The sequence below is a fragment of the Gordonia sp. NPDC058843 genome, from assembly GCF_042743165.1.
In the GTDB taxonomy this organism is placed as follows: domain Bacteria; phylum Actinomycetota; class Actinomycetes; order Mycobacteriales; family Mycobacteriaceae; genus Gordonia.
On record NZ_JBHYNC010000006.1, the window covers coordinates 72843 to 130008 of the forward strand.

Here is a 57166-nt window from a genome sequence, read left to right on the forward strand (position 1 = left end):
GCCGGCCTCCGTGGACTCCTAGTCTTGTGTTCCGTACCGGAGCCGCCACATAACTGTGATATAACGAACGGTTTTTGGGGCGTTTGTCGCGCCGACCGTGGGGAAGCCGAAACCCCAGGTCGACGCGACATTCGACTATCGGTCAGTAACCGCTAGATCGCATCGGAGCGGGGTCGTACAACCCCGAGCGACGGGCGGTTCCGAGTTCCAGTTCCGCGGCCGGCGCCGGGATGATCTCGGTGAACTCCTGCAGCCCGCCCCAGTCGCGTCCCCAATTGTTGCGGAGGTACGTCGGCAACAGGGTCGGTCGCAGCATTGCCTCGGTGATGCCGAGCGGGCCGCCCGCGGTGCCCGACATCCACGTCTGGCTGTTCTTCCGGGTGGCCTCGGCGTCGGGCATGATCCGCCACTGCGGAACCTCGAGGACGCCGTTGCGCACCTTCATCGGCTGCTGGCACGGGAAGACCATGCCGGGCAGCCAGTCGATGAAGACCGGGTCGGTCTGACCGACCACGTCGTTGAGCGTGGCCAGCGTGCTGACCCGCGGCGGGGTCACCGCCACCCATTCCGACGGTGCGGCCGCGGTGTCGGCGACCTCGACCCGGACGACGGTCGCCCGTGGCGGCGCGTCGGCGAGCGGGAACCGCAGGTTGCGCCAGGTCGGGGTCTCACCGATGTCGATCGGGAACATCCGGCCCAGAGCGCTCACGCGGCCGTCGGCCTCCACGCGGCCGAACTGCACGGTGACCTTCTGCCCGGCATGGACCACCCCGATGCCGTCGACCGCCTCGACCGAACCGGCGACCGCCATCGTCAGCAGCGGCGCGTCGTCGGTGCGTTCGGGCATCCGGTACCAGTCCGAGGTCAGCGACCCGGTGCCCGACGGCGAGCCGTAGCTGCCCAGTACCGGCGTCTCGGCGGGATTCAGTCCGAACGGCAGACGCACCGTCGACCCGTTGACGCCACGGGCGCCCTGACCGCCTTCGGTGCCACCCTGAGCTGACGAACTGTCGGCGGGTTCGTCCGAGCCCGCGCCGGTCTGGGCGCTGTTCTGCGCTCCCGACGTGGTCGACGACTCGGTGCTCTCGGTCGCGTCGACCGACAGTCGGTCGGGCACGCCGTTGGGGGAGAAGCCGGTCGCGTCCGGCCCGGCCAGCGCGGCGGCGATGCCGGGGGCCGGCCGGCCGTCGACGGCCGCGGGTGCGAGGAGTCCGGCAGTGGGATCGGCCTCGACGAGGACGTCGTTGGCCAGGCCGCACGAGTTCCCGGTGAGGGCGCGCGCGTTGGACTTCATCCACGACCACGAATCACGTTGCTCGTAGGCGCCTTTCGCGAACGAGGCGACCATGAACAGCACCATCAGTCCGGAGATGACCGGCAGCGGTGAGAACTTGAGTTTCGAGTACCACTTGTCACTCCCGCGCGTGCGGGTCCGTTCGTCGACGAAGTCGTCGCGGAAGTGGAACCACAGGCCCGCCAGTGCGGTGGCGACCGCGGCGACGAGGATGAACCAGGCGATGTTGATGCCGCCCACCGTCGGTGGGCGATCCCACCAGGGGACGCCGTAACTGCCGACGAACCACCAGCCGTTGGTGCCGGCGAAGGAGATGCCCGTGATCGCGAGCACTGCTGCGGCGAAGAAGCTGCGATTGCGCCGCGATCGCAACACCGCGGGCGCCATCATCGCGCCCGCCGCCGCGGCCAGGCCGGCGGCGATGCCCGCGTACACGCCGAAGTGGTGAGTCCACTTGGTGGGCGTGAACGCGATGAAGAACATGGTGCCCAGAGTCACCGCGACCAGCCGCCAGATCGGTGCGCGCGCAATGCCGTTCGGATGCTCGCGACGCAACAGACGAAGCAGTACGACGACGAGGCACAGGATCATCGCCAGCACGCCGAAGCGCCGTGCGAGCGTACCGTCGGCGGTCGGCAGGATCAGGTAGTAGTAGCGGATCGGCTCCTGCCACCACTCCAGCGTCGGGCCGACGTCGGAGGCGACCTTGTTGCCCGCGATCAGCGGTGCGAGAGGCTGATCGGCGAAGATCTGGAACAGCACCGCGGTGCCGGCCGCCAGGATGGGCGCCAGCATCGGCAGCAGACCGTCGCGGGAGCGGCGCGACACCAGCGTCTTCACGATCGGCCGGATGCCGGCGAGCAGCGCGGCGACGGCCATCAATCCGCCGGGAGCGAGGGCGAGGGTGAAGGCGGCGGTCACCACGGCGACGGCGTAGGGGAGCAGGCGGCGGGTCGCGATCGCGCGTTCCACACAGCACCAGGTGAGCAGTGCGCCCACGGCCTCGGCCGGTTCCGGACGCAGTCCGTTGTTGAACGGCAACCAGATCGCGAGGAAGACGAACGCCGCGGACCACACGGCGGGGGTGCTGTGCCGGACGGCGCGGCCCAGGCGTGGGATCACCTCTCGACTGATGAGCCACCAACCCAGCAGTCCGAGAAGGAACGCGGGCAGTCGCATGAACGGCGCCGCGACACTCACGTCCGTCATGGCCGAGATGACCTGGAAATGCCAGCCGAACGGGTCCTGCGGCACACCGAAGTAGCGGAAGTAGTTGTCGGCGTAACCGGCGTCTGCGGTGATCCGACCGACGATGAAGTTGTAGCCGTCGTCGGAGGTGTTGGCACCTGCGAACCACCAGAAGGCGAGAATCGCGAAGACCGCGATGTCCGGTGGCCGGATGGTGAACCAGCCCGACGGGAGGAAGCGCTTGTGGCTGCGGCCGTCTCGACGATCCAGAATCCCGAGCGCGACGAGCGAGGCGATCGTCAGGAGGATGCCGAGAACGATCGCGGTGAGCTTCAGCGGGGTGGGGGTGCTGACGTAGCGGGTGTCGATGGTGGCGCGCATCGACAACCCGTCGCGAGGCGCGTCGGCGGGCAGGTCGCTGTAGATGCCGACGATCTGGGGACGCATCTCGTGGTCGGCCAATGTGAACCCGTGCGAGGCGCCCGAGTCCGCTGCCGGCTCGGGCAGGCCCTCGAATCGCCCGCTCACGCCTTCGCCGTCGGCGCGCATGACAATGCGGCAGTCAGGATTCGACTGTGCCGCCGCACGGTCGGTGTTCAGCAGTGCGACGTTGCGATCGGTGAGGGTCAGCGCATCGGACGTCGCTCGGACGAACAATCCGCGGGCGCCGGCATCCTGGCCGCCCTCGGGGATCGTCGACAGCAGCACTCCACCCTGCGCGGGTAGGCGGGTGGCCAGCGAACACGGCACCGACATGTCCATGTCGATCGGTACGAAGGACACCAACGGCGCCGCGACGTTCGAGACATCGCCGCCCTGCGGCCACTTCAGTTCTGCGGTCGACTGATTCACCGGCAGCAGCGGGGTGAGGACCGCCAGCAGGAATCCGAGGAGGCCGGTGACGGTTGCGACGATCTTCGGGTTGACCCTGATCTTCGGGTTGACCGTCGCCAGACGGGAGAAACGGGACTCACTCATCGGATTGGGGCTCCACCCTGATCGAGCCGGTGCGTGACCAGCCCCATTGCGTTGTCTGTGCCGTGTCGATCTGCGCATCGGGTGCCCCGGGCACCAGGGGGGTCAGCTCTTCCAATGCGCCCCAGTCGCGCACCCAGTCGTCCTTCAGGTACGTCGAGACCGCGGCCGCGGAGGTGGTGGCCTCGGAGATCCCCAGCAGCCCGCCGTCCACGCCGGCCTGCCAGGTCTTGGACTGGGAGTTGGTCAGCGGGTAGTCGCCCAGGATTCGCCACTGGGGCACCTGGGCGACCCCGTGGGAGACGCCGAGCGGTCGCTGGCACGGGAAGTGGGAGGCCACGCCGAAGTCGATGAGTGTTGGGGCCTCCGACCCGACGACCTCCTGCAGCGTCTGCAACTGCGGCGCGCGCGGAGGGGTGATCCCGATGAACTGCTTCTCGCCGAGGTTGTTGTCCTGCAGGAACAATCGCATCACGGTCGCGCGCGGCGGGGCCGCCGACATCGGCACGCGCATGTTTCGCCAAGGCATGTTGAGGATCACGGGTCCGGGGTCGATGGGCATGATGTCGGGACCGACCTGCTCGAAGTTCCCGTCCGCGCCCGGGCGGCCGAACTGCACCACCAGCTTCTGCCCGAAGTTCCGGACGCCGAAGGTGTCGATGGTCGAGACTGCGCCCGCGGTGCTGAACACCAGCAGCGGAGACGCCGCGCGGTCGGCGGGCAGGTCGTACCAGCCGGTCGTAAGCCGGGCCTCGCCCGGATACCCGTAGCTGCCCAGTACCGGTGTGGTGGAGGGGTCCAGCCCGTAGGGCAACTTGGCGGTGGAACCGTTCACGGTTTCCGGTCCGCGCCCGCCGGTGGTTCCGGCGCCCAGTCCGCCGGTGATCGCGAACGGGCGGGCCATACTGGCCGACACGTTCATCTGTCCGGGGCGCTGGCTTCCCGGTTCGGGCTGGAGATCGTCGGGAATCCCGTTGGGGGAGAATCCCGCCGGGTTCTCACCGCGTAGGGCCTGCGTGATGCTCGCGCCGGCTGCCGGGGTCAGCATGCCCGCGTTGGGGTCGAGTTCGACGAGGACATCGTCGGCGAGGCCGCAGCTGTTGCCGCGCAACGTGTTCAGATTCTCGGCCAGAGCGGTCGACGCGGGGTAGCGGGTCACGGCGGCCTTGGCGAACAGGAGCAACTCGACGATCACGAGCAGGCCGGCGATCACCGCCAGTGGTGACGAGGCGAGGAAGAGTCGTCGACGATCGGCTCGGGTCTCGCCGGGCCCGGTGTCGGCATGGGCGAGACCACGATTGGTGACATAGTCCAACCGGAGGTGCTGCCACACCGCGAAGGCGCCGGCGATGACGGCGAGGATCAGGAACAGGGTCGAGGCCTGGTACCCGGCGATGACCGGCGCGCGGTCGAACCAGGAGATGCCGTACTCGTAGAGGAACGGCCACGAGTTGTAACCCGCCATCGCGGCTGCCATCGCGAACAGCAACCCGGAGACGAACACCGTCAGGTTCCGCGCCGATCTGGCTGCCGACTGGGCCACGGCCACCGTCGCCACCGCCGCGATCGCCGACGCCAATCCGGCGAGCACGCCGAACTGGATGGTCCACTTGGTCGGTGTGAACGCGAACAGCAGCAGGGTGACGCCGACAGCGCCGATCAGACGCCACACCGGCCCCGGGTCGACTCCACGAATGATCGTGCGGCGCAGCATGACCGCGACTGTCACGAACAGACCGGCGAGCAGCAGCAGCAATGGCACGCGACGGGTGAGTGCACCGTCGTCGGTCACGACCGAGATGAAGTAGTACCTCAGGAACTCCTGGTGCCAGGAGATGACCGGCCCGACCGAGTAGCGCAGCTTGATCGCCTCGAGGACGGTTGCCAGGGTCTGATCCCGGAACACCACGATCAGGACCAGCATCCCGGCCGCGGCGATCGGGGCGACGAGGGTCAGGGTCGACGTCCAGACGGAACCGCCGAGTCGCCTACGGCGATCGATCAGGATGTGCAGGAGCGAGCGGGCCGCCACCAGCAGGATGGCCACCCCGACGACGCCGTGCGGGGCGAGGGCGAGGGTGAACCCCGCGATGAGGGCGGCCAGGGCTGCCGGAAGCAGTCGTCGGGTTGCGATGGCATACTCAGCGGCCCACCAGGTGAGCAGCGATGCCAGGACGATGATGCCCTCACTGCGCAGGCCGCTGCAGAACGGCATCCAGAACGCGGCGAACGTCAGCGCCGCTGCCCACGTCGCCCACGAACTCTGCCGCACGGCCGGTCCGAGGCGGGGTAGCAACACCCGGCTGAGGACGAACCACGACACGAGTCCGGCGATCAGCTGCGGGATGTGCATCCACAGCACAGTCGGCGAGACCGACGACCAGGCCGCGAGGAAGCTGTAGTACCAGTCGAACGGCGCCTCGGGGATTCCGTAGAAGCGGTAGTAGTTGGCCAGATAGCCGAAGCCGTCGGCGGTCCGGCCCATGTTGAGGATGTAACCGTCGTCGGGGGACCCCGCGCCGAGGACGCTCCAGACCAGCAGGATCGCGGTGACGACGAGGTCGGCGGCTCGAGGCTTCAGCGAATGCCACCACGCGCGGGTCCGCGCGCCGACCCGCCGGTGGTATCCGCCGAGCCGGTCGAGAATTCCCAGGGCGAGGATGGCGACGAGCACCGACAACGCGGCGAGCACCATCACGACGATCTTGAGGACCGACGGTGACGACTCGTACCGGTTGTCGATGGTCACCTGCACGCGCATGCCGTCGGCAGCGGCGGCGCGTGCCTGCTCGGGGCTGAGGTTGCTGAAGATGCCGTCGACCTGCGGGCGACGGTCGGGCGGCAGTGTCGTCGACTCGCCGAGCCCGACGAACTCCGCACCCGGTCCGGTGGGCGCGGAGAAGATGCGGAGTTCCTGGCATCGGTCGAGGTCCGCGCGCGCGGCGGTGGCCGCGAGACTGTTCCGGAAGGTCACGGTGATCGTGGCATCGGTGGCTGTGACCCACAGCGACGACGACTTCGATCGCGGCGCGTTGGTCGGCATCGTGGCGAGGACAACGCCGTCCGGTGCAGACGCCAGGGTCGCGCACGGGATGCGTGCGTCGAGGGTCTGCGGCGTCTGCGCGATGAGTGGCGCCATCACCGACGAGGTGTCGGCGCTCAGGTCCTGCCCGGCCGGCCACTCGAAACCGGCGTCGACGGCCTTGACCGGCAGCAGCGGGGTGAGGGCGCACAACACGATGCCCGCGATGCCGGCCACGATCGCGATCCACCGGGCGGTACCCACGGAGATCCTGGTCCCTTGCCCCGACGATTCCGCCCCCGACGACGACGGTTCTGCGGAATCCTCAGGCGAGGTCGGGGCAGTCACAGGCACGGTGCCTCATCGTAAGCGACGCCCCCCGGGCCACCTAGTGCCCACCCCGCAGCCCTGATCGATGAGGTGCGTGAACGTCGGTACCACTGCTCCCTGAGGAGCGCCCGGAGCTTGTGAAGGGCGCGTCACGAAGGGTCCCGCCCGCGCGGCAGCTCAGATCTTGCCCGCCGGCGGAGACTACCAGCAACCACCGACAATCTAGAGCTGCGACTCTGCGAAGCAAAAATGCTGTAGGACAACATGTTTCGAGCTGACGATCGTCATTCTTTCGTGTACACTCGAACGTACATTCGCAGCAACGGTTCTCGGGGGAGGTGACCGTCATGACCGACACCACACACGCCGACGGTTCTCTGCCGACATCTCGTGCGGCCGAGCTCGTCGCCGAACTGCACCGGATCATCGACGACTTGCAGACCGTCGACCTGGGCCCGTGCTCGGATACCGAGCTCATCGAGGTCGCCGCCGACACCGAAAAAGCCATCGCCCGCCTCACCTACACCGGCGACCGGCAGATGGTCACCATCGCCGACCGCGACCTCCCCCATCGCACCGGGCACCGCAGCATCACCGCATTCATGACCCACCGACTCCGGGTGTCCGACCCGATGCGCCGCAACCACCAACGCGACGCCACCGCCAGCCACCTCACCCACACCGGCGAAGCCCTCGAACCCGAACACCCCACCCTCGCCACGGCCTTGGCCGACGGCAGCGTCGGCACCGCACACGTCCGCGCCGTCATCGACGTCCTCGACCAGATCCCCCACGCCGTCGACCACGATGTAAAGGTTGCGGCCGAACGACAGATGACCGAGATCGCCGAAGCCCACACGCCCGCCGACATCACCCAGTTGGGTGCCCGTCTGCTCGCCCATCTCGATCCCGACGGCACCCTCACCGACGATTCGGAACGCAAGCGGCGGCGCAACCTGTGGGTCAACCGGCAACGCGCCGACGGCACCGCCAAACTCACCGGCACCCTCGCCCCCGAACTCGCCGCCCGCGTCACCATGCTCTTGGCCGTGTGGGCCAAACCCGGCATGAACAACCCAGGTGATCCAGATTCGCCGACCGGTTCGGTCGACGACGCCGACCCCGACCAACTCGCTGCCGCTGCTGACCGCGACGACCGCACCCCCGCTCAGATCAACCACGACGCACTCAACGCCCTTCTTAAGGCTGTCCTCGAGGACGGACTGCTCGGGAGATCTCACCGCGGGCTACCCGTGCAACTGATCATCAAAGCCGACCTCGACGACCTCGCCCGTGAAGCCGGGCTCGCGACCACCGCCACCGGCACCCTGCTACCCATCCCCGACCTCATCGACCTCGCCGCGACGGCCGCCGATGTCCAACCGTGGTTGGCGATCTTCAAGAACTCCACGGCCGTGCCGCTGTACTTCGGGCGCGGCAAACGTCTCGCCACCCGCGCACAACGCCTCGTCTCCTTCGCCCGCCCCGACGGCGAGGTCTGCTCGGCACCCGGCTGCGACCAGCCCGCCACCCACGTCGAAATCCACCACGCCCAGAAGGACTGGGCCAAAGGTGGTCTCACCGACATCGACCAACTCGCCCCCGCCTGCCCGCGCCACAACCGCATGGTCGGTGACCAGCCCGGCCAGTACACCACCCGGATCGAACGGTCCGGACCCGACGAAGGCCGCTGCCTCTGGCGGTTGAACGCCGAACCCGGCGCGCCACCCAACCCCGAGCAGATCAACCGCCGACCCGACATACCCCGGCGACTGGCAGAACATCTGAACACCGTGCGCGACGAGATCCACGGACCGGCCACCAGGTCCGGCGACCAGTCGCGCCCAGACCTGTCGCGCCCCGACGCCGTCGGCTATGGCGACCGCGGCCGGCGCCTCGAACTCGCCTACCGACAACTCGTCCACCCACCGGCGCCGCCGGAGCACTTCACCACCAAACCCCTGACCCCAGTCGAAGCAGCCCTCGCACGCATACTCGCTGACCATCGGTGACGGCAGAGCAGCTCGCCTGGCCTACTGCCACGGCGACCGGACCATCAGCGCCACCGGACCATCAGTGCCACCGAAACGTCAGTGCCGGAGCGGCGCGGGACTCCACAGTCCGCTGCGGGTGGCCGTCCCGGTCTCGATCTCGGCGAGCGTGTCGACGTCGCCGTCGCCGTACGGCTCGTATCGTTCGAGGGCGCCCCAGTCGCGTCCGATGTCGGCCATCAGATAAGTGGGCAGCGCCGTCGCCTGCTGGGAGACCTCGATCCAGCCCAGGGGGCCGCCGCCGAAGCTGTTCTGCCACGCCGACACCGCGGCCGCCAGGTCCGATCCCGGCTTGATACGCCACTGGGGGATTTCCGCGACCCCGACGTCGTGGGTGAACGGGCGCTGGCACGGGAACGCCAGACCCGAGGTCCAGTCGATGTGGACGGGGTCGGTGTCGCCGACGACGTCCTGCAGGGTGTCCATCTGCGGGATCCGCGGCGGGGTCAGCACGATGAACCGGTCCTCGGCGAGGTTGTCGTCGGTCGCGACGATCCGCACCGCGGTGGTGTCCGACGGCAGCTCGTCGGTGTTGTACCGGAGGTTGCGCCACGACGGGCGTGGGCCGGGATCGATGAGCTCGGTGTCGCCGTCGGCCTCGAGATCGGCGTCGCGGGTGTCGGGGCCGATCGGATCAGCGGTGTACTCGAGCATCACGTTCGGGTTGTCGTACTCGCCGGCCACCGCCATCGTCAGCAGCGGGCGATCCCGCCAGTCCGCGGGCAGCGCGTACCAACCGGAGGTGAGGCGACCGGGGACCTGGTCGAGCTTGGAGTAGCTGCCCATGACCGGGGTCGACGCCGGGTCGAGGAAGAACGGGAGGGCCGCGGTGCTGCCGTTGATCCCGGGTTCGGCGATCTCGCCGCCGCCGGTGCCGCCGGGGTTGGAGTTCACGATGTCCGGGTCCTGCCAGACGTCGCCCGACAGCACGCCGAGTGAGCCCTCGCTGGCCGTCGACTCCAGCGCCGTCGGTACGCCGTTGGGGAAGAATCCCGAGGTCGTCGGAGAGCTGCCGGGTGCGGGTGGCGGTCCGCCCAGCGGATTGGGAAGGGTGGGATCGACCGGGCGGAGCATGTCCCGATTGGGGTCGGATTCCACCCAGACCTTGTCGGCCATGCCGCACGGGTGTCCCGCGACGGCGGCGAAGTTGGAGCGGGGTACCGAGTACGACGAACTCTGGTGGATGCCGGCGAAGATCGCGGTGACGATCTGGAAGACGACGACCGCCATCGCGAGATAGGCCAGTGGTGCGGCCGCCATCGAGGCGATCAGCCGTCGATACCACCGTCGATGCGACGCGTCGTCGTCGGCGGCGGACTCCTCGACGTGCGGATCGGTCCCGGTGAACGGCTCGCGGAAGTGGAACCACAGCGCGGCGAGCAGCAGGGCGAGTGCGGCGTAGAGCAGCACGCTGCCGAGCATGATGCCGCCGATCGTGACCTGCTCGACGCCCCACGGCATACCCCACGCGGAGTAGTAGTAGTACGAGTTCGGCGCGGTGAAGGCGAGACCGCCGATGAACAGCACGAGCGCGCAGAACAGGGTGCGGTTGCGCCGGGAGTGCATCGACTGCTGACTTGCGGCGATGGCCGCGATCGCGGCAAGAGCGGCGGCGATACCCGCGAAGACGCCGAAGTGGTGGGTCCACTTGGTGGGCGTGAACATCAGGAAGACCAGCGACGCGAAGGTGATCGCGACGATGCGGCGGGTCGGGCCGATGGCGGTTCCGGGGATGCGGTTCTTGCGAACGAGCACGGCAGCTGAGACGACGAGTCCCAGGATCATGGCCAGCACGGCGAAACGCCGGGCGATGGATCCGTCGGCGGAGAAGGCGAAGAGCGCCGAGTAGCGGCCGATCTCGTTGTACCAGCTCATCGACGGCCCGAGCGCCGACTTCATGCTCGACGCCTCGGCGAACGACCGCAGGGTCAGGTTCGAGAAGACGACGAAGACGACGAAGGTTCCGGCGGCCAGGATCGGCGCGATCAGCGCGACGAACGACCAGCGCAGCGAGCGCTTGCGGTCGCTGTCGGCGGCCATCGGGTCCCCGGAGGACGACGTGTCGGAGTTCGGCTTGATGAAAGACATCTCCGCGACGACACGGGCACGTTTGATGAGCGCCATGATCATCGGGCGCGCGCCGGCGATCAGGGCGGCCACCGCGAGCAGGCCCGTCGGCCCGGCGGCGATGCTGAACGCGCCGATCAGGCACGCGACGGCGGCCGGCAGCATTCGCCCGGTGGCGATGGCGCGTTCGACCGAGCACCACGTGAGCAGCGCCCCCAGGCAGATGATCGGTTCGGGTCGCAGTCCGTTGTTGAAGGGGAACCAGCACGCGAGGAACGCGAACGCCGCGGTCCAGGCGACCATCGGCCGGGTCAGTGCGGCTCGGCCAAGGCGGGGCAGGACCTCGTGACTCACGATGAGCCAGACCAGGATTCCGCACAGCAGCGCCGGCAGTCGCATCCACGGGCTCGCCACCGAGATATGGCTGAGCAGGCCGAAGACCTGGTAGTACCAACCGAAGGGTGCCTCCGGCGCGCCGTACCACCGGAAGTAGTTCGCGGTGTAGTCGCTGTCCTGGGCCACTCTCGACATGGTCAGCAGGTAACCGTCGTCGGACGTGTTGGGCCCGATCATGTGCCACAGGATCAGCGCCCCGATGACGACGTAGTCGCGCGCGTTGAGACGCCACCATCGGGCCGGGAAAATTCGTCGATGACGCCGGCCGTCGGTCGAGTCGAGTGCCGCCAAGGCCGACAGCGACAGCAGCGTCGACGCCACTCCGACGATCACGACCAACCACTTCGAGATCGTCGGGGCGGTGTTGTAGCGCGAATCGATCGTGACGTGGGCGTCGAGTCCGGCGATGTCGGCGGCGGGACCGGTCAGATCGGTGAAGAGGCCGGTCACCTGTGGGCGCTGGTCCGGCCAGTACTTGAAGGCCTCTTTGTCCTCGGTCGTGCCCGCGAGCGGTTCGTCCTCACCGTCCTCGTTCTGAGTGCCGCTCGTCATGCCGACGAATTCGGCGGTCACGGCGTCGGAGTCGGCGTGCACGACGATCTCGCGGCACCCCTGGTCACGCATGTCCTGCAGCGTGGCCGACACCAGTGAGACGTTGCGGATCACCACCTCGACGCCCTGGCGGTCCAGGGGCGCATCGGCAGCACCGGTCTTGCGGATGAACAGGCCGCGCTCACCGGACTTCGGTGCCTGCTTGGGTGTGGTCGAGAGCAGCACCGATCCGCCGGGCGGCAGGTCGTTGACGGCGGTACAGGGGATCGTGACGTCGAGGTCGACGGGTGTGTAGCCGATCAGCGGGGCCGACACCGAACCGATCTGACCGTTCTGGGGCCAGTCGATCTCGGCCGTTCGCTGCGACACCGGCATGAGTGGTGTCGCGAGTGCGAGTACGAATCCGAGCAGTCCGGTGACGATGGCGACGATCCTCGCTCGTCGAACGGTCTGCGCTGGCACAAAGAGAGATGGTAGCCCGTGGGCCGTCTCGCCCCGGTCGGTGGCGGCACGGGCGCGACGGGCCGGTGCTCACGCGTGTGCCGGTGCGTCGGAGATCGCCGACCGGCAGGTCAGGGCCAGTAAGGTGAACGCCATGTCCGACGCCGACGTGCCAGACCGTTTGCCGATCCTGCTGCTCAACGGGCCCAATCTGAACACACTCGGCACCCGGGAGCCCGCCGTATACGGTTCGGACACACTCGCCGACGTGGTCGACCTGGCCGAGCGCACCGCCGCCGAGCTCGGCTTCGGGGTGCGCGCCGCGCAGACCAATCACGAGGGGCAGATGCTCGACTGGATCCACGAATCGGTCGGCAAGATCAGTGGCATCGTCATCAATCCCGGTGGATGGACGCATACTTCGGTCGCCCTGGCCGACGCACTAGTCGTCCCCGACGTCCCCGTGCTCGAGGTCCACATCAGCAATGTGTACCGGCGCGAGGCGTTTCGTCATCACTCCTATGTGTCCCCGATAGCGGCCGGGGTGATCGCCGGTTACGGGATTCGCGGTTACGAGTTCGCGATCCGTCGACTCGCCGAACTCGTCGACTGACCCTGGCAGCATCCGTTGACCGTGCACCGTTTCCCGTTGACTGTGCGCCGTTTTCCGTCGAGTGTGCGCATCCATATCGCAGGCGGGCTCAGGGTGGGCAATCCGAGTCACGGTGATTCGGGGGAGGATTCGAGAGCGCGGTCGAGGATCGTGCGGAAGCCCCTGGCGAGTGCTTGGTGCGAATGAAGCGTGCCACTCTCGAAGCCGATCAGCAGATACATTGCCGCGGTGGCGAATTCCTCGGCCTCGTCGCGGTTGTGAAGGACCTCGTCGTATGTGGCCGCGATGATGTCGCGCCGCTCCCGGTCCACGGTGCGCTGAATGGCGAGCACCTCGGGATCGTGCGCGGCCCACACGCGGATCGCGGCCTCGGTCGCGTGCGGTAGCCGCAGGCCGATGTCGGTGAGGGCGTCGAGTCGCTCCCGTGGATCAGCGATGTCGCGAGCACCGGCGATCAGTCGCTGGCTCTGTTCGTCGCGCCAGTGACGGATGAGGGCGGATCGATACTCGGCCCAGTTGCCGAACGCGTGGTAGAAGCTTCCGGTGGTGGTGCCGGTCGCTTCGCAGATCGCCGCCAACTTCAACCCGGCATGGCCGTGATCGGTGAGGATGGCCAGTCCTGCGTCGAGGTAACGCCGTTGCGTGTACTCCGACGGCTTCGCCTTCTTGCCGGTGCCCATCGGCCCAGTGTGCTGCACGAATGTCGACTATGGCGCCCGGGTCCGTGCCGCGGTGGCACCGAGACAGACCTGAATGTGACTCCTTGCACATTTCTATAAGTCGACTTACAGTGACGTGGCACTCACCGAGGAGGACATCCGATGCGCAAGGCGACCCGCAACCAGGGACTGGACCCGCAGACGCAGTTCCACGAGATCTACCGAAACCTGTCGACCTTCGACTTCCCGTGGGACATCAATCAGGCGCTGAGTTTCGCTCTCTTCCGCACTTACGCGGTGCCGAGCATCGGCCGGTTGCTCGACGAGACACGAGCGTTCACGGGCGACACGCAGAAGCGCTACGACGACACCTCGCTCCTGTTGGAGGTGCCGCTCCTGGACGGCTTCGACAGCAGTCGCGGGAAGTCGGCGATCCGACGGATCAACCAGATGCACCGGATGTACGACATCAGCAACGACGACATGCGGTACGTCCTGTCGACATTCGTGGTCGTCCCGAAGCGGTGGATCGACGACTACGGCTGGCGGACCCTGACCGACGACGAGGTGACCGCGTCGGTGAACTACTACCGAACCCTCGGCCGGCACATGGGGATCAAGGAGATCCCCGAGGACTACCGCGGCTTCGAGACCCTGATGGATGCCTAGGAGCGCGAGCACTTCGCGTTCGACGACGGTGGTCGCCGCGTCGCCGATGCCACCAAGAGCCTGCTCGCGTCGTTCTATCCCAGGCCGCTCGCGCCGGTGATCGACGTCTTCAGTCGATCGCTGATGGATGACGCGTTGCTCGAGTCGTTCCGCTACCGGCGACCCGGACGTGTCGCGCGGTTGCTGTCGATCGGTGGACTCAAGGCGCGTGGCCGACTGGTGGCTGCGCTGCCGCCTCGTCGCACACCGCAGCACGTGTCGGAGATGCCGCGAATTCGCAGCTACCCGAACGGCTTCGACGTCGAGAAGCTCGGTACGTTTGCGGGTGGCTGCCCGGTTCGGCACCTCCCGGCCGAGCCTGCACAGCAAGCCGCTTCGACCGGGGGCTAGGGGCCGATCTGCGTCTGCCGCATCTGCGGAGAAGGTCGATACGTTGCTCCGACCGTTGCGTCGTGACGCTATTAGTGCAACCATTGGGTTGCACTAATAGTCCGCAGCGAGGGAGCACCCATGAGCGAGAACACGGATACACGAGACGTGACCGGGTCGGCGGCAGCCGAATTCGATCGGATCGAGCGCGAGATCTCCATCGACGCACCCGCGGAGCGGGTCTGGTCTCTGGTCAGCGAACCGGGGTGGTTCATCAACGACAAGGCGATCACCGAGCACCGGATCGAACGTGACGGGGACTTGTCGACCATTCACGACCCGGTCCACGGCGCCTTCACGTTCCGCACCGTCGAACTCGACGAGCCGCGGTATGCCGCATTCCGATGGCTTGCCGATGCCGCCGATCCGCAATCGGATTCGACGCTCGTCGAGTTCTGGATCACGCCATCGGACTCCGGCGTTCTGCTGAAGGTCGTGGAGTCCGGCTTCGCATCGCTACCGGGAACGGATGCCGAGCGGCGCGCGAGGTTCGACGACAACAACGAGGGATGGACCATCGAACTCGAGCTGGCGCGAACACATCTCGGCGGCGTGCATGCCTGAGGTCGCTCCGGTCGAGGTCTTCGCCGCGCTGTCCGATGAGACCCGGTGGCAGATCCTCACCAGACTTGGCTCGGAACCCGCGTCCGCATCGCATCTGGCGGCCGAGCTCCCGATCAGCCGGCAGGCGATCGCGAAACACCTCCGCGTCCTCACCGAGGCGGGGCTGGTGACGTCGTCACGGGTCGGTCGCGAGATCCGCTACGAAGCCGTGGGGGCGCAGCTCTCCCGGGTCGCGCATCGGCTCGACGCCATCGGCCGCGGCTGGGACCGCCGTCTGGCCGACATCAAACTCCGCGCCGAAGAGGGTTGACGAACCGCTCCGTGATCCGAAAGAGCCGCAGGACTCCCCCTCTGCTCCTTGAGGTGCGGGGACCGCGACCCCCCTCTGCTCCCTGAGGTGCGAGCGAAGCGAGCCACGAAGGGTCTCGCAACGTGCCTCACCACGCCCTTCGTGGCTCGTCGCTATCGCGCCTCGCACCTCAGGGAACAGGGGTTATGCGGTTCTTTCGGACTAGGGAGCGGGGGGCTTGCACCCTCAGGGAGCAGCGGAGTCCAGCACCTCGTCGATCGCCCGGGCGGTGTCGGCGGCGTGCGGCGCTCGAATCATGGAGATGTGGTCGCCGGAGACGTTGTGGAAGGTCACCTCGCCCGACGACATCCGCCGCCAGAGGTCTACATCATCGGGATTGGTGCGCGCCCGGATGACGCCGACGGGGCCGGCGTAATCGCGTGGCCGGTAGCGGCGGATCATCTTGGTGCCCAACCGGAAGAACACGACCCACTGCACGGGTGTCGGGAGTTGCACCATCCCCGCGGTCGGGACGAGGACTGCGAGCACCATCTCTTTCACCACCCGCTGGGGGAGGGGTTCTCTGGCGGGGGTGGGATCGTCGCCGGTGCGGTCGGGTAGAGCAGTGTCCTGGGCGCCGCGTCGTGCACGCAGGCGTTCGACGATCCCGACCTTCTCGCCGCGGACCCGCTGGGCCAGTGCCGGATCGAACAGCGAGTCGAGAACGACGACCGGATCGCATCGCTCGCCCGCCTGGGTCAACCGCGCCGCGACCTCCATCGCGACAAACCCGCCCAGCGAGTAGCCGCCCACCTGATACGGACCGTGGGGTTGTACCGATCGGATGTCGGCGATCGCCCGTCGCGCCGCGGCGCGAACGGAATGATCGGCACGACCGCGCTTTTCGACGCCACGTGACTGGATCGCGTAGACCGGCCGGTCGGTCTGCAGTGCGCGGACCACCGGGGTCAGACTGGTTGCAAGGCTGCCGGCTCCGGCGACCAGGAAGATCGGTCGGCCGGTGCCCTTCCGCAACGGGATGAGGGTGGCGCCCGACGCGTTCGCCGACCGTTCTTTCGCGGCGGACTCGATGCGCTGCGCGAACTGCGCGATCGTCGGCGCCTCGGCGAGCATCGCGGTGTTCACGTTCAGTTGGAGGTGATGCTGGACCTCGGCCAGCATCTTCGCCGCGGCCAGTGAGTCGCCCCCGAGCTCGACGAAATCCTCGTTACGGCCGATGGATTCGAGGCCCAGGATCTGACACCAGAAGCGGTGCAGTGCCATCTCGGTCATTCCGCGGGGCGGTTCGTGTTCGGGGCGCGCGGGCGGGGGCGGCAGTGCGGCCCGGTCCACCTTGCCACGTTCGTTGCGGGGGAGTTCGGCGAGTACGACGATGTCGCGCGGAATCATCCACGGAGTCAGCGATTTCCCGAGTTCCTGTCGGATCTCGGCCGGCGAGGGTGACCATTTGTCCGGGTCCACGGCCACGTGGGCGGTGAGTCGCGCCTCGTCGCGGTTGGCGGTGACGACCGCGTCGGTCGTCCAGGCCAGGGCGCGGAGAGCGGCTTCGACCTCGAGCGGCTCGACGAGGTAACCGCGGATCTTGATGGCGTCGTCGCTGCGGCCGAGGAGCGCCAGTTCCCCGGATTCGTCGAGTCGCCCCAGATCGCCGGTGCGATAGCGGGTCCGGCCGTCGGGCAGCTGGATGAAGCGCGCCGTCGTCATCTCCGGATTCCGGTGATAGCCGGACGCGACGTGGGCGGATTCGACGATGACCTCGCCCGTGGTTCCGACCGGGAGGTCGTGACCGTCCGTGTCGACGATGCGGATGGACTTGTCCGACGCCGGCATCCCCACCGGGATGGCACCCGGCTCGACCTCCCGCTCGGGCGGGAACAGGTTGAAGGCCAGGTTGCCGACCTCCGACGCCCCTGCCCAGCAACAGAACACCCCGCCCGGGAGAATCGTGTCGCGAGCCAGCTCGACGTCACCACGGTGGGTCGGCTCGCCACATGTGGACAGCAGCCGTAGGGAGTCGACGGCGTCGTCGGCCGACAATTCGCCCAGCCACGACCGCAGCAGTGACGGCGTGCAATGTGCGGTGGTCGCCTCTTGCGAGGCAAGCCAGTCCCGCAGCCCGGTCGTGGTGCGGCGGCGGACATCCCACAGCAGCATGGTCGATCCGTTGAGCAGGCTCATCGCGAGCGCATCAAGGCCTCCGCCGAAACTCAAGGGCAGCAGGACGACGGCGCGGTCCTCGGGTCGCATGCCGAGGAACCGACGGCCGTCCCGAGCGTGGTTGACCGGCATCTTCTGTGACAGCACAACCCCTTTGGGGGCCCCGGTCGATCCCGAGGTGAACAGCAGGACCGCCGCATCGTCCGGGCGGGGCGTGGGGGCGGTGTCCGCCTGGCCGGCGACCGCGGCCTCGACGGCGGTGTCCAGGAGCTGTGCATCGGAGCGTTCCAGCACGACGTCGCGTCGGTCGGGAGGCAGGAACGGGTCGAGTAGGACGAGCGGGCGTCCAGAACTCAGCACGGCGAGCATCGCGATGACCGAGTCGATGTCGGATTCGATTTCCACCGCGACGGGCCGGCTCGGGTCGGTGGTGGCGACGACCGTGCGCGCCAGCTCGTCGACTCTGGTCGCAGCGTCGACGAACGTGATGGACCGCTCGGGGGTCCGGATCGCGATCGCGTCGCCACGAACGGCGGCGACGGCTCGCCAGCGGGCTGCTGCGGTGTTCGCGGCGTCGGCGCCCGGCACGGTGTCGACGGCTGCGAGGTCGGTGACGACCGCACCATCGGTGGGAGTCGCACGTGCCTCGAGAGGGTTCTGGCTGCTCATGTCCTCAAACTTCCGCGGAGGCGGGAAACGTCGACGGTCATGGACGGGCCTCGGAACTCGAGCCCGGACACCGGTGCCACGCCGCGCGGGACTCGGCCCCTCCTCCGGCCCCGTCAGCTTGCCAGGTAAACCTACCTTCAGTTGCTCGAAGCAGCACGGTCGGAGCCTGCTCACAATGCTCTCGCTGTGACCGAGACCTCCGAATGTAACCTGTTCACTGATCGTCGGGCGGTGTGTTCAGCGTCGGCTCACACGACGATCGGGCCGTTCGATTCGTACGAGGAGAGATCGACGATGCAGTACGACGAAGTGATTCTCGGGCGTCGAAGCATCCGCGGGTTCACGCCGGATCCTGTTCCCCGGGAGCTGATCGAGGAAATCCTCACACTCGCCATGCGGGCGCCGTCGTCGATGAACACGCAGCCCTGGAACTTCCACGTGATCACCGGTGAGCCGCTGGATCGCATCCGCGCAGGAAACACCGAGCGCAATCTTGCCGGGGTGCCCCATTCGCGAGAGTTCCGGACAGGTGCGGAGAAGTTCACCGGCACGCATCGCGACCGTCAGGTCCAGGTTGCCAAGCAACTGTTCGGCGCCATGGGCATCGCCCGCGACGACACGGCGATGCGCCAGGACTGGGTGCTGCGGGGTTTCCGCCAGTTCGATGCCCCGGTGTGCGTGATCGTGACCTACGACCGCATCCTCGACGGCAGCGACGACACGCCATTCGACTGCGGTGCGGTCTCGACGGCACTGGTCAACGCCGCCTGGTCCCGCGGTCTGGGCGCCGTGATCAACAGCCAGGGCATCATGCAGTCACCCGTGGTCAGGGAGCACGCCGGGATTCCGGACGATCAGGTGATCATGAAGAGCATCGCGCTGGGCTGGCCGGATGACACCTTCCCGGCCAACACCGTGATCTCCGAGCGCAAGTCGGTCGCGGAGGCCGCCACGTTCGTGGGCTTCGACCACTAGCGGCGCGCCGATCATCCAGGGGTCAGCGGGGTAGCCGCGTCATCCCGTAGACCCGGTCGACGCGCAGGCGCAGCATTCGCCGCTGTTCGCGCACCATCGCGGCCCGATACTCATCCCAGTCCGGATGGTCCTCACCGCGAAATGCCCGATACCAGTCGACGAGGAGGTCGACGGTCGGGTCGTCCGGAGCCGCCGCCACCGGACTCAACGTGCCGGTGCCCTCTGCCACGGCGTAGGCCGAGAAGAAGCCGTCGCCGAGGACGTGAAGACTGACCCGGGGATCGCGCTCGACGTTGCGCGACTTCGCCCGTGGTGCCGTCACCGAGATCAGAGCCGATGCGGTCTCCGGATCCCAGACATGAATGACGTTGGATGATTGCGGTCGTCCGTCGCGCCGGAGCGTGATGAGGATCGACTCCTGGTGATCGGCGACTATCTGCAGGAGGTCGGGGTCGAGGGCTTCGCGGGGAGCGTTCATGCGAATCTGCAACGTCGGCCGAACCGAAATCCTTACCCCGACGCACCTCTGTCGTCCCCGATGCGACGGATCATGCCGACCGCGACCGGCTTCAGCGCGAAAGTGCCTCACGCGCAGCAGCGGCGACACCACCGCGGTCGATCGGGCCGTGGCCGGGGAGCAGGACATCGGCGTCGAGGTCGGTGAATCGTTCGACGCTGCGTCGTGCGGTGGGCTCGTCGTGCTGGAAGAGCGATGGGATGCACTGCGGACCGGTGATCGATGAGATCTCGTGCCCGCTCACCAGCGCATCACCGGACACCAGGGCGCGGCCGTCGGCGACGAGGTAGGCGCTGTGACCGTCGGTATGGCCGGGGCTGGCGACCGGCACGGGCGCACCCGGCAGATCGAGCGGTTGCCGTTCATCGGTTGCGGTGCCGGCAGCGAACGCCGATGCCTGTGCGAGGCCCGCGCGACTGAGCACGCCGAGCGGTGTGGTCTTGGCCAGCCAGGCCCACAGGCGGGGATTCGTGACCTGCGGGGCTAGATCGAGCGCGTTGGCCTGCTGGAGGTGGTGGCGCAGCGCGTGATCCACCTCGACGGGGTCCATGTAGACGTCGAACCCGTACCGTGCCTGCAGTGTCACGAGACCGCCGAGGTGGTCCACGTGGGCGTGGGTGAGCAGCGCGCCGCGCACGTCCTCGGGTCGGCGGCCGATCTGCTCGATCGATTCGACGACCTGATCGGCTTGTCCCGGGTAGCCGCCGTCGATGAGCGTCAGTTCGCCGTCCTCCTCCAGGAGGATCCAGTTCACGACATCGGTGGCCACGAAATGCGTTGTCGACGAATCACCGTCGACCCGGGTGATCGTCATCGGACGCGAGTTGCGGAACGGGAGTCGCATCACGGTCACTTCCGGACGACGAGGACGAACGGGCCGCGCTCGGTGACCTCGAAGCGCGGGTCGTCGAAGACCGTGGGGTCGAAGGTGACCGTGTAGCGCTTGACGTTCGGGTCGTTGGGGTAGACGTCCTCGGCGAGGCGGAGCGTGTAACCGTCTGCGCTGTACCGGAACAGGAAGACGTTCGGGGGTGTCCACGGCGAGCGGTCGAGCGCATCGACGAGCTGGTCGGCGTTCTCGCTCTCCGCCCACCGCGCGATGGCGGCGGCGCGCTTGTCGAATTCGGCGAGCGGATTCGCGTAGTGCGACGTGAGTCCCTGGAAGCCCCAGTACGGGTAGATCGACAGGAACCCGAAGTCGGCGGTGAGGACGACATTGTCAGTGCGTGGCTTGCCGGTCTGCTCACCGATCAGCGTGTCCAACCCCGCGAAATACGACTCCGCGCCGGCCGGGCGGGCATCGGCGCGTTCGCCGTACCCGTCGGTGTCGGTGTAGGCGGTGGTGATCTCGGTGCCGAGATGCCCGGGGATGCCCTGCGCCATCGCGATCGCCGAGAGCACGGCCAGTGCACCGACGACGACTCGCACATCGCCGAAGCGGCGTACCGCCCAGTGCGCGAGATCGACGACGCCGAAGACACCGGCTGCGCTGAGCGTGGCGACCAGGATGGGTTCGAGGCGGAAGGACAGCAGTGTGGTGCCCAACGCGGTCATGAGCATCGACAGCAGGCAGAACAGATAAACGGTGACGACGGTGACGCCCATCGCCAAGGCCACGGTGCGGGTGCGGGTGCGCAGCAGAATCCAGAGGAGGCCGATCATCGTGATGGCGCCGAGGAGGTTCAGTCCGAACATCGGTAGCGGCAGCACCGAGCCGCGTTCGGGCAGATAGTGTTCGGCGGTCCCACCACTGGCCGGGCTGTTGGTCAGCCGCGCCCAGAGGTAGGGCGCCCAGACGAGCAGGGCGATCACACCGGAGATGACCCCGACGGCGACCAGGCGGCCGGCCACCGCGACCACGACGCCACGTCGTCGGCTCTTGATGGTCGCCGACGGGGTGGCCTTGTTCGACGCGCCCAGCCAGCCCTGCACGGCGAAGTAACCGGCCAGCAGGATGGCGGTCAGTGCGAACAAGCCGGTGTACAGGGTGTAGGTCGCGGCCGAGATGCCCAAGAACACACCGGAAGCCACCACGGCAGGCCAACTCGTCGTGCCGAAGAGCGGTCCCACCGGGCCGTCGGCGGCTCTCGTCCGGCCGCGCAGGGCGTAGGTCAGTGTGATCAGCATCGGAACGCCGATCAGCACGAGGATCGCCGCGTACGGTTCCGGCGAGGCATACAGCAGGGTGACGGTTGTGACCGCGAGGCCAAGGGCGACACCGCGATCCGCGCCGAACATCCGGATGAACAGGATGACGCCGACCGCCGCCGCCACTGCCATCGAGACGATCGCCCACGTCTTGTAGGCCTCCCAGCCTGGCTGCCCGAGTAGGTTGGCGAAGCGCCCTCCCCACCAGAACCAGCCGGCCGGGTAATACGGCGGCAGATCGGTGTAGGTCATGTCCGCGAGGTGCGGGCTCGACGTCATCCGGGTGAGGTACTCGGTGCGGAACTCCTGGTCGACCGACAACCCGAACAGATAGAGACGTGTTGCGCCCAGCGGCATTCCGATGGTGACGGTGACGAACCCCGACATCGCGGCCGCGGACAGCACCGGCACCAGCAGGCGAGCCCTGCCGTAGCGATAGAGCAGTGCGGCCACGACGAGGATCGCGATCGCCAGCACCTGCCCGGCAGTCGTCAGCGACCGGGTGACATTCGACGAGTTGAACGCAGGCCAGTCGACGGTCCCGATGGCCGTCAGTCCCGCCATCGACACGACGCCACCGACCACCACGGCCGTCAGCAGAGGGACGACGGTTCGCCTTCCCACTCCCTGTGGCGCGGTGGGGTTTCCCTCTGCTCCTTGAGGTGCGGTGGGGTTCCCCTCTGCTCCTCGAGGTGCGATGGCGCCTTCTGCTCCCTGTGGCGCGGTGGGGTTCCCCTCTGTTCCCTGAGGTGCGGTGGCGCCCTCTGCTCCTTGAGGTGTGGTGGGGTTCCCGTCTGTTCCCTGAGGTGCGGTGGCGCCCTCTGCTCCCTGAGGTGCGAGCGGAGCGAGCCTCGAAGGGTCAGGTCGGTTCATCACGTCGCAATCAGACTCGGCTGCAGATCAGATCGGCAGCTTGCGGAAGATCGGGCGCGGGATGTGGCGGAGCACCATCATGATGTAGCGGAACGGTCCCGGCACCCAGACGATCTCCTTGCCCTTGGTGGCCGCGGCCACCGCGAGGCGACCCACGTCCTCCTTGTCGACCGTGAGGGGTGCCTCCTTGACATGCGCCGACAGCCGGGTGCGCACCTGGCCGGGACGGATCACGAGGACGCGAGCGCCGAAGGGGCGCAGCGCCTCTCCGAGTCCCAGGTAGAATCCGTCGAGGCCGGCCTTGGTGGAACCGTAGACGAAGTTGCTGCGACGGACGCGCTCACCGGCGACCGAACTCATGGCGATGATCTGGCCGTGACCCTGGGCCTTCATCTTCTCGCCGAGCAGTACGCCGACGGAAACCGCCGCGGTGTAGTTGATCTCGGCTTCGGCGACGGCGAGGCCGTGGTCCTGCCAGGCCTGTTCGTCGTCACCCTGGATGCCGAAGGCGACGATCGCGACGTCCACGTCACCGTCGGCGAACGCCTTGTCGATGACCGCCCGGTGGGTGTCGGTGGCACGGGCGTCGAAGTCGATCTGTGTGACCTCGGTGGCGCCGGCGTTCTTGGCCTTCTCCACCGCCGCGGCGGCGGTGGGGTCGCCCGGCAGGGTGGCGAGGATGACCCGCGCCGGGCCTTTGCTGAGGTATTCGGCGGTGATGGCGAGTCCGATCTCGGAGCTGCCGCCCAGGACCAGGATGGACTGCGGGGCGCCCACGGCGTTCAACATGTGTACTCGCTTTCGGTGACGTGCAGGTCGGTGGGGTGCGTCGGAAAGGCTGGGAGTCAGGCGAGTTCGAGTCGCCGGCCCATGTCCGACATGAACACCCGGTTGGGGTCGATACGACGACGCGTCGCGATCCAGTCGTCGATCTTCGGGTACATGGCGTGGAAGCTCTCGGCCGAGGTGCGTGAGTCCTTGGCGGTGTAGAGGCGTCCGCCCATCGCCATCACGCGGCGATCGAGGTCGTTGAGGAACTCGGCGAGACCGGCCTTGACCGGGAAGTCGAGGCAGACGTTCCAACCCTTGAACGGGAAGCTCAGCGGCGCTCGGTTGCCTTCACCGAAGAGCTTGATGACGTTGAGGAAGCTGACGTGGCCCGACGCCTGGATGTCCTCGATGAGTGCGGTGAACTCGGTCTCGTTCCCGGTGGGCACGATGAACTGGTACTGGCAGAAGCCGCCGCCGCGTCCATACGCGTTGTTCCAGTCACCGAACACGTCGAGCATGTGGTAGAACTGCGCGAGATTTTTGACCTTGCCCTCGCTGGGCGGGCCGATTCGGTAGTAGGCCTCGCCGACCGCGGAGAAGCTGAGCTTGTTCGCGAGCCCACGCGGGAAGATGTCCGGGAACCGCACCAGCGGCTTGTTGTTGAACGACAGCGGGTTGTCGCGGTATTTCTCGGGCAGTTCGTCGACCCGGGCGAGGTTGCCCCGGGAGAAGGTGCCGCGGCCGAGCTTCGGCGGTCCGCTGATCGTGTCGAACCAGCCCGAGGCGTACTCGTACCCGTCCTCGAAGCCGTCCTGGAGGTGCAGGTCGAGGGTCTCCTGCAGCGAACCGGTGCGGGCCGTGTCGGCGATGAAGTAGGCGCTCTCGGTGCGCTTCATCTGGATCGTCGCGCGCAGCACGATGCCGGTCAGGCCGATGCCGCCGATCGTCGCCCAGAAGAGCTCCCCGGATGGATCGTCTGCCGATCCGTCGGGGGTGAGCGTCAGGACCCGGCCGTCGGCGACGAGGAGCTGCATCTCGACGACGTGATTGCCGAAGCTGCCCTGGCTGTGGTGGTTCTTGCCGTGGATGTCGTGCGCGATCGCGCCGCCCACCGTCACCTGCCGGGTACCCGGGAGTACCGGGACCCACAGGCCGTGGGGGAGCGCTGCCTGCATGAGGGTGTCCAGGGAGACGCCGGCGTCGACGTCGACCGTGGCCGACTCGTCGTCGATCGCATAGATCCTGGTCAGCGGAGTCATGTCGATCGTGAGACCGCCGCTGTTCTGGCCCGACTCGTTGTAGGAGCGGCCGAGCCCGCGGGCGATCACGCCGCGCTTGAGGTAGTCCGGCTTGTCCGCGTTGTCGTCGGCCACACGGGCCACGGCCTCCGCGATGACCTCGGGATACGGCGTGGACAGGACGTGACCCTCGATCGGGGTGGTGCGGGACCAGCCCACGAGCTTGCGGGTCGTGATCGGCAGCAACTCTTCAGTAGACATCGCTAGAAAGGGTACCTGGGCGGGGTCGCTGTACCGACCGTCATGCCGCGCCGGAGCCTGACCTCCACCCGGTCGGCCACCTCTGTCGATGCCATCGGCAAACGAACCATTGACTGATGGCACCATCCGTGGTGGCATGCATCACAGATGTAGTCCCACGTGTGACGAGGAGCCCGGCATGGAAGCGCTCAGAGATATGACCCGTTCCGATGACGGAATCGACGAGGTGTCCGAGCGTCTGTTGGCGTCCGCAGCGCGGCTGTCGCGCAATGCGCTGACCGAGATCGACTGGGATGCGCCGCTCGAGCCGGACAAGTACGGCTGCAGTCCGGAATGGTCGACGCTGTACGGGACCGCCTACTGGAACGAGATGACCGAGCAGCAGCGGATCAGCCTCACCCGGCATGAGACCGCGTCGATCATGAGCATCGGCATCTGGTTCGAGATGATGCTGCAGGAGATGGTGATCCGGGACCAGTACCTCGGTGACTACCACCGACCCGAGTTCCAGTTCGCCCTGACCGAGATCGCCGACGAGTGCCGACACTCGATGATGTTCGCCAAGACCTCGTACAAGCTGACCGGGACCAGCTACACGCCGCATCCGCGTCTGGGTCGCTTCGGCAAGCTGTTCATGCGGGTCGCGGGCAGTGAGGTCGCCTACGCGGGAATCCTTGCTGCGGAGGAAGTCCTGGACGTGCTGCAGCGTGGCTGCATGCGCGACGAGCGGGTACTCCCGCTCGTCCGGACCGTCAACGAGATCCACGTCCTGGAAGAGTCCCGTCACATGCGGTTCGCTCGCGAGGAGGTCCGCCAGTCCATGCGCCAGGCCAATTGGTTTCGGCGACAGTTCAGTTCGGTGATCACCGCGATGGCGGTGTCCTACATACTCGTCAGCCTCGTCCGTCCGAAGGCCTACGCCGACGCCGGCCTGGACCACCGCCGCGCCGTGGGGGAGATGCGCCGCAACCACCATTTTCAGTCGATGGTCCGGTCGGGCTGCGCACACCTGATGGGTTTCCTCGACGATGTCGGCCTGCTCACCCGGCCCTCGGCGCGCATCTACCGCAAGGTCCACATGCTCTGACGGCTCGGAGCAGGCCTGGCGATCACGAATCGTGCTGCGGCGGCAGAAGTCACCTTCCCATGGCGTAGAACTCGTCGTTGGGTGTGACCGAGGTCAGATGTGCGAGCCGGTTCGACGCGGCGAAAAACGCGGTGATCGCGCCGACGTCCCAGATCTCGTCGTCGGTGAGCCCTGCCGACCGCGCCCGAGCCATGTCGCTGTCCGCGAACAGTTCTGGCGTCCTGGTCAGGGCGAGGGTGAGATCGACGATCGCGCGCTGACGACTGTCCAGAACCGCGCGAGCAGGGTTGGTGGCTACATGATCGGCCAGATGGGGGTCCTTGGAGCGAACCCGGAGAATGGCGCCGTGGGCGACGACGCAATAGATGCACCTGTTCGCTCCGGACGAGGCCACCACGACCAGTTCGCGTTCGGCTTTCGACAGTGGTCCCGGCTGTTCCATCAGCACGTCGTGGTAGTCCAAAAAGGCTCGCAACTCGTTCGGCCGGTATCCCAGTGCGCGAAAGATGTTGGGGACAAAACCTGACTTCGCCGCGATCGGCTCGATCCGTTCGCGGAGATCGGAGGGCAGATCGGCAAGCTCGGCCAATGGGAACCGACTCGTACTCATGGGAAGGGCCTTCCGTCGCAGGGCAGACTCTGATCTGTTCGCTACCGACTGGATTCACCGGTGCGAGAAGCTCAGGATCGCGCCCGGCGACGCGACTCGCCACCCCCGGAAGAAGGGGTTGCTACGAATCATTCCCACGTCTGAGCGGACCGGTCAGCGCGACTGCCCGCGGTACTTCCGGAAGTACTCGTCGTACATGTCGGAGTTCCGCTCGCGTTCGAGTTTGTTGATCAGCTCAGGGTCGAGTCCGTGTTGCACGAGGCGGTAGCGGCGGTACACGCGATTGAGCGCGATCGAGAAGAACAGGTACGACAGAAGGATCGGCATGGTCATCGTGATCCGGACACCTATCGGTCCCGGCACAAAGAGCATCGGCAGCACCAGGAGGACGCACGGTATCGCCCATCGGACGACCATGCGAACCGATGCTCGCGGGCCGACCAGGTCATCGGTCACCCACTCGATCATCGATTGCGGCAGGCGGCCCCCGTAGGCGTACTTGACGTACTGCCACGGACCCGGCCTCACCTGCCGCTGTGTCGCCGCGTGATCCATCAGTGTCGCCATCGGATATCCGCCTTCTGCCCGTCGCCTGGGGTGCCTACTGCCAGACCGTATAGTTAGTGCCCTAAGTATTACGCCACTAATTGTCGGGTTTCAACGTGCCGGTCAAGGCGAGTGGGTGCGAATCCCATCTCCCGCTAGGGTTCGGGCGCGAGCGCACCTGCCGCCAAAGCGGCAGTGTTTATCCTGGTCAGGACGTCGCGTAGCTCCTCGAGTTCGGAGATGTCGGCGCCCAGTCGGGCAATCACCGCGGGCGGCACCGTGAGAGCCTTGTCTCGCAATCGACGCCCATTCTCGGTGAGGTGCACCTCGACGGTCCGCTCGTCACCCCGGCGGCGCGCGCGGTCGATGAGCCCTTGGGTCTCGAGTCGCTTGAGCATCGGCGACAGCGTTGCCGAGTCCATTTGGAGCGTTTCGGCGACGGCCTTCACCGACGGCGGTGTGCGGTCCTCGCCGGGACGGCGATCGCGGTCCCACAGCGCCAGCATCACCAGATACTGGGGGTGGGTGAGTCCAAGGGGTTCGAGGACCGGCCGATACACGGCCAGGACGGCGCGGTTCGCGACCGCAAGAGCAAAGCACACCTGTCGCTCGAGGCTCAGGGAGTCGGTGCCGTCATCGGCATCTGCGTCGGCGCCCACGGGACAAGAGTACCGCCGCTCGACGGTCCGCAAGCTCGGGTGATCACCGGCCGGGTGCCGGTGCCCAGCGCGTCCCGATGTGTCGTTCTGGTTGTCGTCGCCGGGCTGACAGGACCCTGCGATCAGGAATCGTGTTGCGGGGGAGTGATGATCGCGGCGTTGACCAGAGAGAGCAGGTCCTCGATACCGGTGCCGTCGGGCAGTTGGTCGGCGAAGTCGGTCTCCAAGGCCGCCAGGCCGTGCGCCATGGCGAAGGTCGCGACGGCGATGAGGTTGCCGGGTACACCGCCGCCCCATCCGTGATCGGCGGCGTCGGCGACGGTGCGCGTGTGCAGCTCCCACCCGCGAGCGCGTGCTGCGACGAGGTCGGGCGCCTTGTTGTCGACGAGACGCGAGCCCATCATCAGCGTGACGGTTGCACGGTTGTCGCGTGCGAATCGGACGTAGACCTGCCCGAGGGTGGCGACGGCCTCACCCAGCGGTGCGTCGTCGGCCAGTTCATCGAGGGCCCGCGTGTGCTCGGCGTGGAGACTGTCGAACCCACGCAGCGCGACCGCGGTGAACAGCGCCCGGCGATCCGCGAAGTGGTGGGCCACTGACTGGTGGGTGATGCCCACCCGGCGGGCGATGGCACGCAGGCTCGCCTTTTCCGGGCCGGCCTCGTCGAGCTCGGCCACGGCCGCCACGAGCAGAGCCTCTCGGACCTCGGGCGCGGTCCGGCGTCGTATGGGGCAAGCCGGCTTCTGCATGCTCGCGATTATGGCTCACTCCTCGCGGTGCCTGCGTGTGACGGCGTAGCCGAAGGCCGGGGCGAAGAGGTACATGATCACCGAGTAGACAGCGGCGGGGATGGCGACCTCGGTGCTGCCGAGCACGCTCAGTGCGATGGTCAGAGCGACAGTCGTGTTGTGGATGCCGACCTCCATCGAGCTGGCGATGGCCTGGCCGCGATCCAGACGGAGCAGTCGCGCTCCCGCGTATCCGAGCGTGAGGCTCGCGAGGCAGAACAGCGCGGTCACGAGACCGATCTGCCGGACATACTCGGCGAGATTGTCGCGCTCGCCGATCAGCGCCCCGACCGCGACGACGACGAGCACGAGGATGGAGAAGATCCGGACCGGCTTGTCGGCGCGGGCGGCGAAGCGTGGCGCTCGATGCCGTACGAACATCCCGATGGCGACCGGTACGAGGACCACTGCGAGCACCTGCAGGATCTTGCCCAGTTGAAGCCCGAGCTGGCCGTCTGCGGCGAAGTATGCGATCGCGAAGTTGGTGATGAGCGGAATGGTCACGGCTGCGAGCACCGAATTGACCGCGGTGAGGGTGATGTTGAGCGCGACATCGCCGCGGAAGAGGTGACTGAACAGGTTCGCGGTCGTCCCGCCGGGAGAAGCGGCCAGCAGCATCACGCCGACCGCCAGCAACGGGTCGACGTCGAAGGCGACGACGAGGCCGAACGCGATGGCCGGCAGCACCAGGATCTGGAGCCCGAGTGCCACGGTTATCGCCTTCGGCGAACGGGCCACGCGTCCGAAGTCGGCCGGGGTGAGCGACAGGCCCAATCCGAACATGATGATCGCCAGCGCGATCGGCAGGCCGGTGGTGATGAGCGCCGAGTCGTTCATGAAGCCCTTCCGTCGGACGGTTCACCCGGGAACTCCCGGCCGACACAGTGAACATCGGATGCCGCGACCTCACGCCCGAAATGGGGATGTTGTCCGGTAGGCGTGGCGCCCGCCCGGCCGACGGTGGTAGGTGATCGTCCTGGTGGGTTTCACGATTCGCTCGGACGGGCACGCGGGGTGCACTGACCCGACGACAGGAGCCCGGCAGATGAGCCACAAGCCACCCAAGGACGTCCAGGAGGCGGCCCAGCGCGCGGTCCGATGGATCGACGACGGCAAGGCAGGATCGGGGTTCACCGACACCGGCCGCCATCGGGCCCACCAGCTGGCCGAGGGCAAGGACGTCGACGACGATCAGATCCGCAAGATGCGGAATTACTTCTCCCGTCACGAAGTGGACTGTGACACCACCGGATTCACCAACGGCGAGGACGGCTTCCCGACTGCCGGACGTGTGGCCTGGGATGCGTGGGGCGGTGACCCCGGACGCCGGTGGGCGAATTCGCGGAAGATCGAGGGTGACTGAACCGGGACTGCGGGAGAACTCGATGAAGATCACAGTATTGGGGGTGCCGAGTAGTGCCGGCGCCTATTGCGTGGGCGTGGAACGAGCACCCGCCGCATTGCGAGATGCGGGCCTCATCGAGCAGCTGGGTGCCGCAGGCGCGCACGTCGTCGACGCGGGAGATTTGACCACGCGGCTGTGGTTTCCGGACCGCCAGAATCCGTTCGCGCAGAACCTGGCTGCAGAGGTGGATGCACTCATCGAGCTCTCCGCGGCTGCGGCCGGCCTGCTCGCGGCGGAGCAGCGTCTGCTCGTGCTCGGCGGTAGCTGTACGGTCGCCGTCGGATTGTGTGCCGCGATGGCGCGTGGCGGACAGCGCCCACGCATCGTCTACGTGGACCGCCATCTGGATCTCAACACCCCACGCTCGACGACGGAGGGTTCACTGAGCTGGATGGGTATGGCGCACGCGTTGGCCCTCGACGGGGCCACACCGGAGTTGGCCGGCCTGACGAATCGCACTCCGCTGCTGCAACCTTCGGATCTGGTCTACCTCGGGGTGGATACGACTCGGGAGACAACCGAGTGGGAACGCGAACAGGCTGCTGAACTCGAACTCGCGATCATCGATCAGGCGACGCTCTGTGACAACCCCCGAAATGCCGCGCGCGACGCGCGCAGCATTCTCACCCCCGGTCCCTTCGTTGTGCACCTCGACGTCGACGTGCTCGACTTCCTGGACGCCCCGATCGCGGAGAACGTGAACGGGCGCAACAGCGGACCGACGATCACGATCCTGGAACAGGCCCTCGCCACGCTCCTGCAAGACCCCGATTGTCGGGGGATGTCGATCGGGCAGTTGGACCCCGCGCACGCGTCCGCGGATCGAACCGCGGTGCCCAGGCTCGTGTCGGCGCTCACGTCGGCACTGGCCTCCGCCTAGGCGGCCCGGGTGCGATTGGTCGACAGCCGGGTCCGCCACGGTCTGCCCACCACCCTCCTCGGACCCTCGATCCTCCACCTCTCACCAAACCTTGCCAACGAGTGATGTCACATATAGAGTCCCTGCCACTGGCAGGCTGACGGCCGGGACGACCAGGAAAGACCTGGTCGCCGCGCCTCGACGCCTCATGTCGATGGGGGTCCGATGGAGAAGTCCGGTGCGCGCAGTAGCTCGTGGTGGATCGTTCTGGTGGTCATCGCGGTCATGGCGGTGTCCGCCTTCTACGTGGGCAAACTGCGGTTGAGTGAGATCCCCGACCGGGCGATTGGGCATTCACCACCGGCGCCACAGGCGGGCGTTGTGCGCGACAAGTCGATCGAGTACGTCGTGACCGGGCCGGAGGGTGCGTCTGCGCGGGTGTCCTACATCGAGCCCGGGGGCCGGGTCGTCGACGACAAGGTGTCGGTTCCGTGGCGTGTGGTTCTCCGAACGCGGGAACTCACGACGTCGGTCGGTGTCCTGACCCAGTCCTCGGGCCGCGGTGCGGTGTCATGTGCGGTGCGGGTGAACGGATTTGAGCGGGTGCGGCAGAACGGCTCGGGCGCCGACGGCAGCACGGTCGCCAATTGTCTGGTCCCGGTGGCCTAGGTGAAAACGGGACGACGGGGGAGCGGTCGATGACCAACACACGTGAACGGTTCGCTCGACTTCGGCGGGGGCTCGCCGCGGAGATCCGGCGGCCTGTGCGCCGCGAGGTACTACGCGACACCAACTCCTCGCGGCCACGGTTCGCCCGATTCCTCTATGCCTGCTCGATTCCGGTCATCGTCATCTGGCTGCTCATCGCCGCGGGCCTCAACATCGTTGTACCGCAACTTGAATCGACGGTCACCGAACATGCGCAGTCCTTCCTGCCCGACGAGGCGTCGTCGGTGCAGGCGCTGGTCAAGATGGGTGAATACTTCGGCGGTGGGGGCAGCAACAATTTCGTCTACGTTCTGATGGAGGGCGACGAACCCCTGGGCTCCGAAGCCCGGACGTACTACAACGAGTTGCTGGCGGAGCTGACTGCGGACACCGAACACGTCAACTCCGCGATGGACCTGTGGTCGAACCCCGATCTTGCCCCGGCGGCACAGAGTTCCGACGGCCATGTTGCCTACGTCCTGGTGAACCTCGCCGGGAACATGGGCACTGCCCTGGCCATGGAGTCGACCCAGTCCGCACGCGACACGATCGCCGCGACGACGCCGCCACCCGGCATCGACGTGCACGTCACCGGACCGTCGGCCGTCGTCAACGACGAGATGGTCGCCATCAACGACTCCATCATTCTGTTGGTCTCGGTGTGCGCGTTGCTGGTTGGTGCCGTATTGCTGCTCGTCTACCGATCCGTGGTCACCGCGATGGTCCCGCTGCTCGGCGTGGGCCTGGCGTTGGCGGTGGCCCGCGCAACGATCTCCTTCCTGGCCGAGAACGAGATCATCAAGGTCTCGATCTTCGCCGCTGCGCTGTCGGCGGTGATCGTCCTCGGCGCCGGCACCAACTACGGGATCTTCCTGGTGGGCCGATACCAGGAGGCCCGCCGAAAGGGCCGCGACCGGGAGGACGCCTATTACGACGCGCTGGCCGGTGTCCAGCACATCGTCATCGCGTCGGCGCTGACGGTCGCGGGTGCGATGGCCTGCCTGGCCGCGACGCGTCTGGCGATGTTCAGCACCTCGGGATTGCCCTGCACCATAGCCATTCTCATCACCCTTGCCGCGGCTCTCACGCTCGGACCGGCGGTCCTCGCGGTGACGACGCGACTGGGCTTCGTCGAGCCTCGTGAGTCGGCGTCGCCGCGACGCTGGCGCCGGATCGGGACCACCGTCGCACGTTGGCCGGGGCCGGTCCTCGCGGCGGCCCTCGCGGTTCTCGCGGTCATGATCATCCCGCTCTCGATCTACGCGCCGAGCTACAACGAACGCCGCGCCCAACCGGCGGACTCACCCGCGAACGTGGGATTCGCTGCCGCCGATCGACATCTGCCGCCGAACATCATGGCGCCGAGCGTGCTCATCGTCGAATCGACCATGACATGCGCAATTCGGCCGATCTGATCGCCCTCGCGCAGATGACGGACGCGGTCGCCTCGATCGACGGTGTGAACGCGGTCCAGGGGATCACCCGCCCGCTCGGACAAACACTCGACCAGGGCACTTTGACCTCTCAGGCGGGATACGTCGGCAGCCGTTTCGGCCAGATGACTTCGCTTCTGCGGGATCGCATCACCGATCTCGACGCGATCGGAGCAACGGTCGATCGCCTCGACGTCGCGATCGACGGAGTCGATACCGCGCTTCGGCAGGGAGCGGCAGGAGCCGGCTCATTGTCCGAGGCGACCACGAATCTCCAGCGGACGAGCGATTCGACGCTGGCCAAGGTCGACGAACTGTCGGCCGGGATCGCGCCGATGCGTGGACTCGTCACGTCGATTCCGCGATGCCAGGAAGTCGGCGCGTGCCGCACCGCGCTGACCGGGCTCTCGGTGCTCGACGACGTTCCCGCACTGCGGGAATCCGTCCGCGATCTCGCCGGCGGCACCCGGTCCCTGAGCGGGGCCCTGCCCACCGCAGCCGCACAGATCCCGACGCTGCGTGCAACGGTCACGCAGATCCGTGAGCTGATCGGGCCGTTGCGCACGACCCTGGGTGCCCTGCTCCCGCAGGTCGGTGAGATCACCGACTTCCTCGACGAGGTCAGCGGTGCGTACTCCGCAGGCAGTCCCGCGGGCGGTGGCTTCTTCCTGCCCAGCCAGGCGTTGGAGAGTCCGCTCTTCCAGAGCGGCATCCCGTACTACTTCTCCGACGACGGCAAGGCGACGCGGATGATCGTCACGCCGCAGCGTGAGGGCTTCAGCCGAGACGCGATGGACGTCAGCGCGGAGGTGATCCCCACCTCGCTCGCGGCGATCAAGAACACGTCGCTGGCCGGATCGACCGTCAGTATCGGCGGACCCGGCGGCACGCTCCTCAACATCGAGTCGTTCGCGCACGAGGACTTCATCGCCATCGTCGTCGCCGCTTTCGCCTTCGTGTTCTGCGTCGTCCTGTTCCTGCTGCGCAGTCTCGTTGCCGCGCTCGCGGTGATCGGGACCGTCGGCCTCTCGTATCTGTCCGCGATGGGGGTGTCGGTGTTCCTGTGGCAGGGCCTCATCGGTAATCCGCTGCACTGGTCGGTCGCCCCCATCGCGTTCACCTTCCTGGTCGCCGTCGGCGCCGACTACAACATGTTGCTGGTCAGTCGTTTTCGTGAGGAGTACGGGGCCGGCGGCGGTACCGGACTGATCCGCGCCATGGTCGGCACGGGAAGTGTGGTCACCCAGGCCGGCCTCACGTTCGGCATCACGATGCTGGCCATGCTCGCCAGCTACGCCCACAACGTCGCGCAGATCGGCACGACCGTCGCCATCGGCCTCCTCATCGACACCCTGATCGTCCGGACCCTTGTCATGCCGGCGATCGCGCGACTGTCGGGCCGGTGGTTCTGGTGGCCGACACCGTTCGTGTCGCTACCGGCGCGCCAGCCGCAACGATCGACCGCGGCCGCTGCGGAGACGGTTCCTGTCGGCGAGGGGCGCGTGTGACTCCTACCGCGGCAACTCGAGCGCGTCCTCGCCCAGGACTGAAGCCGCGGCATTGCGTCCCGGGATGCCGCTGACCCCGCCACCGCGACGAGCGCCCGCGCCGCACAACAACAGTCGCGGATGAGGGGTCTCCACACCCCACCGGCCGACTTCGGAGGCGGTCTCGGCCCACGGCCACTGCAGCGGTCGGTGGAAGATGTGCCCGCCGGGCAGTCCGACGGCGTCCTCGAGGTCCTGCGGCGTCTTCGCCTCGATGCACGGTCGGCCGTTCAGATCGTGGGCGATGACCGACTGGATCGGTTCCTGCAGTACTGCATTGAGGGATGCGAAGGTCGCCCCGACGGCATGTTCGACGGCACCGGGTTCGTCGAACACCTCCGGTGGCATGTGCAATCCGAACAGTGTCAGTGTGTGTTTGCCCGCGAGTTCGGGCCCTAGGATCGACGGGTCGGAGAGGGTGTGGCAGTAGATCTCACAGGGTGGGAGAGCGGGCACCTCACCGCGATTCGCCTGACGCCATGCGTCATGCAGCTGGGAGGCGGTCTGGTTGATGTGGAAGGTCCCGGCGAACGCTGCCGTGGGCGAGACCGACCCGTCGCGCAGCCGTGGCAGCCGATCGAGCAGGAGATTGATCTTGAACTGCGATCCGCGGACCTCGGGTTCACAGGGGATCGGCGCCCCGTCGAGGAAGGTGTTGAACACCTGCGGCGCGCACGCCGCGTAGAGCATCGAGCCGCGAAAGGTACCGTTCGTCGTCTCGACGGTTCCGTCCGCCGGGTCGACGCCGGTGATCTCGACGCCCGTCATGATGTCGGCGCCCGCGGAGGTCGCCGCCTGATACAGCGCACCCGATACCGCACCCATCCCGCCGACCGGAACGTCCCAGTCCCCGGTTCCGCCACCGATCACGTGATACAGGAAGCAGATGTTCTGGCGCAGGGACGGATCGTCCAGGTCGGCGAAGGTGCCGATGAGTCCGTCGGTGGCAGCGATCCCGCGGACGAGGTCGTCGTCGAAGTACTGGCGCAGAAGCGCGCCCAGCGGCAGCGTGGTGAGTGCTTCCCACAGTTCGGCGGTCGAGGTGTCGGTCCCGACGACGAGGTCGTGCATCTCGGCTGCGGTGCGTAGGGGTTGGGTCATGGTCGGGAACACGTGCTCGGCGACTACGCCGAGGCGGCGGTAGAACGACTGCCACGCGGTGAAGACGGCCTCGGAGCCGGTCACCCGCCGGAACGACGCGGCCGTCGCTTCGTCGTCGACGTTGTCGACGAGAATGCCGCGCGCCGGGTCCGATGGCAGTGGCGTGTAGGAGGAGTAGCGCCGACGGATGAGGGAGATGTCGAGGTCGAGATCGGCGATGATCTCACGCGGCATCAGCGAGACCAGGTACGAATACCGCGACACTCGCGCAGAGAGGCCGGCGAACGGCGTAGCGGACACGGTGGCGCCGCCGACATGGTCGGCCCTCTCCAGGACCAGCACACGCCGTCCGGCGCGGGCGAGGTAGGCGGCGGCGGTCAGGCCGTTGTGGCCCGCGCCCACCACGATGTCGTCGTACGACGCGTCGTCTGCGGTGCCCATCGGTCCAGCGTTCCAGATCGACATACCGCGCGGGCTGTGGTTGTCGACATATCCTGATCGGGTGGACATCCCCTCTGTCGAGCTCAGCAACGGAACCTCGATCCCCCTGGTGGGGCTCGGCACCTACAACATGCTGGGCCGGCCGTGTGTCGGCGCCGTCGGCTCGGCGATCAAGTCCGGATACCGGCTCCTCGACACCGCGCCCCGGTACAGCAATGAGCTGAGCGTCGGGATGGGCCTACACGGCACCGGAGTCGCGCGCGAGGACATCGTGGTGCAGACCAAGTTGGGTGGCGGCGACCAGGGGTTCGACGAGGCGATCAATGCGGCCAAGGAGAGCGCCCGGAGGCTGGGCGTCGCGCACATCGACGTCTACCTCATCCACTGGCCCTGCCCGAGTCTCGGACGCACGGTCGACTCCTGGAAGGCGCTGCTCACGCTCGCCGATGAGGGCTACGTCCGCACGCCCGGGGTCTCGAACTTCAAGCAGCATCACCTGCAGATGCTGTTCGACGAGACCGGGCGGTGGCCCGTCCTCAACCAGATCCAGTGCTCACCCGTCCTGCCGCGTACCGAGCTCCGGGAGTTCATGGCTGACAAAGGCATCCACGCGCAGGCCTGGCATCCCACCGGTCGCAAGGAAGGTCTGCTCGCCGACCCGGTCATACTCCGGATCGCACGCAAGTACGGAAAGTCGCCCACGCAGGTCGCACTGCGGTGGTCGGTGCAGAACGGGATCGGCGTCGTCCCGAAGTCGTCGCACACCGGCCGGCAGGTCGAGAACGCCGACCTCTTCGACTTCGCCCTCGATGCTGCCGATCTGGCCGAGCTGGCCACCCTCGACCGCGGTGAACGCGCCGCCCGCGACTCCGACGTCGACGAAGAGTTCTGACCGGTCTCGGCTAGGGTGTCACCGTGTCTCGACCCGATCCCGGTGACCACGACGAGAACGCCGTCGGCGCTGACAGCAACGTCCACGACGCCGACCACCCGCGTCACGAGGACTTCGCCACCCGGCATGCGCCGATGCCGATGGAGCTGCCCCTCGACGACGAGGAGGCGTCGACCGACGCGGATCTGAAGACCCAGCTGATCCGCTTCGTCGTGACCGGCGCGGGGTCCGCGGTCCTCGACTATGCCCTCACGATGTTCCTGCAGTACGTCGTCGGCGTTCCCGGCGGAGTGGCGAAGGCCGGCGGTTTCATCCTCGGGACGACGACGGCTTACCTGATCAATCGGCGCTGGACGTTCCGTGCCGAGCCGAGTACGGCGCGTTTCATCGCCGTCGTCTGTCTCTATGCGGTGACTTTCGCGGTGAATGTCGGCCTCTACAGCTGGTTGTCGCATCTGTGGGAGGAGACCGCGGTGTACTCGGCGATCGCCTTCGTCATCGCGCAGGGCGTCGCCACGGTCATCAATTTCGTGGTCCAGCGGGTGGTCATCTTCAAGATCCGCTGATCTTTCGCGTGGTCAGCCGTTGACCTTGGCGATCACGTTGTCTGCGTACCAGTTCAGGTGATCGATCTTGGTCTGCAGCGGCTCGGTGTCCTCGCCCATGACGTACGGCAACCGGAAGCCGACGATCACGTCGGTGATCCCCTTGTCCTCCAATCGCTTACAACCGTCGACCGAGTACGCGTCCATCGAGATCACGTGGATCTCGAACGGGTCGTTGGTCTTGCCCTCCTCCTTGCGGATCTCGGCGATACGGTCGAGAAGGGTGTCGAGTTCCTCGGGCGGTCCGCCGCCGTGCATCCAGCCGTCACCGCGGATGACCGCACGACGCAGCGCGGCATCGGCGTGCCCGCCCACCAGGAGGGGGATGGGTTCGGTGGGAGCAGGCGTCATCTTGATCTTCGGGATGTCGTAGAACTCGCCGTGGAACTCGAAGTACTCGCCGGTGGTGAGTCCGCGGATGATGTCCATGCACTCGTCCATCCGCTTACCTCGACGGCGGAAGTCCACGCCCATGAAGTCGTAGTCCTCGGGCCAAGGGCTGGTGCCGACGCCCATCGCGAAGCGGTTGTTCGTCAGGTACGCCACCGAGCTGGCCTGCTTGGCCACCAGCGCAGGCGGCCGGACCGGGAGCTTCACCACGAACGGGGTGAAGCGGATGGTCGAGGTGACGGCGCCGAGCGCCGCCGCCTGGATGAACGTCTCGATGAACGCCTTGCCGTCGAGGAACTCGCGATTGCCGTCCGGGGTGTAGGGGTACTTCGCGTCCGACTCCTCGGGGTAGGCGAGCGAATCGGGAATGGTGAAGCCGGCGTACCCGGCTGACTCGGCGGCCTGCGCGAGCGGCGCGTAGTACGACGGATCGGTCATGGCCTCGGCGAAAGTGAACCGCATCATGCTCCTCGGGACGACAGTAAAACTGCCCTCACAGTAGAACACGTTCTAGTTAGGCGGCACCCGGTTCGGAATCGTCGCAGGTCGGCGTGGTGATCGGCGAAGTTCGGCGAGTGGGTTGTCTGCGGTGGCGCCGGGCCCCGGGTGCACGCGGAGTTCACCGCGGCCGATCCGCTCGCCGCACGCCGAGCATGTCGGTTCGACGGTCATCGTCTGGCCGCACGTATGTGTCGACACCACTGGCGCGCCGTCCTCCGCGGTCCATCGGTCACCCCACTGGCGCAAGGCGGCCAACACCGTCCAGAGGTCCCGACCCTTCTCGGTGAGGCGGTAGTCGTAGCGCACCGGATTGTCCTGATACGGCTCCTTCGTCAGGACGTCGTGTTCGACAAGTGTGTCCAGTCGCTGGGTCAACACGTTCCGTGCGATGCCGAGTCGCGTCGAGAACTCGTCGAACCGCGTCACGCCGAACATCGCGTCGCGCACGATGAGCAGCGTCCACCATTCCCCGACGATCTCGAGCGTCTGGGCGATCGAGCAGTTCATATCGGCGAACGAGGCGCGGCGCATGCATTCGAGGATAGTGGGTTGCGTGATGCAACTCAACCTGCTTGCATGAGTTGCGTGAAGCAACTCAGCAGGCAGGCGCCTGTCGACGATGGATTGATGGACAGTTTCGGTGCGACTCCGCTGTCCGGGGGCCGATGGTCGGCGACGATCGAGCCCACCTGGTGGGGATGGTCGGGACCGCACGGCGGGGCCATCGCGGCCCTGGCCGTCCGGGTGGCTGCCGCAGCAGTACCGAGCGCATCGGTGCGCTCCGCGGATCTGCGATTCGTCGGCAAGCCCGACGGCGGGGATCTGATCCTGACGCCGTCGGTCCGGGAGGTCGGTCGACACACGAGGGTCGTCGATGTCGCGGTCACCCAGGCGGGCAGCGAGATCGCGACAGCCTCGGTCATGGCCGGCCGGGTGGGGGAGCCCGGACCCACGGATGTCGTGGATCGGGTGGCAGGCTTTCCCGGCCCGGAAGGTCTGGACCCTTTCGTCATCCCGCCGGAGATCGTGCCGATGGGTGCGCATCTCGACCTGCGGCCCGTCGACGGTCCGCTGCCGCTCACCGGCGCGAGCGAGCCCTGGATGCGGGCCTGGATCAGCACCCGCACCCCGATGGTCGTCGACGCCGCGTACCTCGCCCTGCTCGCCGATTGTCTGCCGCCCGCGGTCTTCCCGACTCTGACTGCGCCGCTGGCACTTCCGACGGTCACGCTCTCTTTGCACGTGACGGCGCCGCTGGACAATGCCACTCCGGCGCCGGTCCTCGTCCACACGCGTAACACCTCGACATCCGGCGGTTGGTCGGTCGACGACACCACGCTGCGCGACCGTGACGGTCGGCTCCTCGCCTCCGCACGTCAGAGCCGACGCGTCCTCGGATGGCCGGTCCGATGACTGTCGCTCGCAGCGAACGCGATCCGGCAACGCCGACACCGGCAGTCGCGCGTCCGGGCATCGTCCTGCTCATCCTGTCCGGGGCGGCGTTCATGGCCAGCCTCGACGTGTTCATCGTCAACGTGGCCTTCGACGACATCGGTGCGGACTTCGCCGGCGCAACCCTGTCGCAGATGTCGTGGATCCTGAACGCCTACGCCATTCTGTATGCGGCACTGCTGGTTCCGGCAGGTCGAATCGTCGACCGATTTGGCCGCAAAGGCGGCTTTCTGCTCGGGCTCGCGATCTTCACCGCGGCGAGTGCCGCATGTGCTGCGGCGCAGGGCGTCTGGTGGTTGGTGGCCTTCCGAGCGCTCCAGGCGCTGGGGGCGGCGATCTTGACACCGGCAAGTCTGGGATTGGTCGTGGCGACCTTGCCGCCGGAGCGTCGTGCCCGGTCGGTGCGCATCTGGGCGGCCACCGGCGCTCTCGCCGCGGCCTTCGGGCCGGCCGTGGGTGGTCTCCTCGTGGAGGCGTCGTGGCGGTGGGTGTTCCTGGTCAACGTGCCCGTCGGGGTGGCGGCGCTGGTGGCGGGGGCGATCGTCTTGTCTCGCCCTCGAAACGACTCTGCGAGGGGATTTCCCGACGCTCTCGGGGCGATCCTGCTGGTCGTCTCGGTGGGAGCACTCACACTGGGACTGGTCCAGGGGAGTGAGTGGGGCTGGTCGGACGCCCGGATCACCGGTGCATGGATCGTCGCGGTGGTCGCGCTCGCCGGTTTCGTCCTCAGTTCGGCACGCCATCCCGAACCGGTGATCTCGCCGGCGCTGCTGCGGATCCGTGCCTTCTCCGTGGCCAATCTGACAATGCTGTTGTTCTCCATCCCGTTCGCCGGCGCGCTTCTCGCGAACATCCTCTGGTTGCAGCAGGTCTGGGGATTCTCGCCGATTGCGACGGGACTCGCGGTGTCGACCGGACCGCTGATGGTCCCGATCTTCGCGGCGGTGTCCCATCGCCTCAGTGCGCGGGTCCCGGTGGGACGTCTCGTGGCTGTCGGTTGTGCCCTGTTCGCGATCGGGTCAGCACTGATCGCATTGTCGGTCGATGCCACTCCGGACTTCGTCACCGAGTTCCTGCCGGGTTGGCTGATCGGCGGTGTCGGAGTGGGGTTCGCGCTGCCGTCGATACTTGCCTCGGCGACGGCCGACCTACCCGCCGACCAAGCGGCCACCGGGAGCGCGGTGGTCAACATGAGTCGTCAGATCGGCATGTCCCTCGGCGTCAGCCTGCTGGTCGCGATCATCGGTACCTCGGCCGTGTATGCCGATGTGCACGACTCGTTCCTGACGGCGTGGTGGGTGCTCGCCGGAATCGCTGCGCTGGGAGCGATCTCGGCGTTGGGGATGACCCCGCGCGACGGTAAGAACCGCATAGCCCCCTGACCCCTAATTCGAAAAAACCGCATAACCCCTGGTCCCTAATCCGAGAGAACCGCATAACCCCTGCTCCCTGAGGTGCGAGGAGCGCAAGCGACGAGCCTCGAAGGGCCTGGTGAGACACGTTGCGAGACCCTTCGAGGCTCGCTTCGCTCGCACCTCAGGGAGCATGGATTTCGGACACTCACGAGTGTTCTTTCGTGGTCCACGACAGCCGCCAGGCCGCAGATACTGAGGTGCGAGGAGCGCAAGCGACGAGCCTCGAAGGGCCTGGTGGGACAGGCGGGTTCACGTTGCGAGGCCCTTCGTGGCTCGCTTCGCTCGCACCTCAGGGAGCAGAAGGGGGTGCGCCCGGCACGCACCTCAGGAAGTGGAGCGGGAGGGTCCTGCTGCAACGGGCCCCAGTGATTAAAGATCAGGGACGCGTGAACCGCTCCCGACGGCCGAGGCCGCGGAGGCGTACCCACTCGGCGAAGCCCTTCGGATCACGTTGCTGCACAAGGAAGAACCAGCCGAACCGGGCGTACTCCTGGGGGAGCAACCGCCGCAACCCGGGCTGGCTCATCAGATAGCCGCGGTTGCGGTAGGTGAAGAAGCGCTTGGTGGCGTTGTCCGGGTACTGCGTGTGCATGCGCCCGCCGAGAATCGGTCGGAACTCCGCCGAACCGTCCGGGTGCAGGTAGCCGGCGCGCAGGCACGTTCCGAAGCGCACACCCGAACGCACCAGGCGACGGTGCACCTCGACCTCGTCGCCGCGGAAGAACAGTCGCAGATCCGGAACGCCCACCTGCTCGAGGCAATGTGCGGAGAACAGCGCACCGTTGAACAATGATGCGATGCCCGGCAGCAGGTCGTCGTCTTGCGTCTCACCGTCGGCAAAGAGTTCCGACCGCTTCCGGCGCCACACGAGTCCACGTCGCAGCGGGAAGGCGAGGGTGTCCGGGTCGTCGAGGTTGGCGACCACCGGCGACACCTCGTCGAGCTGATGTCGCGCGGCGCAGTCGAGCAGCGTGGAGAGCACCGTCGGCCCGTCGGGGCGCCCGTCGTCGTCGGCGCACCAGACCCAGTCGGCACCGAGGGCGAGTGCGTGCAGCATGCCGAGGGCGAATCCGCCCGCGCCGCCGAGGTTGCGCTGGGAACCGAAATAGGTTGTCGGAACAGGCTGCGCGGCAACGAGTTCGGCAACCGCTGGCTCGTCGGCATTGTCTACGACGATGAGGTGGTCGACGGGGCGGTCCTGCCCGGCGACGACGGCCAGCGACTCGGCGAGAAGCTCGACACGACGGTGGGTGACCACCACCGCGATGATCTTCGGGGCGCCGATGCCGTCGCTCACTCGGCCGGCCCCGCGGTGTCCGCATCGCGCCGATCGGACTTCTCGAGATCGGCGATCACCCGCCGGACGTGCGCCGCGGCGTCGGGGCCCTCGTACGCGCCGACGACCTCCTCGATGCCGCCCTCCATCCGGATCTGACCGTGGTCGATCCACAGGGCGCGGTCGCACAGTTGGGCCAGGAACTCGTTGGAATGGCTGGCGAACACCAGGATTCCGGACCGTTCGACGAGCGCCTGGAGCCGCCCACGCGCTTTGCGCATGAAGTCGGCGTCGACGGCGCCGATGCCCTCGTCGAGGATGAGGATCTCAGGGTCGATCGACGTCACCACGCCGAGTGCGATACGCACCCGCATACCGGTGGAGTAGGTCCGCAGCGGCATCTGCAGGTAGTCGCCGAGCTCGGTGAACTCAGCGATGTCGTCGATCTTCTTGAGCATCTCCTTGCGGGTCATGCCCAGGAACATGCCGCGGATGATGATGTTCTCGTAGCCGGAGATCTCCGGGTCCATGCCGACGCCGAGGTCGAAGACGGGAGCGACGCGGCCGTGCACACGACAGGCGCCGCGAGTGGGTTCGTAGATGCCCGACAGCAGGCGCAGCAACGTGGATTTGCCTGCGCCGTTGTGTCCGACCAGACCCACCCGGTCGCCGTGTTTCAGGTGCAGGTTGATGTTTTTGAGCGCCTCGACGACCACCACATTCGACTCGGTGGAGCCGATCACGCCGCCGGCCGCGCCGATCACCGACTTCTTCAGGGAACGCGTCTTGGCGTCGAAGATCGGGAAGTCCACGCACGCGTCCCACGTGTCCACGCGGACCCGGTCGTCGAGATCGTTGTTTCTGGCCATCGATTCCGTCCCTACACCCAGTACGCCACGCGGGCCCGGTAGTTGCGCAACACCAGCATGGCCAGCACCCAGCCCACGGCGGTGCAGCCCAGGACGACAGCCCAGTGGTAGAACTCCACCGGTTCGCCCAGCAGCGGTCCGCGCGCGATCTCCAGATAGTGGAACATCGGGTTCAGCTCGACGAGCTTCAGCCTCGACGACGCCTCGCCGGTCGCGTTGCCGAGGCTCTGCGTCGTCCAGATGATCGGCGTCATGAAGAACACCAGCTGCACCGCGGTGGTGAGGAGCTGGCCGATGTCGCGGAACCGCGTCGACAAGATGCCGAACACGATCGTCACCCAGATCGAGTTGAGCACGTACAGCGCGAGGGCCGGGACGATCAGCAGCACGGTCCAGTTGAGCGGCGGCGGGAAAATCAGGAACAGGATGACGATGATGACGACGTTGTGCGCGAAGATGATCAACGCGCGCCACACCACGCGGTAGACGTGCACGCTGACCGGGGCCGGGAGCTGCTTGATCAGGCCCTCGTTCTTCGAGAAGACCTCCGAGCCCTCGAGGATCGAGCTCTGGATGAAGTTCCAGAAGATGAACCCCAGCGCGACGTACGGCAGGAACACCGTGATGTCCATGCCGAAGAGCTCGCCGTAGAGCAGGCCCATGGCGCACGCGGTGACACCGGTCGCGATGACGATCCACAAGGGACCCAGGACCGAACGGCGGTAGCGCTGCTTGATGTCCTGCCAGCCCAGATGGAACCACAGTTCGCGGCTTGCGAAACCGTCGCGGAGGTCCTTGACCGCGCGCGCGAAGCTGCGCGAATCGGAACCTGTTGGACGCGCGGGTATCGCGTCGTCGTCTACTACCGCTGACACGAGGAGTCAGCGTACCCGTCTGCTGTCAGAGGTATTGCCCGGTGCTGTGGCCGGGGCCGCCGGGGGCGGGCATCCCGGGCGGGAGAGCGCCCTGGCGCATCTGCTCGAGCTGGGCGCGGGCGGCCATCTGCTGGGCGAACAGTGCAGTCTGGATGCCGTGGAAGAGGCCCTCGAGCCAGCCCACGAGCTGGGCCTGCGCGATCCGGAGTTCGGCGTCGGAGGGGGTCCCCTCGTCGGAGAACGGCAGTGCCAGCCGTTCGAGCTCCTCCCGTAGCTCCGGCGCGAGACCCTCTTCGAGTTCACGTACCGAGGACTGGTGGATCTCGCGCAGCCGGTTGCGCGACGCGTCGTCGAGCGGAGCCGCACGAACCTCTTCGAGCAGCTGCTTGATCATGGTGCCGATGCGCATGACCTTGGCGGGCTGCTCGACCATGTCGGCGACACTGGTCGATTCCGACGAGTCGTCACCCGCCTGCCCGTCCATCCCCGCGCCGACGACGATCACGTCGTCGGAGTCGCCGGCCGAGCCGAACGGTCCTGGGGTCGGGCCGGGTCCTGGAGTGCCTTCGATAGCCATGGGCTCCATTGTGCCCGGACACCGCGAAACGGCAGATGGCCGACGTCTATCCTCGTGCCCATGCCCTTCGACGTCGCCTATGTGCGTGGATTGATTCCATCACTCGGCGACGGCTGGATTCACCTCGATCCGCAGGCCGGAATGCAGATCCCCGACTCGGTCGCGACCGCGGTGACCACCAGTTTCCGAAATCTCTCGGCCGCTCCCGGCGGGGTCTATCCGTCGGCTCGTGCCAGCGCCGAGGTGGTCGACGGTGCCCGCCGCGCGATCGCCGACCTCGTCGGCGGTGACGCCGCCGGGGTGGTCCTCGGGCCGTCGCGGTACGCGCTGCTGTCCGGCCTCGCGGAGGCGCTCGCGCCGCACGCCTGGCTGCGCGGCGACGTCGTCGTCACACGCCAGGACGACGAACCGAACATCGTCCCGTGGCTCCGCGCGGCGGATCGTTACGGCGGCCGCGTCCGCTGGGCCGAGGTCGACGTCGAGACCGGCGGGCTCCCGGCGTGGCAGTTCGGCGATCTCGTCACACCGGAGACGGAGGTCGTCGCGGTGACCCTCGCGTCGTCGACGACGGGGGCGATCACCGACATCAGCGAGATCGCGCCCCTGGTCCGCGAAGCAGGGGCGCTGCTGGTCGTCGACGCCACCAACGCGGCGCCCTATCTCAGCCTCGACATCCATGACCTGGGTGCCGACGTGCTCGTCGTCTCCGCCGAGCGCTGGGGTGGTCCGCGGATGGCCGCCATGGCATTTCGTGAACCCCACCTGATCGACCGGTTGCGCCTGATGGCGATGGACCCGGCCGCGCGCGGTCCCGCCCGGCTCGAACCCGAACCCCATCAGGGCGCGATGCTCGCCGGGCTGGTCGCGTCGGTGGAGCATCTCGCCGGGCTCGACGAGGCCGGGATCGGCAAGCGCCGCCGGCGCCTCGTCACGTCGATGGACGGTGTCTACGAGTATCTCCAGCGCCTGACCTACTACCTGGTCACGACGCTGTCCCAGCTCAACCATGTGAATCTCGTGGGTACCGAGGAGGACCGGGTTCCGCTGGCGAGCTTCACCGTCGAGTCGGTGGGTGCGGACAAGGTGGTCCGGCGCCTGGCCGACAACGGTGTCTGCGCCCTCGCCGACCTTCCCAACCGTGCACTGGCCCGCATGGGCGCACCCGACTTCGGCGGTGCCGTGACGGTGGGACTGGCCCCCTATTCGACGCCGTACGAGGTCGATCACCTGGTCCGCACGCTGGGATCGCTCGCGTGAAGGTTCGGTACGACCGTGGCGATATTCACTATGGTGTTGTTTGAGTTAACGACAATGTATGTTGTCGTGCTGTGTCGGTAAATACGATTGAAGGTCCAGACAAGGGCCCGCCACGGTCACTCACTGCTGCGGAGGCCGAGAGCTGGATGAACCTCGTCGACGGCGGCTGGGCGCTCTTCGCCCGGGTCACCGACGAGTTCACGAAACGCGGACTCTCGGTATCCGACCTGCGCATCCTCGAAGCGGTCTGCGGCAAACCCCAGTTGGGCGTCAGTGAGGTCGCCGACGCCGTGCACATGCGCGTCAGCACCGTGTCCCGGATGATCGCCCGACTCAGCGACGACGGTGACATCCACCGGTTCGAATCGAAGGCCGACGGCCGGCATCGGTTGGTGCGTCTGACCGATCAGGGTCGGCGCACTCTCGCCGACCATGTGAGCGTCCGTGACCAGGTGATCCGCCGCTTCGTGGTCGATGCGATGACGCCGGACGAATTCGTGGCTCTCGGTGTCGCGTTCCGCAAGATCGCCGAGGCCGTCGATGCCGCGGACCCAGCAGCAACCGACTGAGCTCCCTGCGCTGGTCGAGCAGCTGACGACTTGCTGTCGTTGGGCGGGTGGCGTCTTACTGCTGTTTGAGCGGGTGACGAGCGCAGCCGCCGGGCCGAGCAAGCGACGAAGGAGCGCGTCGAGGTCGAGGAGCCGTGTCGAAGCCACCTGCCGCACACCCGATCACTCCCCGACGCTCAGCAGCACCTTCCCGATCACGTCACCGCTGTTGAGGTGGTCGTGGGCGGCCCCGGCATCGGCCAGCGGGAACACGCGGTCGACGACGGGCACGACTGTCCCGGCCTCGATGAGCGGCCAGGTGCGGGTCAGCGTCGCCGCCACGACCTCGGCCTTGCCGCCGGGACCGTGCACGGGCCGTGCGCGCAGTGTCGTGCCCATCATCGACAGACGCTTGGCCAGCAGATGCCCCAGATTGATCTCCGTCGTCGTGCCGCCCTGCATGCCGATGATCACCAGGCGCCCATCGGTGCGGAGCGCTTTCAGATTCGACTTCAAGTACTTGGCGCCGATGATGTCGAGGATGACGTCGGCTCCCCCGGCGTCCCTGAGAACCTCGGCGAAGTCCTGGCTCGAGTAATCGATCAGGATGTCGGCGCCGAACTCGCGGCAGCGCTCGAGTTTGTCCTGGGTGCGGGCGGTCACCGCAACCCGCGCGCCCATCGCGTGGGCGATCTGGGTGGCGTGCGTGCCGATGCCGCTGGAACCGCCGTGGATGAGAAGTAGCTCACCAGTGGTCAGGTGAGCGGTGTCGAAGATGTTCGACGACACGGTGCAGGCCACTTCCGGCAGGGCCGCCGCGGACACCAGGTCGACGCCGGCGGGCACCGCGAGGACCTGCTCGACCGGGACCGCCACCTTCTCGGCGTATCCACCGCCGGCGAGCAGCGCGCACACCTCGTCGCCCTCCGACCATCCGGTGACCCCGTCGCCGAGCGCCGAGATCCGCCCCGAGACCTCCAGCCCGAGGGTGTCCGACGCCCCCGGCGGCGGGGGATAGTTGCCCGCGCGCTGCAGGATGTCGGCGCGGTTGACGCCGGCCGCGACCACGTCGATCACGACCTCGCCGGTCGCGGGAGTCGGGTCGGGCACATCGGAGAGGGACAGGTTCTCGGATTCGACGACGATGGCTTTCACCTCTTCGATGGTGTCACAGCGCACCGGGGTGCCAGGAGAGGTCCGGTCCGGCGCTCGGTGTGTAATCTTGCTCGTCAGGGAAGCGTGGCAGAGCGGCCGAATGCACTCGCCTTGAAAGCGAGCGTGGGTAAAACCACCGGGGGTTCAAATCCCTCCGCTTCCGCCAGAGGCCCTCACCCCCGGGTGAGGGATTTTTCGTGAGATCGGGTGGCTCCGTGAGCGTCGACCGGCCCGCTGTGGAGCTCGAGACCGTGAAAGGCAGGGCACATGGGCACCGGTGGTTTCACCGTTGCATCGTTCAACGTCAACGGGATCCGGGCCGCGCGTCGTCGTGGGTTCGACGCCTGGCTCGCCGGACGGCAGCCCGACGTGGTCGGACTTCAGGAGTTGCGGTGTGGCATCGACGACGTCGGCGACTTCGACGGCTATCACGCCTCGATCGACGTCGGCTCCATCGCGGGGCGGAACGGCGTCGCGGTGCTCACCCGAAGCGAACCGGTCGCGGTGCGCACGTGGGTGACCCATCCGCCCAAGGCCCGCGGACTGCCCGCCTTCGCTCACGAGGGCCGCTACATCGAGGTCGACCTGGCCGACCGCCCACTGACCGTCGCCACTCTGTATCTGCCGAAGGGTGGGCTCCCGGCCGAGTTGCAGCGCGCCGGTTCGATGCGCGAGGCGCCCGACGGCGGCGCCAAACACGCACGGAAGCAACGCTTTCTGTCCGGGTTCACCCGTGAGCTCGCGCGCAATCGGTTGGCCGCTCGCCGTGCGGGCCGCGAGTTCCTCCTCCTCGGTGATCTCAACGTCGCCCACCTCGAGCACGACGTCACCAACTGGCGCGCGGCCCGCAAGATGGAGGGCTTTCTACCCGAGGAACGCGCCTGGTTCGGCGATATCACCGGTCCGCGCCGGTTGGTAGACGTCGTCCGGGCACTGCATGGCGACCGCCCCGGACCGCTCACGTGGTGGAGCTGGGCGGGGGAGTCCTTCGTCAAGGACGTCGGGTGGCGGATCGATCACCAACTCGCCTCGCCCGCACTTGCCAAGCGAGCGCGCGCCGTGACGGTTGACAAGGAGTCGGCTCCGGATGTCCGGCTGTCCGATCACGCTCCGCTTGTCGTCGAGTACGCCGAGCTCTGAGTCCGGGCGATCCCACGCGTCCCGCGCCTGGCGGTTGCCGCCAAGTGGCTTCGACTCGGCTCCTCGCTTGCGCTCGGTGCCGGCTCAACCAGCAGTGGGGCGGTCTTGCCGGCGGGGGTGCCGGCTCAACCAGCAGTGGGGCGGCCTTGCCGGCGGGGGTGCCGGTTCGACCAGGAGTGGGGCGGCCTTGCCGGCGGGGGTGCCGGCTCGACCAGCGGTGGGGCGGGGGTGCCGGTTCGACCAGCAGTGGCCACCGGTTCACGCGACCGTCAGCACCGCTCGCAGATACTCCCACTCCATCCGTCCGTCGGCGATGTAGCGGTCGGAGTGGGCGGCGATGGCGGCGTCGAGCTCCCCGACGCGCGCGGGATCGTCGCCGATGTTGCGGTACGCCATGATGGTCGGTCCGTAGTGGGCCTTGAAGAATTCACGGAACGCCGCGCCGTCGTCGAACTCGCTGATCTCCACGGTCTCGGTGACGAACTCGTGGTCGGTGACACCGGAACCGAACAGCGACCGCACGTGGTCGGCGTCACCCCAGAGCGGACCCGGCTGCGCACCGGGCGGCGGTGGCGGGGCGTACGGCTTCATCACCGCGAATAGTTCCCCGATGAAACCTGTTGGCGTCCAATTGATCAGACCGATCCGCCCGCCGGGACGCACGACGCGCACGAGTTCGTCGGCGCACTTCTGGTGATTCGGCGCGAACATGACTCCCACACACGACGTCGCGATGTCGAAGTCGTTGTCGTCGAACGGTAGATCCTCGGCATCGGCGGTACGCCATGTGATCGGCAGGTCGCGGTGCCGAGATTCTCCCACCGACAGCAGTTCGGGCGTGAGGTCGCTGGCGACGACGTGCCCGCCGGCTTCGGCCGCGGGCACGGCCACATTGCCGGCGCCGGCGGCGACGTCGAGGACCTTGTCCCCGGCGGTGATGTGCAGGGCGTCGACGAGGCGACGGCCCAGCGGTGCGATCAGATCGGCGACGGCCGGGTAGTCGCCGGAAGCCCACAGTTTGCGGTGTCGAGCCTTGATCTCGGCATCGAACGGAGCCGGTTGCGTTGTGGTCATGATGTCGGTCCCTCGGGTCGTCGTGGTGGATGTCGTCGTCCGTGTGCGGACACAGACGAGCATCCGACGAAGTCCGGACCGTCCTCCAGACCAACATCTGTACTGGTGGCAGTTCAGTTTCTGTACTGGTCATCAGTCGACGACGGGTGTGTACTGGATCGACGGGGCTTCGACACGGCGCCTCGCTTCGCTCGGGGCCGGATCGATCAGCAGTGGAGGAGGCTGCGATGACGTCGTACGGACAGTTCTGCCCGGTGGCCAAGGCCATGGAGTTGCTCGACGAGCGATGGACGATCCTCATCATCCGCGAACTTCTCCTGGGCAGTAGACATTTCAACGAGCTGCGGCGAGGTGTGCCGAAGATGTCGCCGGCGCTGCTCACCAAGCGGTTGCGCACGCTGGAACGCGCCGGGGTGGTCAACCGAGCAGAGGTCGGCGGTCGTTCGGTGTACACACTGACGACGATGGGTGAGGAGCTCACCACGGTGGTAGAGGCGTTGAGCGCGTGGGGTATCCGATGGATCGGAGAGCTCGGCGACGCCGACCTGGACCCTCACCTGCTGATGTGGGACATGCACCGCACCGTCCCGATCGATCGATGGCCTCGTCGACGCACCATGGTGCAGTTCACTTTCCGCGATGTCATCGGGAAGGCGAGCACGTGGTGGCTCGTCGTCGCCGGAGGGGAAGCGCAGGTGTGCGACTTCGACCCCGGCTACGAACTCGATGTCACCGTCGTGACCGATCTGCGTACTCTCACCGAGATCTGGCGCGGCGACATCGACTGGCGTCTCGCACTCGCGAACGACCGAGTCGAGATCCTCGCCCCCGCGGACGTGGCACGCGACGTACCGTCGTGGATCGGACAGAGCATCTCCTCGGCGGTCCCGCGGCCGGCGTGAGACCCGCAGGTCCCGCTCAGGCGATGTCCCGGCGGAAGGTTGTGTAACGACCGATGACCGCGAACGCGGCGATGTAGGCGAGCATGACGAGCGCGCCGGCCCACTGCGGGAGCAGGTCGGTGCTGCCACCGCCCATCGTCGCGAAGAAACTCGACCCGACAAGCGCGTCGGCGGCGGAGCCGGGCAGGAACTTCGACACCGAGGACGTGACATCGAAGGTCGCGAGTGCGATGCGCGCGATCGGTTCGACGAGCTGGGTGAAAGCCAGCAGGATGACGATCGCGGCGACCTGGTTGGACACCACCGCGCCGAATGCCACACCCATCGCCGTCCACAGCACCATCACCAGCATCGAGAGGCCGATGACCTCGAGGGTGGAGCTGTCACCGAGGAACGCGCCGTCCCCGACCGTGGCGAGGATCGGTGCTGCCGTCGCGACGACCGCCAGCGTGCCGAGCACGCCGTACAGCAGTCCCATGGGGATTCCGGCGATCAGCTTGGCCACCAACAGTATTCCGCGGCGGGGTTCGACGAGAAGACTGGCCGTGATGGTCTTGTGCCGGAATTCCCCGGTCACCGCCAGGCTACCGATGACCAGCGCGAACACGTAGCCGATCGGGCTCGTGAGGGCGTAGATCGAGCGTGCCAGATCGGCGCCGACGAGGGTGGTCGGCTGTTGCATGGCGTTCTCGGTGGTCATCGAGAAGGCCAGTGCCGCACCGATGAAGCCGAGGTAGGCGATCATCGCGATGAGGAGAATCCACCACATCCTGGTGGAGGTGAACTTGCGGTACTCGGCGACCAGGGCGGCCCTCATCGGACGGCTCCCGGTGACGTCGGTGCCGCGTCCGGGTCCGGACCGGGTGGACCGCTCGGTAGGTGACTGGTCGGTGCGTCCGACGACTGGGTGAGATTTAGGAAGACCGCCTCGAGATCGGCGCCGACATCGGCGAGCTGATGGAGTTCGATACCCGCGGTGAAGGCAGCCGTGCCGACCGTGGCTGCGCTCACGCCGGCAATCCGGAAGCCGTCGTGCGTGTCCTCGAGTTGCCACCCGCGTTCCCCCGCGAGGGCGACGAACGACGCCCGCGACGGCGTCCGGACGACGACCGCATGCTCGGCGAGTGCCTCGAAGTCGGCGAGCGTCGAGGCCCGGACCAGTTTGCCGCTGCCGATCACCACGACATCGTCGACGGTGCTCCGCACCTCGGCGAGCACGTGGCTGGAAACCAGGACCGTCCGCCCCTGGTGGGCCAGCGAACGAAGCAGACCGCGCAGCCACACGATGCCCTGCGGGTCGAGGCCGTTGGCCGGTTCGTCGAGCAGGATGATCTGCGGGTCACCGAGCAGTGCGGTGGCCAGGCCGAGGCGCTGCCGCATCCCCATCGAGTAGCCCCCGACCCGCCGGTCCGCGGCCTGGGAGAGTCCGACGAAGTCGAGCACCTCCCGGCACCTAGCCGTCTGGACCCCGACCTGGGGCGCGAGAGCCTTCAGGTGCCCCAGCCCGGTGCGCCCGGGATGGAAGCTCGACGCCTCCAGCGCCGCGCCGACGTGCTGGGCGGGTTGCGGGATCTGCCGGAACGGCCGGTCGCCGATCAGTGCCCGGCCGGCAGTCGGTTCGACGAGGCCCAGGAGCATGCGCAGCGTCGTGGTCTTGCCCGAACCGTTCGGTCCGAGGAATCCGGTGACGCGGCCGGGAGCAACGGTGAACGACAGGTCGTCGACCGCGGTCAGGCCGCCGAACCGTTTGGTGAGACCGTCGATCGTGATCGCGGGTGACTCCATCGGTGCCCTTCCGTAGGTGGGTTGGCACATACGCTATCAAACGCCCAGGTAGTCAATCACTTTCGCAGAAACTGCCCCCGGTGGTGCGTCCATGAGCGAAAAGACCTGCCGTGTAACGTGATCGAAGACGGTCGATCACAACCAGTCGCGTTTGCGGAACGAGACGTAGAGCCCGACGACCACCACGACGATCAGCGTCACGCTGGTGATGAAACCGAGCATTCGCTCGAAGCCGGGGAACGGCACATTCTGTCCGTAGAAGCCGGTGATGGCGGTCGGCACAGCGATGATCGCCGCCCACGCCGTCAGCTTCTTCATGACGGTGTTCAACCGGGCGTCGGCGAGGGTCAGGTTGGTCTCGAAGACAGTGGTGATCATGTCCCGCAACGACTCCGTCCACTCCGAGGCACGCAGTGCGTGGTCGTAGAGGTCCGAGAAGTGAGGGTCGAGTTCGGGTGGTGCGTGGTTGTCGAACCGGCGCCGCTGGATACCGGCGATCACCTCGCGCATCGGCAGGACGACCCGCCGCAGGACGACGAGGTCCTTGCGCAGGTCGTAGGTTCGGCGCTGCAGTTCGCGCCCGGGGATGCGCTCATCGAAGAGCAGTGCCTCGAGATCCTCGATCTCGTCGTCGAGGCGCTGGACGGCGTCGAAATGTCCGTCGACGACGACGTCGAGCAACCCGTGTACGAGCGCGCCGATCCCGTACTGCATCGCCCCGCTGTCCGACCACCGGCGCATGACCTCGTCGATGTCGAGCGCAGGCGTCGGTCGTACCGTGATGAGTGCGTTTTTCTTGATGAACACCGAGATGCGGTGCAGGTCGAACATTCGCGCCCGCCCGTTCGCGGAGGCGCGGAAGGCGGTTGCCGAGGAGCCGGCATCGTCGTCGTCGGGGACCTCGGACGGTGTGTCGTCGTCGTGCAACGAGACCGCGTAGACCATCACGAAGGTGTGCCCGGTGTAGGTGACGGTCTTGACGCGTTCGGCCGCGGCGACCGTGTCCTCGATCGCGAACGGGTCGAGTTCGAGTTCGGCGGCCAGGCGAGAGAGGGTCTCGTGCGTGGGGCATTCCAGATCTGCCCAGATCAGCTTCTCCGGGTCCTCGAGACAGGTGGAGATCTCCCCGAGGTCGAAGCCGTCCACCGGGTCGCCGTTCCGCCAGATCTGACCGCGGATCCGTTCGACGTCGCGAGGTTCCGACACGTCCGAGGGAACTGTCATGGGGTCATCGTGACACCAACGAGGTGTTCCGGCGGCGCTACCGGCGGTCGAGATGTCGGCCACATCGAGCACTCTCCGCCCGCGGGTAGCATCGAAACAGGTGTCTGTGGACGGGCGCGGGCACCGATTCTCCAGGTAAGGCGGCGGCAACATGGTCGACAGCAGTTCCCGCGGACATCGGTTGATGCCCGCGCGTACGAGCGAACAGATCCGCGAGTGGTGCGACCGTTCGGCGGTGCCGGGTGAGCGACGAGAACTGTCCGACACCGCGGCCCTGCTCATCGCGTCCGGGTATCTCACCCCTGGCGGGCGGGCGATCGTGGTGCGCCGGATCTCTACCGGCCGGCCGATGCCGTCGATGTCCGCGGGGTTCGGCGATCTCCGCCGCCTCCAACGTGCGATCGTCCAGATCGAACACCAGCTGTCGAGTCCGGTGGTGCCCGGCGTGGTCGGCGCGGTGATGCGTAACCGGCTCAACGGCCTGCATCGTCGTCGCGAGGACGCCCGTAAGCAGATCGTCTCCGCGAAGGGCGTGTTCGCGTCGGGAACCAGGGCGATCCGGCGCGAACGTCGTGAGAACGTCTATCTCGAGATCGAGGAACGGGACCGTCTGTTCAACGGTCTGCTCTGCACGCCGACGCCCAATGTGAATGCGTCGAGTTACGTCCGGCGGGCCGGGACTGCCGCGTTCGACCGGATCGCCGGCGTGGTCGGACAGGTGGCCGCGAAATCGGGCAACTCGCAGGCGGGGCAGTGGGCGGACCAGTTCCTGTCCGGCGTGCGTGAGGCGCCGGGCGGAGCGTCTCAGACCGCCGCGCCGCGCGCCGCGGCTTTCGTCGACGGCTACGAGACCTTGTTGTTCATCACCGGTCACTACTACGACCGCATCCTCGGCAACCCCGCCTGGCGCTCCGACCACTTCGAGGTCCAGCGCACCCAGGTGAACCTGCACGCCGAGGTCGCCGAGATCGCCGCCGACGTCATCGCGTTGCGGGCCGTCCGCATCGACCTCGACCGGGCCAAGCGCAACGGCGGCTTCGACCGCACGTTCGCCGCGCAGATCGATCAGCGTGAGACGACGCTGCGTCCGGTGTGGACCGAACTCATCGACCGCGTCCAGGCGCTCGGCGAGGTCGCGCATGTCGTCGAGTCCGCGGCCGTCGAACTCCAGGTGCTCGCCGAGTACAACAAGGCGGCCACACTGGACGATCGCATCGACGCGCTGGTCGCGAGGTCGGGGGACCGGGAGATCTCCGTCGACAACGCCAAGCGGCTCACCGAGCAGGTTCGCAGTGGTGAGGAACAGTTGCGCATCTATCGAGATGTGTTGCAGGGCAACATAGCCCGCATCTCGCCAGCGGTCCCGCGAGAGCTACCCGCCCGCTACGAGCCCTCGTGAGGCGGCGCTGAGATAGTTCTTCTCGACGGAGGTCAGTCGCCGCAGCGTGTGCTTCTCGATGTCCACGACGGCCATCTGTGTGCCGGCCACGCACGCCGGTCGGCTGGTGGGCTCCGCACCGGCGCCGCGGATCTCATACCCGATGGTGAAGTCCACCGAGCGAAACCCCTTGATCCACATCCCGATCCGCAATGGCGAGTCATCGTGGCGCAGCTGGGCCTGATATCGGATGTCGACGTGCACGATCATCGCGCTCGTGATGAGCGGGGCATAGTCCTCGCCCGCGCTCAGCAGCCATGCGATGCGCGCCTCTTCCATCAGCGTGACCATCCGGGCGTGATTGATGTGGCCGAAGGCGTCCATGTCCGACCAGCGCACCCCGACCTCGGCGACGAAGGCGTAGTCGTTCCGGCCGAGTCCTCCGGTCGGTGGGGTCTCGTCGGGTCCGGGGCGCTCGCGGTGAACAGAAGCTGAACTGGGCATCGTCGACTTTCCTCGGTGGTCCCGGCGCCCGTGAGACGCCGTGGTCACGACCTTCCACTCGGCTGGACGGCGGGTAGTCTGTGAGTCTAGATGTCCGCGTCGGTCCGATCCGGTCGGCGCGGACTCGCACGTGGTGGCACGACGAGGTCCCGGGTGCACTCCGGGGGACTTGTCGGTGAGGGAGTTGGCGAGATGTCGAGGCGGTTGATCGCGGGCCTGGTGTGTCTGATGGTGGGTGTCCTGTCGACACCGGCCATCGCCGATGCTGCCCCCAAACAGGTGGCCCGGATCGCCAAATCCGAGAAGCTGAGTGCCCTTCGCACCGACATCTGGGTGTTCTCCCCGGCGATGAACGAGCGGATCAAACTGTCGGTGCTCACTCCGGTCGGCGGTTCGACTCCGCGCTCGACGGTCTACATGCTCGACGGTGCCGGCGCGGAGGGCGAGGTCAGCGACTGGATCACCAAGGGCCGTGCCGGACGCTTCTTCGCCGATAAGAATGTGAACGTCGTGCTCCCCACCGGTGGCAAGGGCACCTTCTACACCGACTGGCAGAAGAAGGACGCCGCGCTCGGCAAACCCATGTGGGAGACCTTCCTCACCAAGGAACTCCCCCCGCTGATCGACGCCCGGTTCGACGGCAACGGACGCAATGCCGTCATCGGGCTGTCGATGGGTGGGCAGGCCGCCTTCTCGCTGGCCATCCGGCACCCTGAGATGTACACCGGTGTCGCCTCGCTCAGCGGCTGCCCGCCGGTGTCCGGCCCGGTCAACGAGGCCTATGTCCGGACCACCGTCGGCCGTGACGGTGGCGACGCCACCAACATGTGGGGGCCGTTCGGCTCCGCGGGCTGGCGCGCACACGACCCGAGTCTCCATCTGGACCGGCTGCGGGGAAAGAACATCTTCATCTCGGCCGGCTCGGGTGCCATCGGTCCCCTCGACCTGCAGCGCCGGATCGAGCCGGACGAAGGACCGCCCGAGGTCGTGACCG

The 57166-nt window shown here is 67.3% G+C and carries 47 protein-coding genes, 1 tRNA gene and 2 pseudogenes (1 of these 50 running past the window's edge); 22 read left to right on the forward strand and 28 right to left on the reverse strand.

Translation table 11 applies throughout. From position 1 onward, the window contains the following. Window positions 1-142 precede the first annotated feature (142 nt). The gene (locus tag ACFW3F_RS06410) at window positions 143-3460 is read right to left on the reverse strand and encodes an arabinosyltransferase domain-containing protein (RefSeq protein WP_388055455.1); all 3318 of its coding nucleotides are present in this window, start codon (window positions 3458-3460) and stop codon (window positions 143-145) included. Continuing rightward, entirely contained in the window at window positions 3453-6833 is a 3381-nt protein-coding gene (locus ACFW3F_RS06415; protein WP_388055457.1) for an arabinosyltransferase domain-containing protein, read from the reverse strand. Before ACFW3F_RS06415 ends, ACFW3F_RS06410 begins: the two co-directional genes overlap by 8 nt. A gap of 323 nt (window positions 6834-7156) precedes the next feature. Here ACFW3F_RS06415 and ACFW3F_RS06420 point away from each other — a divergent pair, with 323 nt between their 5' ends. Continuing rightward, window positions 7157-8821 (forward strand): DUF222 domain-containing protein, encoded by a 1665-nt coding sequence (locus ACFW3F_RS06420; RefSeq protein ID WP_388055459.1) that lies wholly within the window; start codon window positions 7157-7159, stop codon window positions 8819-8821. Between the two features lie 78 nt (window positions 8822-8899). On the opposite strand, the gene ACFW3F_RS06425 is transcribed toward ACFW3F_RS06420, so the two are convergent. Beyond that, complete coding sequence (locus tag ACFW3F_RS06425) at window positions 8900-12337, reverse strand: arabinosyltransferase domain-containing protein (RefSeq protein WP_388055461.1); 3438 nt, start codon at window positions 12335-12337, stop codon at window positions 8900-8902. Window positions 12338-12470: 133 nt separating this feature from the next. Between ACFW3F_RS06425 and aroQ the strand changes: the two genes are divergently transcribed. Beyond that, window positions 12471-12929 carry a type II 3-dehydroquinate dehydratase gene (aroQ, locus tag ACFW3F_RS06430; RefSeq protein WP_388055463.1) on the forward strand — a complete coding sequence of 153 codons (459 nt, stop codon included), beginning with the start codon at window positions 12471-12473 and terminating at the stop codon, window positions 12927-12929. Between the two features lie 107 nt (window positions 12930-13036). Here aroQ and ACFW3F_RS06435 read toward each other — a convergent pair whose 3' ends face one another. Next, window positions 13037-13609 carry a TetR/AcrR family transcriptional regulator gene (locus ACFW3F_RS06435; protein WP_388055465.1) on the reverse strand — a complete coding sequence of 191 codons (573 nt, stop codon included), beginning with the start codon at window positions 13607-13609 and terminating at the stop codon, window positions 13037-13039. Window positions 13610-13750: 141 nt separating this feature from the next. On the opposite strand from ACFW3F_RS06435, the pseudogene ACFW3F_RS06440 reads away from it, so the two are divergent. The 3 genes and pseudogenes from ACFW3F_RS06440 to ACFW3F_RS06450 all read left to right on the forward strand — a co-directional run bounded on the left by ACFW3F_RS06440 (window position 13751) and on the right by ACFW3F_RS06450 (window position 15560). Then, window positions 13751-14647: pseudogene (locus tag ACFW3F_RS06440) on the forward strand (oxygenase MpaB family protein). 120 nt (window positions 14648-14767) lie between these two features. Beyond that, window positions 14768-15250, forward strand: coding sequence for an SRPBCC domain-containing protein (locus tag ACFW3F_RS06445; RefSeq protein WP_388055467.1), 483 nt, complete (start codon window positions 14768-14770; stop codon window positions 15248-15250). Then, complete coding sequence (locus ACFW3F_RS06450; protein ID WP_388055469.1) at window positions 15243-15560, forward strand: ArsR/SmtB family transcription factor; 318 nt, start codon at window positions 15243-15245, stop codon at window positions 15558-15560. The genes ACFW3F_RS06445 and ACFW3F_RS06450 overlap by 8 nt, the downstream gene beginning before the upstream one ends. 225 nt (window positions 15561-15785) lie before the next feature. On the opposite strand, the gene ACFW3F_RS06455 is transcribed toward ACFW3F_RS06450, so the two are convergent. Beyond that, window positions 15786-18386: an alpha/beta fold hydrolase gene (locus ACFW3F_RS06455; RefSeq protein ID WP_388055471.1), complete on the reverse strand. Its 2601-nt coding sequence runs from the start codon at window positions 18384-18386 to the stop codon at window positions 15786-15788. A gap of 294 nt (window positions 18387-18680) precedes the next feature. On the opposite strand from ACFW3F_RS06455, the gene ACFW3F_RS06460 reads away from it, so the two are divergent. Further along, window positions 18681-19361 carry a nitroreductase gene (locus ACFW3F_RS06460; RefSeq protein ID WP_388055473.1) on the forward strand — a complete coding sequence of 227 codons (681 nt, stop codon included), beginning with the start codon at window positions 18681-18683 and terminating at the stop codon, window positions 19359-19361. 22 nt (window positions 19362-19383) lie between these two features. Here the strand turns inward: ACFW3F_RS06460 and ACFW3F_RS06465 are convergent, their stop codons facing one another. The 5 genes from ACFW3F_RS06465 to ACFW3F_RS06485 form a co-directional block, all read right to left on the reverse strand. Further along, on the reverse strand, window positions 19384-19839 hold the full coding sequence (locus ACFW3F_RS06465; RefSeq protein WP_388055475.1) for a PPOX class F420-dependent oxidoreductase: 456 nt from the start codon (window positions 19837-19839) through the stop codon (window positions 19384-19386). Window positions 19840-19930: 91 nt separating this feature from the next. Further along, window positions 19931-20722, reverse strand: a complete 792-nt coding sequence (locus ACFW3F_RS06470) for an MBL fold metallo-hydrolase (protein WP_388055477.1) — start codon at window positions 20720-20722, stop codon at window positions 19931-19933. Between the two features lie 5 nt (window positions 20723-20727). Then, window positions 20728-22899, reverse strand: coding sequence for an arabinofuranosyltransferase (locus ACFW3F_RS06475; RefSeq protein ID WP_388055674.1), 2172 nt, complete (start codon window positions 22897-22899; stop codon window positions 20728-20730). A gap of 27 nt (window positions 22900-22926) precedes the next feature. Next, entirely contained in the window at window positions 22927-23688 is a 762-nt protein-coding gene (locus ACFW3F_RS06480) for a decaprenylphospho-beta-D-erythro-pentofuranosid-2-ulose 2-reductase (protein WP_388055479.1), read from the reverse strand. Window positions 23689-23744: 56 nt separating this feature from the next. Beyond that, entirely contained in the window at window positions 23745-25169 is a 1425-nt protein-coding gene (locus tag ACFW3F_RS06485) for an FAD-binding protein (RefSeq protein WP_388055481.1), read from the reverse strand. Window positions 25170-25347: 178 nt separating this feature from the next. Here ACFW3F_RS06485 and ACFW3F_RS06490 point away from each other — a divergent pair, with 178 nt between their 5' ends. Further along, a complete protein-coding gene (locus ACFW3F_RS06490) occupies window positions 25348-26256 on the forward strand; it encodes a diiron oxygenase (protein WP_388055483.1) in 909 nt (302 codons plus the stop codon). Between the two features lie 49 nt (window positions 26257-26305). On the opposite strand, the gene ACFW3F_RS06495 is transcribed toward ACFW3F_RS06490, so the two are convergent. From ACFW3F_RS06495 to ACFW3F_RS06515, 5 genes are all read right to left on the reverse strand, one after another. After that, window positions 26306-26866, reverse strand: coding sequence for a peroxidase-related enzyme (locus tag ACFW3F_RS06495; RefSeq protein ID WP_388055485.1), 561 nt, complete (start codon window positions 26864-26866; stop codon window positions 26306-26308). A gap of 153 nt (window positions 26867-27019) precedes the next feature. Next, window positions 27020-27433 carry a DUF5313 domain-containing protein gene (locus ACFW3F_RS06500; protein WP_388055487.1) on the reverse strand — a complete coding sequence of 138 codons (414 nt, stop codon included), beginning with the start codon at window positions 27431-27433 and terminating at the stop codon, window positions 27020-27022. A gap of 134 nt (window positions 27434-27567) precedes the next feature. Beyond that, window positions 27568-28071, reverse strand: coding sequence for a MarR family winged helix-turn-helix transcriptional regulator (locus ACFW3F_RS06505; protein ID WP_388055489.1), 504 nt, complete (start codon window positions 28069-28071; stop codon window positions 27568-27570). A 122-nt stretch (window positions 28072-28193) separates the two neighbouring features. After that, the gene (locus ACFW3F_RS06510; protein ID WP_388055491.1) at window positions 28194-28820 is read right to left on the reverse strand and encodes a TetR/AcrR family transcriptional regulator; all 627 of its coding nucleotides are present in this window, start codon (window positions 28818-28820) and stop codon (window positions 28194-28196) included. Between the two features lie 15 nt (window positions 28821-28835). Beyond that, window positions 28836-29696, reverse strand: coding sequence for a bile acid:sodium symporter family protein (locus ACFW3F_RS06515; protein WP_388055493.1), 861 nt, complete (start codon window positions 29694-29696; stop codon window positions 28836-28838). Window positions 29697-29904: 208 nt separating this feature from the next. Between ACFW3F_RS06515 and ACFW3F_RS06520 the strand changes: the two genes are divergently transcribed. From ACFW3F_RS06520 to ACFW3F_RS06535, 4 genes and pseudogenes are all read left to right on the forward strand, one after another. After that, entirely contained in the window at window positions 29905-30222 is a 318-nt protein-coding gene (locus ACFW3F_RS06520) for a hypothetical protein (RefSeq protein WP_388055495.1), read from the forward strand. A 22-nt stretch (window positions 30223-30244) separates the two neighbouring features. Further along, a complete protein-coding gene (locus tag ACFW3F_RS06525) occupies window positions 30245-31144 on the forward strand; it encodes an arginase family protein (RefSeq protein ID WP_388055497.1) in 900 nt (299 codons plus the stop codon). A 204-nt stretch (window positions 31145-31348) separates the two neighbouring features. After that, a complete protein-coding gene (locus ACFW3F_RS06530; RefSeq protein ID WP_388055499.1) occupies window positions 31349-31792 on the forward strand; it encodes an MmpS family transport accessory protein in 444 nt (147 codons plus the stop codon). Between the two features lie 29 nt (window positions 31793-31821). After that, window positions 31822-34772 (forward strand): annotated as a pseudogene (locus ACFW3F_RS06535) (RND family transporter). Window positions 34773-34775: 3 nt separating this feature from the next. Here the strand turns inward: ACFW3F_RS06535 and ACFW3F_RS06540 are convergent. Next, entirely contained in the window at window positions 34776-36353 is a 1578-nt protein-coding gene (locus ACFW3F_RS06540) for a phytoene desaturase family protein (protein WP_388055501.1), read from the reverse strand. A 61-nt stretch (window positions 36354-36414) separates the two neighbouring features. Between ACFW3F_RS06540 and ACFW3F_RS06545 the strand changes: the two genes are divergently transcribed. Together ACFW3F_RS06545 and ACFW3F_RS06550 are read left to right on the forward strand one after the other, a co-directional pair. Then, entirely contained in the window at window positions 36415-37245 is an 831-nt protein-coding gene (locus tag ACFW3F_RS06545; RefSeq protein ID WP_388055502.1) for an aldo/keto reductase, read from the forward strand. 23 nt (window positions 37246-37268) lie between these two features. Then, window positions 37269-37811, forward strand: coding sequence for a GtrA family protein (locus ACFW3F_RS06550; protein WP_388055504.1), 543 nt, complete (start codon window positions 37269-37271; stop codon window positions 37809-37811). Between the two features lie 12 nt (window positions 37812-37823). Here ACFW3F_RS06550 and ACFW3F_RS06555 read toward each other — a convergent pair whose 3' ends face one another. Beyond that, the gene (locus ACFW3F_RS06555) at window positions 37824-38702 is read right to left on the reverse strand and encodes a TIGR03619 family F420-dependent LLM class oxidoreductase (RefSeq protein WP_388055676.1); all 879 of its coding nucleotides are present in this window, start codon (window positions 38700-38702) and stop codon (window positions 37824-37826) included. A gap of 48 nt (window positions 38703-38750) precedes the next feature. Then, window positions 38751-39272: a winged helix-turn-helix transcriptional regulator gene (locus ACFW3F_RS06560; RefSeq protein WP_388055506.1), complete on the reverse strand. Its 522-nt coding sequence runs from the start codon at window positions 39270-39272 to the stop codon at window positions 38751-38753. 54 nt (window positions 39273-39326) lie between these two features. Here ACFW3F_RS06560 and ACFW3F_RS06565 point away from each other — a divergent pair, with 54 nt between their 5' ends. Further along, window positions 39327-40154, forward strand: a complete 828-nt coding sequence (locus ACFW3F_RS06565; RefSeq protein WP_388055678.1) for an acyl-CoA thioesterase — start codon at window positions 39327-39329, stop codon at window positions 40152-40154. Beyond that, window positions 40139-41575 (forward strand): DHA2 family efflux MFS transporter permease subunit, encoded by a 1437-nt coding sequence (locus ACFW3F_RS06570; RefSeq protein WP_388055508.1) that lies wholly within the window; start codon window positions 40139-40141, stop codon window positions 41573-41575. The genes ACFW3F_RS06565 and ACFW3F_RS06570 overlap by 16 nt, the downstream gene beginning before the upstream one ends. 409 nt (window positions 41576-41984) lie before the next feature. Here ACFW3F_RS06570 and ACFW3F_RS06575 read toward each other — a convergent pair whose 3' ends face one another. The 4 genes from ACFW3F_RS06575 to ACFW3F_RS06590 are packed head-to-tail and all read right to left on the reverse strand — an operon-like array spanning window position 41985 to window position 45205. Then, the gene (locus ACFW3F_RS06575; RefSeq protein ID WP_388055510.1) at window positions 41985-42905 is read right to left on the reverse strand and encodes a glycosyltransferase; all 921 of its coding nucleotides are present in this window, start codon (window positions 42903-42905) and stop codon (window positions 41985-41987) included. Next, on the reverse strand, window positions 42902-43753 hold the full coding sequence (locus ACFW3F_RS06580; protein WP_388055512.1) for an ABC transporter ATP-binding protein: 852 nt from the start codon (window positions 43751-43753) through the stop codon (window positions 42902-42904). The genes ACFW3F_RS06575 and ACFW3F_RS06580 overlap by 4 nt, the downstream gene beginning before the upstream one ends. Before the next feature lie 11 nt (window positions 43754-43764). Then, window positions 43765-44628: an ABC transporter permease gene (locus ACFW3F_RS06585; protein WP_388055514.1), complete on the reverse strand. Its 864-nt coding sequence runs from the start codon at window positions 44626-44628 to the stop codon at window positions 43765-43767. 25 nt (window positions 44629-44653) lie between these two features. After that, window positions 44654-45205 carry a bacterial proteasome activator family protein gene (locus ACFW3F_RS06590; protein ID WP_388055516.1) on the reverse strand — a complete coding sequence of 184 codons (552 nt, stop codon included), beginning with the start codon at window positions 45203-45205 and terminating at the stop codon, window positions 44654-44656. A gap of 60 nt (window positions 45206-45265) precedes the next feature. Here ACFW3F_RS06590 and ACFW3F_RS06595 point away from each other — a divergent pair, with 60 nt between their 5' ends. Both ACFW3F_RS06595 and ACFW3F_RS06600 read left to right on the forward strand, forming a co-directional pair. Continuing rightward, complete coding sequence (locus tag ACFW3F_RS06595; RefSeq protein ID WP_388055518.1) at window positions 45266-46462, forward strand: cysteine desulfurase-like protein; 1197 nt, start codon at window positions 45266-45268, stop codon at window positions 46460-46462. A 146-nt stretch (window positions 46463-46608) separates the two neighbouring features. Beyond that, complete coding sequence (locus ACFW3F_RS06600; protein WP_388055520.1) at window positions 46609-47031, forward strand: MarR family winged helix-turn-helix transcriptional regulator; 423 nt, start codon at window positions 46609-46611, stop codon at window positions 47029-47031. 162 nt (window positions 47032-47193) lie between these two features. On the opposite strand, the gene ACFW3F_RS06605 is transcribed toward ACFW3F_RS06600, so the two are convergent. Then, complete coding sequence (locus ACFW3F_RS06605) at window positions 47194-48165, reverse strand: NAD(P)H-quinone oxidoreductase (protein WP_388055522.1); 972 nt, start codon at window positions 48163-48165, stop codon at window positions 47194-47196. A 78-nt stretch (window positions 48166-48243) separates the two neighbouring features. On the opposite strand from ACFW3F_RS06605, the gene ACFW3F_RS06610 reads away from it, so the two are divergent. Further along, a tRNA-Ser gene (locus ACFW3F_RS06610) sits at window positions 48244-48331 on the forward strand. Between the two features lie 101 nt (window positions 48332-48432). Continuing rightward, window positions 48433-49305: an exodeoxyribonuclease III gene (locus ACFW3F_RS06615; RefSeq protein WP_388055524.1), complete on the forward strand. Its 873-nt coding sequence runs from the start codon at window positions 48433-48435 to the stop codon at window positions 49303-49305. A gap of 258 nt (window positions 49306-49563) precedes the next feature. Here ACFW3F_RS06615 and ACFW3F_RS06620 read toward each other — a convergent pair whose 3' ends face one another. After that, window positions 49564-50379, reverse strand: a complete 816-nt coding sequence (locus ACFW3F_RS06620; protein WP_388055526.1) for a class I SAM-dependent methyltransferase — start codon at window positions 50377-50379, stop codon at window positions 49564-49566. A gap of 227 nt (window positions 50380-50606) precedes the next feature. On the opposite strand from ACFW3F_RS06620, the gene ACFW3F_RS06625 reads away from it, so the two are divergent. Further along, window positions 50607-51281 carry a winged helix-turn-helix transcriptional regulator gene (locus ACFW3F_RS06625; RefSeq protein WP_388055528.1) on the forward strand — a complete coding sequence of 225 codons (675 nt, stop codon included), beginning with the start codon at window positions 50607-50609 and terminating at the stop codon, window positions 51279-51281. Between the two features lie 16 nt (window positions 51282-51297). Here ACFW3F_RS06625 and ACFW3F_RS06630 read toward each other — a convergent pair whose 3' ends face one another. The 3 genes from ACFW3F_RS06630 to ACFW3F_RS06640 form a co-directional block, all read right to left on the reverse strand. Beyond that, window positions 51298-52098 carry an ABC transporter permease subunit gene (locus tag ACFW3F_RS06630; RefSeq protein ID WP_388055530.1) on the reverse strand — a complete coding sequence of 267 codons (801 nt, stop codon included), beginning with the start codon at window positions 52096-52098 and terminating at the stop codon, window positions 51298-51300. Further along, window positions 52095-53066, reverse strand: coding sequence for an ABC transporter ATP-binding protein (locus ACFW3F_RS06635; protein WP_388055532.1), 972 nt, complete (start codon window positions 53064-53066; stop codon window positions 52095-52097). The genes ACFW3F_RS06630 and ACFW3F_RS06635 overlap by 4 nt, the downstream gene beginning before the upstream one ends. Window positions 53067-53201: 135 nt before the next feature. Further along, the gene (locus ACFW3F_RS06640; RefSeq protein ID WP_388055534.1) at window positions 53202-54290 is read right to left on the reverse strand and encodes a magnesium transporter CorA family protein; all 1089 of its coding nucleotides are present in this window, start codon (window positions 54288-54290) and stop codon (window positions 53202-53204) included. A gap of 151 nt (window positions 54291-54441) precedes the next feature. Here ACFW3F_RS06640 and ACFW3F_RS06645 point away from each other — a divergent pair, with 151 nt between their 5' ends. Beyond that, window positions 54442-55689 carry a hypothetical protein gene (locus tag ACFW3F_RS06645; RefSeq protein ID WP_388055536.1) on the forward strand — a complete coding sequence of 416 codons (1248 nt, stop codon included), beginning with the start codon at window positions 54442-54444 and terminating at the stop codon, window positions 55687-55689. Here ACFW3F_RS06645 and ACFW3F_RS06650 read toward each other — a convergent pair. Then, complete coding sequence (locus ACFW3F_RS06650; protein WP_388055537.1) at window positions 55663-56172, reverse strand: acyl-CoA thioesterase; 510 nt, start codon at window positions 56170-56172, stop codon at window positions 55663-55665. The genes ACFW3F_RS06645 and ACFW3F_RS06650 overlap by 27 nt on opposite strands. Window positions 56173-56364: 192 nt before the next feature. Here ACFW3F_RS06650 and ACFW3F_RS06655 point away from each other — a divergent pair, with 192 nt between their 5' ends. Further along, window positions 56365-57166 carry the 5' portion of an alpha/beta hydrolase gene (locus ACFW3F_RS06655; RefSeq protein WP_388055539.1) on the forward strand. 176 nt of this gene lie beyond the right edge of the window, so 802 of the gene's 978 nt are visible here — the first part of the coding sequence; the start codon lies at window positions 56365-56367; its stop codon lies beyond the right edge, outside the window.

Bases quoted from the DNA above. Each gene is read 5' to 3' on its own strand.
- ACFW3F_RS06520 (WP_388055495.1), top strand. From the start codon at position 29,905: ATGAGCCACAAGCCACCCAAGGACGTCCAGGAGGCGGCCCAGCGCGCG.
- ACFW3F_RS06540 (WP_388055501.1), bottom strand. From the start codon at position 36,353: ATGGGCACCGCAGACGACGCGTCGTACGACGACATCGTGGTGGGCGCG.
- ACFW3F_RS06455 (WP_388055471.1), bottom strand. From the start codon at position 18,386: ATGAGCAGCCAGAACCCTCTCGAGGCACGTGCGACTCCCACCGATGGT.
- ACFW3F_RS06490 (WP_388055483.1), top strand. From the start codon at position 25,348: ATGGAAGCGCTCAGAGATATGACCCGTTCCGATGACGGAATCGACGAG.
- ACFW3F_RS06570 (WP_388055508.1), top strand. From the start codon at position 40,139: ATGGCCGGTCCGATGACTGTCGCTCGCAGCGAACGCGATCCGGCAACG.
- ACFW3F_RS06475 (WP_388055674.1), bottom strand. From the start codon at position 22,899: ATGAACCGACCTGACCCTTCGAGGCTCGCTCCGCTCGCACCTCAGGGA.
- ACFW3F_RS06635 (WP_388055532.1), bottom strand. From the start codon at position 53,066: ATGGAGTCACCCGCGATCACGATCGACGGTCTCACCAAACGGTTCGGC.
- ACFW3F_RS06620 (WP_388055526.1), bottom strand. From the start codon at position 50,379: ATGACCACAACGCAACCGGCTCCGTTCGATGCCGAGATCAAGGCTCGA.
- ACFW3F_RS06500 (WP_388055487.1), bottom strand. From the start codon at position 27,433: ATGGCGACACTGATGGATCACGCGGCGACACAGCGGCAGGTGAGGCCG.
- ACFW3F_RS06615 (WP_388055524.1), top strand. From the start codon at position 48,433: ATGGGCACCGGTGGTTTCACCGTTGCATCGTTCAACGTCAACGGGATC.
- ACFW3F_RS06650 (WP_388055537.1), bottom strand. From the start codon at position 56,172: ATGCCCAGTTCAGCTTCTGTTCACCGCGAGCGCCCCGGACCCGACGAG.
- ACFW3F_RS06450 (WP_388055469.1), top strand. From the start codon at position 15,243: ATGCCTGAGGTCGCTCCGGTCGAGGTCTTCGCCGCGCTGTCCGATGAG.
- ACFW3F_RS06420 (WP_388055459.1), top strand. From the start codon at position 7,157: ATGACCGACACCACACACGCCGACGGTTCTCTGCCGACATCTCGTGCG.
- ACFW3F_RS06495 (WP_388055485.1), bottom strand. From the start codon at position 26,866: ATGAGTACGAGTCGGTTCCCATTGGCCGAGCTTGCCGATCTGCCCTCC.
- ACFW3F_RS06465 (WP_388055475.1), bottom strand. From the start codon at position 19,839: ATGAACGCTCCCCGCGAAGCCCTCGACCCCGACCTCCTGCAGATAGTC.
- ACFW3F_RS06480 (WP_388055479.1), bottom strand. From the start codon at position 23,688: ATGTTGAACGCCGTGGGCGCCCCGCAGTCCATCCTGGTCCTGGGCGGC.
- ACFW3F_RS06630 (WP_388055530.1), bottom strand. From the start codon at position 52,098: ATGAGGGCCGCCCTGGTCGCCGAGTACCGCAAGTTCACCTCCACCAGG.
- ACFW3F_RS06445 (WP_388055467.1), top strand. From the start codon at position 14,768: ATGAGCGAGAACACGGATACACGAGACGTGACCGGGTCGGCGGCAGCC.
- ACFW3F_RS06525 (WP_388055497.1), top strand. From the start codon at position 30,245: ATGAAGATCACAGTATTGGGGGTGCCGAGTAGTGCCGGCGCCTATTGC.
- aroQ (WP_388055463.1), top strand. From the start codon at position 12,471: ATGTCCGACGCCGACGTGCCAGACCGTTTGCCGATCCTGCTGCTCAAC.
- ACFW3F_RS06600 (WP_388055520.1), top strand. From the start codon at position 46,609: ATGAACCTCGTCGACGGCGGCTGGGCGCTCTTCGCCCGGGTCACCGAC.
- ACFW3F_RS06470 (WP_388055477.1), bottom strand. From the start codon at position 20,722: ATGCGACTCCCGTTCCGCAACTCGCGTCCGATGACGATCACCCGGGTC.
- ACFW3F_RS06580 (WP_388055512.1), bottom strand. From the start codon at position 43,753: ATGGCCAGAAACAACGATCTCGACGACCGGGTCCGCGTGGACACGTGG.
- ACFW3F_RS06515 (WP_388055493.1), bottom strand. From the start codon at position 29,696: ATGAACGACTCGGCGCTCATCACCACCGGCCTGCCGATCGCGCTGGCG.
- ACFW3F_RS06625 (WP_388055528.1), top strand. From the start codon at position 50,607: ATGACGTCGTACGGACAGTTCTGCCCGGTGGCCAAGGCCATGGAGTTG.
- ACFW3F_RS06640 (WP_388055534.1), bottom strand. From the start codon at position 54,290: ATGACAGTTCCCTCGGACGTGTCGGAACCTCGCGACGTCGAACGGATC.
- ACFW3F_RS06555 (WP_388055676.1), bottom strand. From the start codon at position 38,702: ATGCGGTTCACTTTCGCCGAGGCCATGACCGATCCGTCGTACTACGCG.
- ACFW3F_RS06595 (WP_388055518.1), top strand. From the start codon at position 45,266: ATGCCCTTCGACGTCGCCTATGTGCGTGGATTGATTCCATCACTCGGC.
- ACFW3F_RS06435 (WP_388055465.1), bottom strand. From the start codon at position 13,609: ATGGGCACCGGCAAGAAGGCGAAGCCGTCGGAGTACACGCAACGGCGT.
- ACFW3F_RS06510 (WP_388055491.1), bottom strand. From the start codon at position 28,820: ATGCAGAAGCCGGCTTGCCCCATACGACGCCGGACCGCGCCCGAGGTC.
- ACFW3F_RS06485 (WP_388055481.1), bottom strand. From the start codon at position 25,169: ATGTCTACTGAAGAGTTGCTGCCGATCACGACCCGCAAGCTCGTGGGC.
- ACFW3F_RS06530 (WP_388055499.1), top strand. From the start codon at position 31,349: ATGGAGAAGTCCGGTGCGCGCAGTAGCTCGTGGTGGATCGTTCTGGTG.
- ACFW3F_RS06460 (WP_388055473.1), top strand. From the start codon at position 18,681: ATGCAGTACGACGAAGTGATTCTCGGGCGTCGAAGCATCCGCGGGTTC.
- ACFW3F_RS06590 (WP_388055516.1), bottom strand. From the start codon at position 45,205: ATGGCTATCGAAGGCACTCCAGGACCCGGCCCGACCCCAGGACCGTTC.
- ACFW3F_RS06560 (WP_388055506.1), bottom strand. From the start codon at position 39,272: ATGCGCCGCGCCTCGTTCGCCGATATGAACTGCTCGATCGCCCAGACG.
- ACFW3F_RS06410 (WP_388055455.1), bottom strand. From the start codon at position 3,460: ATGAGTGAGTCCCGTTTCTCCCGTCTGGCGACGGTCAACCCGAAGATC.
- ACFW3F_RS06645 (WP_388055536.1), top strand. From the start codon at position 54,442: ATGGTCGACAGCAGTTCCCGCGGACATCGGTTGATGCCCGCGCGTACG.